Below are 47,190 nucleotides of genomic sequence, written 5' to 3'. Positions count from 1 at the left end.
CAGCCCTCACAGCCCACCAGATCCGCGACCAGGAATCCCTGGCAGCGTAACCGAAATAAAACGATGAAACTGTCTCAGAAACTTGACGTGCGCACCGCTGGCAGGAACTCGGCCTGACCGTCGACCCCCACGACTTCACCGACGCCGAAGCCATCGCCGCCGTCGCCCGCATCACCAACGGCAACTTCCGGCTCATCCAACGCCTCTTCACCCAGATCACGCGCATCCGCGACATCAACCAGCTCGACAGCATCACCAAGGAAGTCGTCGAAGCGGCCCGCGAAACCCTGCTCATCGGCACCTGACCGCGCCACATAACGCCGCCAAATACACGCCAAATACCGCGGAGAATTACAACGTGAGTCGAAGTTGCAATAGCAGTTGGGACCGTCCAACCAGCGTGGGATCCAGAATCTATTTGAGACGAAATGCTTCTCAAACGACATATGCAGTTATGAAGACCAACACGGAGGCGTCAATGGCAGGTCAGCGAACCGGCCTGGGAGCGTCGATGGGGGCTCCAGCAGGGCAACAGCAATCTGATGCTGCCCTGCTGGAGCAGATCATCAAACGGAATCAGGGTGCGTTCGCGGAGGTCTACGACCGCCACAGCCGTCCCGTGGCCTGGCTGGCGCATTCGTTGGTCCCCGGCCATCTGACGGATGATGTGCTCCAGGGAACGTTCATTACCCTCTGGGACAGTTCCCATCGAATCGCTATGAGCGGCGAATCGCTGCTGCCGTGGCTGATGGGAACTTGCCGGATACACAGCAAAGCGCTCCTCCGCAAGGAACACCGCCACCGCCACGAGGCCACTGATTCGGCCGTGGCTGGCGGGAACGTCGAAGACGAAGCTCTGCACCGGCACCTGATTGCCGCCATCGAAGCCCACATATCGGGCCTCAGTGACCTCGACCAGCAAATCTACCGCCTCTGCATCCACGCAGACCTCAGTTACGACTCCGCCGCGGAGCAACTCGGCATCACTTCCTCCACTCTCCGCAACCGCCTCTCCCGGCTGCGCTCCGGCGTGCGCCGCCGGTTCGGCAGCGACTGAAAGGACAAGACCATGAGCATCATCCCGGATCCTCCGGCACCTACTGCTTCAGACCTTGCACGAAACCGAGCCCAGCTCCTCCAGGAAATCGCGAGGCGTCCCGATGCGCGGCACCGACGCGGGCTCAACCAGCTGATGGCCATGAGCGGCCCGGCACCCACGTTCCGGCGGCCGACCGGCACGCACGGGTCGCCACGGCCCGTTGTCCGGCGCACCGTCCTCCTGGCCGCGGCTGCGGTCGTTCTCGCCGGAGGATTGGTCGCCACGGACGCCGTAAACCTGTTCTGGCGCGCACCGGCCACCGCCGAGGCCGTGGAAGCCCTCAACGGAGCGGCACAGCAAACGATTAACACCTCTGATCCGGTCTTGCGTCCCGGCCAGTCCCTGAAAATTGACACCACGGCCGTTTACGCCGACGAGGGCGACGGCGGTGCGGGGCGGCTGTACTGGCTCGAATCCCAGGACCGCCAGCTTTACGTTCCCTCCGACAGGAGCGGCGACTGGGTGATGAACTTCGAGGCATCGCGCCCAGTCACCTTCTTTGGGGAAGGCACCGAAGCCGCGATCAAGGAAATTGAAGCCCGGACTCCCAAAGGACGGACGGAACGGGGAGACCTGCGGCGGGTAGACGCGCCGTGGTCAGATGAAGAGCTCAACGCCCTGCCGCGGGATCCGGGCAAGCTTCTCGATACGATCCGTGACCAGACGGCAAGTGCGGGAAAATCCGCCGATGACCGGGCGATGGTCTGGATTTCCGACCGACTGCGGGTAGGCACGATCCCCGCGGATCTCAGAGCATCCCTCTACCGTGCGGCCGCTCTCATTCCCGGCGTCACCCTGGTCGACCGTCAGGCGACCCTGGATGGGAGAACCGGCATCGCCATCGGGCGTGTGGACCGCAGCGATAATAACCGGCACGAAATCATCGTGGATCCGGGCAACGGCCAGTTCATCGGCGAGAGGGTGGTGGATCTGGATGGATACGGTGCAATCCCGCCAGGAACGGCAACCGCATGGACAGCAGTGAAGACCTCGGTAGTGGACACCGCCCCCGCACCCGCTCCATGACCTAGCACGAACCATACGCCGCCATCTGCCGATCCACAGCAGAATCAGCGACACACCCCTTCGGCAGCGACAGACACAAAGACATTCAAGACCCACGGCACGGAAAGGCGGAGATGAGTCAGACGCTCGTGAAGATCGCAGCCCGATGGCTGTTGTGCCTGATGCTTGCCGTCGCCGCAGCCATTCGTGCCGTGGGCCTGGTCAACAGCACCATCGCCGGCCCGCAGCAGCCCGTCCGCGACTACCTGGGCGCCCTGCAAAAAGGCCACGGAGGAAAGGCGCTGGGCCTGCTGCACGCGACAGTCCCGCCAGGTAATGCCGCCATGCTTGACGGGACGGCCCTGCAGACCGCCACGTCACGGATCGCCAACGTGAAAGTCGGGGACGCCGAGGAGCGCCCGGGAAACCAGGTCATGGTGCCCATGGAGTACACCATCGAGGGCAGCCCGCTACGCACCGAGTTTCTCCTGCAGGAGACGGGGAGGGAATGGCTGTTTTTCAACACCTGGCCTTTCGCGCCCTCAGCGCTGCCCACCGTGGACGTCACCGTCGTCAACGCCGCCCAGGCCACCGTCAACGGGATACCGGTGAACATGCCCAATGGCAGGAATTCCTTTGCCGTGTTCTACCCGGGCGAGTATGAGGCCACCCTGGTCGGTGAACACTTCACCGCCCCGGCCCGCCGTGCCACCGTGTCTGCGCCGGACGAGCCCGTGGGGCTCAATCTGCTGACTGTTGCCGCCGAGAAGCTGAAGACCGACGTCGGGACCAAAACCCGGGAATACCTGGACAGCTGCGCGGCGGCAGCGAGCAAAGAGCAACGGCTCCAGCCGGAGTGTCCGTTCTATCACGTCACCAATAACCGGGTGGTTCCCGGCAGCATCAAATGGGCCGTCAGCGCCTATCCCGAGATCAGCATCGAGCCCTTCGACGGGCGCTGGGTGGTTTCTCCGCTGGATGGCAAGGCCAGGGTCACCGGAAGCCAGATTGACCTCTTCACGGGCACGGTGTTTCCCTTGGACGAAGAGCTGGATTTCAGTTTCACCACCCGCCTCGACATCGCCCCGGACGCCATCCGGGTCACTCCCCTGCTGGCCTACTAGGCCGGTCGAAGGTATACGGCACGCCCTACGATCAGAAGTCACGGGCTCCCGGCATCGGTGTGTCCGGTCGCTGCGCGTACCTTGATTCGGTTTGAGCTGACTTTCGTGGCGTCTCAACCGCTTTGATGCTTGACCAGTTGCGGGCTTGGTTGTTTACCGGCGTCAATGACCAGACGAAGAGTGCGGCGGCCGCAGGTGGTGCGATGAAGGCGGCCATCGTCACCAGGTTGAGTCCGATAATCGAACCGGCGAAGCCGAGCGCCGCTGTCACCCCGATGCGGAGTGAGCGCCCTCCGGGAATGAGTCGTCCGAAGGCAACGCAACCGCGAAGCCCATCAGTGATGCTGCAGCAAGGATAAGCGGCCACTGGGTGGGATGCCCGGCCCCGAGAAGTTGGGCGGCCGCTTCCACGACGAGACTTGCGCAACAGAGGAGGGCCGACCAGTGCATGACGCTGCCAAAACGCGGGGTAAGCACCATCCCGGCGGCGATGGCCGCAGGGATGGCTGCCAGTGCGCCGGCGGCCAGGCCGAGGTTCATGGCGTGGGTGGAATCGGTGACCATTGGTGCCCAGTTACTGCCGGTGAGGGCAAACACTGCGCACCCAAGTCCCACAATCAAGGTCACCAGCGCGCCTGCGCCAGCTGCAGCGTCCCTCCGCCGAGTCCAAGCTGCCGTCAGTCTCGGCGGGGACGGCCGCGCTGCTACCCGAACAGTCTCACGCGGTACTGCCGGGTGCTTCGCAGTGCTCAGTCGCAGAGCCACGACAAGCAGCGCGGCAGCACCAAGTGTGCCGATCATTTGTGCCAGCAGCGTCAGTGCGCCGAGGACAAGCGCCAATGGTGCTGCCAGTACAGTACTTTGCGCGAGGCGGATGGGCAGAGAGCGCCGTTTAGTCAGCACCGAGCTGACCGGTGCAACGAGGCAGATCGTGCCCGCAATCCACGCGAGGATGAGGAATAAGAGGGTGGACGATCCAAACCAGCTGCGACCGAGACCCGCATCAGCTTCGTCAAAACCTACCGACCAACTCGCTGCCACGAGGGCCGCCAAACCACACGCCGGTATGGCGCCAGCCGCGGTGGACAATGCCGCCGGGGCGGAGAGCCGTCCAGCTCGATATAGGAGCACGACGGCGGAGAGGGCTAATGCGAGTGGTCCGATGAACACTGCCAACAGGAGCCGGACAAAGCCTGCTCCGGGGAGCATTATCGCGTTGCTCAACAACAGCCCGGTGGCACCTATGAACGCGATCAAGGCTGTCGCAGCGAAACCCGCGGCCCAGCGATGCGTTGCCCTCTCGCCCAGTCCTTGGGCCCGGAGGGACCATGCTTCCGGAATGGACGGGCGGGCCATGCCTCGGTCGCTGGCGTGCTGTTCGAGATTATCGAGCACGATACTTCCGTGCTCCTCGCGCCAGGACCGCGGATACCAGCGCAACAGCCGGGCATACCGACGCCGTCGATAATCGCTCATCGCGCACGCAGGATGGCGTAACCGTGCTGACGTCCGCCGGCGAGGGCCGTGAGGATCCAAAAGGTAACTTCGGTCATGCTCGGGAATATACCCATGATGGGAATATATGGACAGCTGAAATGTCCCCGACCCTGGGTTGAGCCATGGCACGTCAGGCGTGCTGGCGGGCCTCGTGCTCCGCGTGGGTGGCTGGTTCCAGCTGGAACGTGCAGTGTTCGGTGTCGAAGTGTGAGCCCAGGCAGGTGACGAGTTTGTCCAGCACGCGGTCGGCGCCGCGGGCGCCCAGGGCTGCGTCTGCCACCACCACATGGGCGGAAAACACCGGCACTCCGGAGGTGATGGTCCAGATGTGGATGTCGTGGACGGAAACCACCCCTTCCACGGCCAGGATGTGTTCCCGGATCAGCTGCACGTCCACGCCCTTGGGGGTGGCTTCGAGGAGCACGTCCACGACGTCGCGCAGCAGGTGCCAGGCTCGGGGAAGGATCATGAAGGCGATGACAATCGAGGCGATGGTGTCCGCTGCCTCGTACCCGGTGACCATGATGACAATTGCGGCGACGATCACGGCAAAGGACCCGAGCAGGTCGCCCAGCACCTCGAGGTAGGCGCCGCGGACGTTGAGGCTTTCCTTCTGGGCGCCGCGGAGGATCAGCAGCGAGACCAGGTTGGCCACGGCGCCAAGGACGGCGGCGGCCAGCATGACGTCGGTCCGCACCTCGGGAGCCGAGCCGAGCCGCCGGATGGCCTCGGTGAAGATGACCACCGCGATGACGATCAGGACCAGGGCGTTGGCCAGCGCCGCGAGGACTTCGGCGCGCTGGTAGCCGTAGGTGCGCTGGTCGCTCGCCGGACGGGTGGCGATCCAGGCGGCCAGCAGGGCGATGAAGACGCCGGCGGCGTCGGACAGCATGTGCCCGGCGTCGGCCAGCAGCGCGAGTGAACCCGACACCAGGGCCCCGACGATCTGGACCAGCACCACGGCGAGGGTGATGCCGAGGACGGCGACCAGGCGCTGCCGGTGCTTCCCGGTCGCTGTGATGCCGTGTGAGTGGCTGTGGTCGTGTCCCATGCCTACAAGGCTATCCCCAGCCGAGCTCGTGCAGGCGCTCGTCGCTGATGCCGAAGTGGTGCGCAATCTCGTGCACCACCGTGACGGTGACCTCCTCGGTCACGTCCTCGCGGGAGCCGCAGATGTCCAGGATGGGCTGTCGGTAGATGGTGATGCGGTCCGGCAGCGAGCCGGCGTCCCACCAGGAGTCCCGTTCGGTCAGCGGCACGCCCTCGTAGAGGCCCAGCAGCACCGTCTCCGGGTCCTCTCCCGGCCGCGGCGTGTAGTCGTCCTCGATGAAGATCGCCACGTTGTTCATGGTCTTCGCCAGCTCCGGCGGGATCCCGTCCAGGGCGTCGGTCACCGCGGCTTCGAATTCGGTTTCCGACATCGGGAACGGCATTGAACCGCCGTCGCCGTCGCTGTCACCGTCCGGGTCATCCGGGACGATGGGCAGGCCGGGCGGCAGTGAAGGGGGCATAGCTGAACTGTAACGCTGAATCAGCGGGACCGGCGCCGGGTCAGCCCGACGCCGACGAGGCAGATGACGCCGCCCACCAGGCCCCAGATCGTGGGAATCTCGCCCAGCACCAGCCAGGAGATCAGGATGGTGGTGCCCGGCACCAGATACGTGGTGGCCGCAAGCCGCCCGGCGTCGATCAGCGAGAGGGCGTACGCCCAGGTGGTGAAGGCGATGGCGGTGGGGAAGACGCCCAGGTACACGAGTCCGAGCGTGGCCGGCAGCGGTGCGGCCTGAAGTTCGGTGAGAAGCTGGCCGCTGAAGGGCAGGCAGCAGACGGCGCCCACCATGATGCCGAACCACGTGGCCTGGGCTGCGGGGAATTTCCGCAGCACCGGCTTCTGCACGATCACGCTGACGGCGGCGAGGGCCGCGGCGAGGAGGCACAGCAGCACCCCGGCGACGTCCGCCGTCGACCGCTGCCCGGAACCGAGCGCGATCACGGCGACCCCGCCGAACGCGACCAGGCTGCCGATGATCAGCCAGCGCGGGAAGCCCTCCTTCAGGATCAGCCCGGCCATGACCGCGACGAGGATCGGATTGACGTTGATCAGCAGGGCGGCGGTCCCGGCGTCGAGCAGGTGTTCCGCGGCGTTCAGGGCGACGTTGTAGCCGCCGAACCACATGACGCCGTAGGCCAGGATGGGCCACCACTCGCGGCCCTGGGGCAGCATGCTCCTTTTCCGGAGCTGTGGCAGCACCACGAGGCCCAGCACGACGGCGGCAACCGCCAGCCGCCCGAGCGTCAGGGGGCCGGGGGAGAAGCTGGGGCCCACGGCGCGGATGCCTACGAAGGCGGACGCCCAGAGCACCACGGTGACCACGACGGCGGCGATGCCGAGCCTGCTGATCCGGCCGGGCGGGAGCGGCGGTTTCGGGGATGTGGGGGTGGGAGCATGCGGCGGCACTTCGTGGGTGCTGTCCGGCTGCGTCTTTTCCCGGGTCTTGTCCCGGCGGGTGCTGTCCGGGGTGGGGGAGCCTGTCTCGGCGGTTGTTGCCATGCTGCAAATCTAGTCCGTGCGGCGCCCGCCCGGCTGGCGGAAATCGGTCACTTCTAGTCGAGTTCCTGCCAGCTGCCTGCCAGCCAACGGGCCATCGGCGTCACCGGAGCACGCGCGCCGCGTCCTGGATGGCCGAGGCCACCTCATCGAGTGCCGCCGATCCATACCGCCACTGCTGCCAGTGCAGCGGCACATCGAGGTAGCTCGAGGGGGCCAGGGCCGTCAGCCGCCCGTGTTGCAGGTGTTCCGTTGCTTCGATCTCCGGGAGTAGACCCCAGCCCATTCCCAGCCGGATGGCTTCGCCGAATTCGTGGGCGGCGGGGACGTAGTGCCGCGGCGGCTGGAGGAGTTTCCGGCTGGATCTGCGCAGGTAGCGGTCCTGCAGATCGTCCTTGCGGTCGAAGTGGATGACCGGCGCCTTGGCGAGCGATTCCGCCGTCGCGCCGGCGTCGAACCACAGCCGGGCGAAGTCCGGGCTGCAGACCGGCAGGTAGCGCATCGCGCCCAGCCGGCGGGACGAACAGCCGGGCGCGGCTTTGGCCGTGGTGGTGATGGCTGCGGCGGCTGCCCCGCTGCGCAGGAGCTCCAGCGAATAGTCCTGGTCCTCGCGCAGGATTTCGAGCTGGACCGTGCCGGCCACCGCGGCGAGGCCGGCCAGCGCCCAGGTGTGCAGCGAATCGCTGTTGATCACCAGGGTCAGCCGGACTCCGGAGTGAGGGGCGCCGGGCTGGAGTTCCTCGGCCAGATCGGCGGAGAGCATGTCCAGTTGCCGGGCGAAGCGCACCACGGCTTGCCCCGAGGGAGTGAGTTCGACCGGACGCGTTCTTCGCAGTACCGGGCGGCCGACGGCTGCCTCAAGGGCACGGACGCGTTGGCTGACGGCCGAGGCGGTGACCGACAAGTGGCTGGCTGCGGCGTCGAAGCTTCCATGGGCGACGATAGCCGCCAGTGTCCGGGCCTGGTCGGGGTGAATATCGATCATTAGCTGATCTTATGTTGAAGCAGAATAATTAACTGGTTTCATGGCTTTCCTGCGCCTAGCGTTGAGCGGGTGATCCTCTCCGCGTTTTCCGGCCTCGCAAGTGGGCTGTCCCTTATTGTCGCCATCGGTGCCCAGAATGCCTTCGTGCTCCGCCAGGGCATCCTGCGTTCCCACGTCGTCCTGGTTGTCGCCGTGTGTGCGGTGTCGGACCTCGTGCTGATCGTGCTGGGTGTGGCCGGCATTGGCGTCCTCATTGAGCGGGCGCCCGCGGTTCTCGTCGTCGTGCGCTGGGCAGGTGCCGCCTTTCTCCTGGTCTATGGACTTCTCGCTGCCTCCCGTGCCATCCGCGGCGCAGAGCCGGCCCAGCCCGGAGCCCGCCACGGCGGCACGCGGCTGGCAGCCCTGGGCACCTGCCTGTCCCTGACCTGGCTGAACCCGCACGTCTACCTGGACACCGTCTTGCTGCTGGGATCCCTGGCCGGCACCCACGGCGCGGAAGGGCGCTGGTGGTTTGCCGCCGGAGCCGGCCTGGGCAGCGTCGCCTGGTTCGCTGCGCTCGGGGCCGGCGCGCGGTTCCTCGCACCGCTGTTCCAGCGGCGGAACGCATGGCGCGTGCTCGACGCCGGCATTGCCGTGGTCATGATCAGCCTCGCGGTGATGCTGGTCGCCTGAGCCCCGCCGGGCGCCTGGGGTGCCGGGCGCCGGGCGCGCCGGGCGCCCGGCGTGCCGCGGTGGCTTTCGTGGGCGGCCGGCCGATTTTGGATAATCCGGGGGTCTGCCCTTATAGTTTTATAGTCCAGTTCGGAGGAACCCGAAAGGACAGAAACGGAAGGCTTCGGCCCTAAATTTTTGCCCTTGTTTTTCGCGTGTTTAGCCGGATGGCGTCCTGGCCCCCATCGTCTAGCGGCCTAGGACACCGCCCTTTCACGGCGGCGGCACGGGTTCGAATCCCGTTGGGGGTACGCAAGGAACTGGTCAAGCCGGGGGTCAAAGTCTGGTAGGCTAAAGGCCTTGAAAAATTGCGGTAGCGATACTGCAGAGAAGCAAGAATATAGCAAGGCCCTGTAGCGCAGTTGGTTAGCGCGCCGCCCTGTCACGGCGGAGGTCGCGGGTTCAAGTCCCGTCAGGGTCGCTCTGATTGCCGGAAGAAATTCCGGCTGTCATGGTGACATGTCACCTAGGCTCTGTAGCTCAGTTGGTAGAGCGTTCGACTGAAAATCGAAAGGTCACCGGATCGACGCCGGTCGGAGCCACCAGCTAGAACCCCGCAGTCCCCAGTGTTTACACGGGAACTGCGGGGTTTTTTCGTTGCGGTTGGACACCCGAATTCAGCGCCCGCTACGGCCGCGCCATCGCCGCCGCGGACGAGTCCACGAGGGAAGACAGCAACGATCGATCACGCAGACCCTGCGTCGGGGGGCCTCCTACGCCCTGCTTCTGCGGCCGGCAACGGCGCCATAAATCAGGAGGACAATGACGGCTCCGAGGATGGCGAGGAGCCAGGTCCGCAGATCAAAGAAGTCACCGAGGCCTCCACCGAAGATCAACGAACCGATCCAGCCGCCGAGGATTGCTCCCACGACACCCAGAACGAGTGAGACCACCCAGCCGCCTCCCTGCCGGCCGGGAAGGATCGCCTTGGCGATGGCTCCTGCGATAAGCCCGAGGATGAGAAATGCGAGAATACCCATGACTGTACGTCCTTTCGGTAGACCGGTCGTGGAATGCGGCCGTAACCACGATTTAATCAGCATGCTTAGTGGCATGCAATACCCTGCACCCAAAGGGCCGACGAAGGTCCGTGAGCGCTCATCACGCGCCGTAGTTCGCTCAGCAGATCAGGATGGAAGTCGTACTCCCGGAGACGTCCCCGCAGCGCTTGCTGTGTTGCTCGTACGAGACGGTCAGGCGAGTCTTCACCGCGGACCGGGCTAGACTCGCACGCTGGGGAAAGAACGCCAATGCCGCCGGCTGCACCACCGGGCCGGCGGTGCAATCTCAACCGGAAAAGTGATTCCTGAAACGTGAACATTAAGAACATTGCACGCCCTCTGACCGTAACCGCCCTCTTCGCCGCCCTGGCGCTCACCTCCTGCTCCGCGCCGGAAGGCGGCAGTTCGCCGTCGGCCGCGGCCGCCAGCGCCGCTCCCTCCTCTGTGGCGCCGAGCCCCAGCAAGTCATCCGGACCCTATGGCGACTTCCCGACCGCGGCGGAAGCCTGCGCCACGATTTCAGAACAGGCCACCGGCGCCACCCTGCTGCCGCTCTCGGCGGCGCAGGGAAAGACAGCCGAGCTGGAACAGTCCAAGACGGAACTGAGCCGGACCGCGGAGCGGGCTCCGGACAGCGTCAAGGCCGACTTCGCCAAGCTCACCCAGGTGGCGGTCGCCGGCGTGAAGGACCAGACCGTCTTCTCCAGCGGCAAGCTCCAGGAGGCCATGGCCCCGGTGCAGGGCTGGCTCGCTGCCAACTGCACCTAGACTGCCCGGAACCTCCTCGACAAGGCCATCGCACCCATTGATGCCTGGCTCCAGGCCCACTGCTGACGGCCCTGCGCCTGGAGCCCGGCCGCTGGAGCCCGGCCGCTGGAACCAGGCCACTGGAACCCCGCTCCTGGTGCCCCGCGTCCTGACAACCGGTACCGGTCCTTCCCGACTTTGTGGCCGTCCCGCAGCATGCTGCCACCTTGTCGCAGGCAGGGGCTAGGGTTGGTCTCAAAGAGATTAGGGGGAGTGCCTCATGGAATACCCGAATTCCGAGCCCATGGCGGGTTCCGTTCCGGAGCTGCCCGCCGCCGCGCCGGGAGGCGGCGGACGCACCATCATTTCCGAGGCCGCCGTCGCGAAGGTTGCCGGGATCGCCGCCCGCTCGGTTCCTGGCGTCTATTCCCTTGGCTCCGGCCCGTCCCGCGCCCTCGGGGCCATCCGCGATGCCGTCGGCAGTTCGGACCACGCCGCTGGCGTCCGCGCCGAAGTGGGCGAAACCCAGGTGGCCGTGGACATCGACCTCGTCGCGATCTACGGCACACCCCTCCATGCCCTGGCGGACCAGATCCGTGCCGCCGTCTACGCGGCCGTTGAGGAGCTGGTGGGGCTGCAGGTCATTGAGGTCAACATCGAGATCCATGACGTGTACGTGCCCGGCCCGGTAAAGCCGCCGGCGCCCGGTGAAGCCCGGCCTATGAGGGAGGCAATCCAGTGAATCTGACCGTTGTTGGGATCGCAGCCGGCGCCTTCCTGGCGTTCATGTCCTTCCAGTTTGGCGCGTGGGGATTCCTCGGCGCCTTGCTGTTCATGGGCATCGGAGCCCTGCTGGGCCGTGCAGCGGAAGGGAAACTGGACCTGCGCAGCGTGCTCGACGCCCTCACGGGCCGGCGCTCCTCCTCATGAGCAGCACGGCTGGGGCGGCGGCCCACGGCGGGGCGCTTGCCGGCCACAACCGGATCAGCACCCAGGCCCTGACCAGCGTGGCACGGGCAGCCGCGGCAGAGGCCCTCGGCGTGCCGCCGCAGGACGTGCGGGCCGAGTGGTCCGACGACGACGGCCTGCTGGCGTTGTCCCTCGTCACCCCGATCACCATGCCCTCGCTGCCGGCAGTCCTCCGGGACCCCGGCCGGGTGGCAGGTTTCGGCGGCTCCATCTGGGACCGGACCGTGGCCGCCAAAGCCACCATCCTGCGGCGCGTGACGGAGCTGAGCGGCGCCCAGCTGAGCCGGGTGGACATCCGGATCAGCGGTGCCAGCGTCAGGGAAGGGGGGCGGGTCCGGTGAGCCACGATACGGATCGCAGGAACCCCGGGCACGGCGCAGGCCTGGGCGATCCCGACCCCGGGACCCCGGCCGGGACAGGGACCCCGGCGGTGACTGGAGCCGCGGGCATGGACTGGATCCTCAAGCGCGAAACCCGTTCCTCACGGGCCGTGGCAGCCGTCATCGCCGCCGTCCTGGTGATGGTGCTGTGCGGCTACGCCCTCCTGGAAACAGCAGTCCGCGCCGTCGGGCAGCCGCCATGGCTCGTGGATCCGGAAACCGCCGCGGAGCAGTTCGTGGCGCTCCCCAGCGGGGTCCCGCCGCTGCTGCTCGGCGCCCTCGGTGCTGTGCTGGTCATGGTCGGTTTGTTTTTCTTCCTCAATGCCGTGCTGCCAGGCCGCAGGGCCCGCCACCTGCTGCGGGACCGCCGCGCCGCCGTCGTGGTGGACGACGAAGTGATCGCCTCCGCGCTGGCGCGCCGGGCGCGGCTGGCCGCCAACGTGACGCAAGAACAGGTGATGGTGATCGTGTCGCGAAGCCGCGTACTCGTCAATGTCCGCCCTACCTCCGGGGTCCCGCTGAGCGCGGATGCCGTGCTGGCGGCGGTCCAGGACGAACTCCGGGAGATGGGGCCGTCCCCGATGCCGGAGGTCCGGATCACTGTGGCCTCGGCGGGAGTGATCGGCGCATGAACGGCACCCCCAGACTCCTCAACCGGATCCTGATCGGCATTCTGGGAATCAAACTCCTGGCCATCGGCACGCTGCTGATCCTGCTGGTCACCGTGCCGGCCGTCGCCTCCTGGTGGCGGGTCTGGTCCGCCGGGGCCTGGAGCAACTGGCGTGACCTCTTCGGGCGCACGCGTTTCCCCGGCCGCCAGGAGAGCTGGCTGTGGATTGTGCTGGTGGTGCTGCTGCTGGTAGTGATCGGGGCCATGGTGGCCTGGGCCGCCCAACAGGGCAAGGGCCGGGCCAACCTGCTCGTGGCCGAAGAGGATCCGGGCGAGGTGCCCGGCAACGTCCGGATCGGCAACGGGGTCGCCGAGCAGGCGCTCCGGGCAGCGCTGGCCGACCGTCCGGACCTCGCCGGAGCCACTGTCACCACCTATGAGGTCCGCGGCGAACCGGCCCTGAAGATCCGGGTGCAGCCACGCCAGGGCGTGGCCCCGCATACGCTGGCGGCCGAAGTGTCGGCCCTCGTTGAGGCGCTCGACGCGGTGCTCGGCAAACGCACCCCCGTGCTCATCCACATCGGTTCGGGAGCGCGGTCCAGGTTCGGCAGGGCCGAACGCGTCCGCTGAGGCGCTGGTGAAGTTTGTTATACGTTCGCGTCCGGTGCCGCACCGGCCCAGTCCCTGCCGGTAGCGCCGGAGTGGGCCGGGCAACGGCCGGCGTGACCTGCATCTCCTTTTGATAAAGAGTCATGTAAACGCTTGCATTCCGCACCGCATGGTGATTACTGTGATGGTCACCACACCAACAGCACCGCTTTTTCCGGTACTCAGCGAGGAGCCCCCAGTATGAAAACCCCTAAGTTCCTACTTCCAGTAGCCACGGCAGGCGTTCTGGCCCTGACCCTGTCAGCCTGTGGTGGCGGAGGGGGCGGCGGCTCCAGTGCCGGTGGTGCCGGCGGCGACGCCGCGCAGGGTCTGGATGGGCGTGGCCCCATCACCTACGTTCAGGGCAAGGACAACAGCAACGTGGTCCGTCCGCTGATCGAAAAGTGGAACACGGCCCACCCGAACGAGAAGGTCACGTTCAAGGAGCAGACGGACAACGCCGACCAGCAGCATGACGACCTTGTCCAGCACTTCCAGGCCAAGGACGCCGGCTACGACGTCGCGACCGTCGACGTCGTCTGGACCGCAGAATTCGCCGCCAAGGGCTGGCTGCAGCCGCTCAAGGACAAGATGGCGCTGGACACCTCGGCCATGCTGAAGCCCACCGTCGAGGCCGCCTCCTACAAGGGCACGCTGTACGCCGCCCCGCAGAACTCCGACAGCGGCATCCTGTACTACCGCAAGGACCTCGTCCCCACGCCCCCGAAGACCTGGGACGAGATGATGGGCATGTGCTCCGTTGCCACGGCCAACAACATCGGCTGCTACTCCGGCCAGTTCAAGAAATATGAAGGCCTCACGGTCAACGCCTCCGAGGCGATCAACTCCGCCGGCGGGTCCGTGCTGGACAAGGACGGCAAGCCCAGCCTGAACACCCCCGAGGCAAAGGCAGGCCTCGGGAACCTGGCCAAGGCCTACGCGGACGGGAACATCCCGAAGGAGGCCATCACCTTCCAGGAAGAGGAAAGCCGGCAGGCGTTCCAGGACGGCAAGCTGCTGTTCCTGCGCAACTGGCCCTACGTCTATAACCTGGCCACGACTGAAGGCTCCTCGAAGGTCAAGGATGTCCTGGGAATGGCGGCCCTCCCGGGCAAGGACGGACCGGGCGCATCGTCGCTCGGCGGCCACAGCGCGGCGGTCAGCGTCTACTCGAAGAACAAGGCCACGGCACTGGACTTCCTGAAGTTCCTCACCTCCGAGGAAACCCAGAAGTTCTACGCCACCCAGGGTTCGCTCGCCCCGGTGCTCGGCGCGCTCTATGACGACCCGGAACTTGTCGCCAAGCTGCCGTACCTGCCGGTGCTGAAGACCTCCATCGAGAACGCAGTGCCGCGCCCTGTCACACCGTTCTACCCGGCGGTCACCAAGGCCATCCAGGAGAACGCCTACGCAGCGATCAAGGGTGAGAAGGCAGTCGACGCCGCACTGTCTGACATGCAGAAGTCCATCGAAACCCAGTCCAAGTAGCCAGCCATGGCAACCGAATTGGGCCCGACGCCGGTAAAGGATCCGGCGTCGGGCGGGACTGAGATCCATCACGCACCCAAGGGTGTGGGGGAAGACAACGCTGTTGCGAGCCAGGGCCGGTGGGCGGCCTGGCTGCTGGCCCCCACCGTTCTCGCGCTCGCGACCGTCATTGTCTACCCGATCGTCAGCGCCATCGTCATGTCCTTCCAGAAGGACGCCGGGCTGGACCCCGCCACCGGCCTCTTCACCGAGGGCGGCCCGGCCGGCATCTCGAACTACGTCAACTGGATTGCCCAGCAATGTGCCGCTCCGGGCGGCGGAACCCTGGCCTGCCCGCCGGGAACACTCGGTGCGCAGTTCTGGTCCGCCACAGCCACCACCTTCTTCTTCACGGTGGTCACCGTGGCGCTGGAGACCGTGCTGGGGTTCTGGATGGCGATCATCATGGCCCGGACCTTCAAGGGCCGCAGCCTGGTCCGCGCCGCCGTCCTGGTGCCGTGGGCCATCCCCACCGCCGTTACCGCCAAGCTGTGGCTGTTCATCTTCGCCTTCGAAGGCATCGCCAACAAGCTCTTCAACACCACCATCCTGTGGACCGGCAGCGAATGGCCGGCCAAATGGGCAGTGATCATCGCGGATACCTGGAAGACCACTCCGTTCATGGCGCTGCTGATCCTTGCCGGCCTGCAGATGATTCCCGCGGAAGTGTACGAGGCAGCCAAGGTCGACGGCGCCTCAGCCTGGCAGCGGTTCCGGCTGATTACCCTGCCGCTGGTGAAGCCGGCGCTGATGGTGGCCATCCTCTTCCGCACCCTGGATGCGCTCCGCATGTTCGACCTCCCGTACATCCTGACGGGCGGAGCCAACAACACCACCACGCTCTCGATCCTGGTGATCAACCAGATCAGGCAGGGCTTCAACGCGGCCGCGGCATTGTCCACCATCACGTTCATCATCATCTTTCTTGTCGCTTTCATCTTCGTGCGCTTCCTCGGGGCGAACGTCGTGGAACAGAGCGGCGCCACCGGTAAGGGGAAGAAATGACCGCCGCGACCGAGCTGCGCGCAGAGCAGGACCGGGGACGGAAGACCGCCCAGAACCGCGAAAAGCTGGCCCAGGGACGCACGTACATCAGCGCCGCAGTGATCCTGATCTGGTGCCTGGCTCCGGCCTACTGGATGGTTGTGACGGCGTTCCGCGACGTCGGCTTCACCTACGACACCTCGCTGCTGCCGACCCACGTGACGCTGGACAACTTCAAGACGGCGTTCGACACATCGTTCGGCAACCGCTTCGGACAGGCGCTGCTTAACAGTGTGTTCATCGGCGTCGTGGTCACCCTGGTTTCGCTGCTGATCGGCGTGTTTGCCGCCTACGCGCTTGCCCGGTTGAACTTCCGGTTCAAGTACCTCGTGCTGGGCTTCATCCTGGGCGCCTCGATGTTCCCGGGCGTCGCCCTCATCACGCCGTTGTTCCAGCTGTTCACCAACATCGGCTGGATCGGCACGTACCAGGCGCTGATCATCCCGAACATCTCGTTCGTGCTGCCGCTGACCGTCTACACCATGACGTCCTTCTTCCGGGAGATGCCCTGGGAGCTGGAGGAATCGGCGCGGGTGGACGGCTGCACGCAGGGACAGGCGTTCCGGAAGGTCATCATGCCGTTGGCGGCGCCGGCCATCTTCACCACGGCCATCCTGGCGTTCATCTCCTCCTGGAATGAATTCCTGATCGCCAGCCAGCTCTCCAGCGACGCGACCCAGCCGGTCACCGTGGCCATTGCCAGCTTCGCCGGGGCACAGCCCAACCAGGTCCCGTACACGGCGATCATGGCTGCGGGCACCATTGTGACCATTCCACTGGTCATCCTGGTGCTGGTGTTCCAGCGCAAGATCGTGGCCGGCCTGACGGCCGGCGCGGTCAAGTGACGGCTGCGTCATGACCGGCAAGCGGAACCAGGGCCACGTGGCCGGGGTGCACCGCAAGGTACGTTCCGGGGAGGACTTCGACATCATTATCGGTTTCCTCGGCTTCTGGGCCATGGTGCTGCTGGCGGTCACCGTCTGGATGGAGGTGACCGCCCAGCCTGCCCTTGGCTGGGCTTTGGGTCTGCTGGCGAGCCTGGCCGTCCTGTACGGAATGATCAGATTGCGACGGCGGCTGCCCGGCCGTACGGCCGCCCGACGCCGCTGAGGGCGGGAGTGCTGTGAAAGGTCCGGAAGCCGCCCGGGCGGCGAGCTCGGTCGATCCCGCGGATAGCCGACAAGGGGACACGGTGGTACGGACAAATGCGAGGGCCCAGCGCGGCGGCCACTCTGGCGTCAGCATTGAGGACGTGGCAGCTGCGGCAGGAGTCTCCACGGCCACCGTGTCCCGGGCGGTCCGCGGCCTGCCCAGGGTTTCACCGGCCACCCGGGAGAAGATCCTGGGCATCGCTGAAGCCCTGGGCTACGTGGCCTCCTCCTCGGCTTCCGGCCTGGCCACGGGGCGCACCAGGACCATCGGGGTGCTGGCACCTTTCGTCAGCCGCTGGTTCTTCTCCAAGGCGATTGAGGGCGCGGACCGGGAACTGCACGCCCGCCAGTACAACCTCTCCCTTTTCAATCTGGGCGGCCACGGAAGCAACCGTGAGCGGCTCTTCAGCAAGACCATGGTCTACAAGCAGATCGACGCACTCCTGGTCCTCTGTATGGCCCTGACGCACGAGGAAATCCAGCATCTCCAGAAGATCGACATCCCGCTCGTCATCGTGGGCGGACATGTGGAGGACTGCCCCTACATCGGCATTGACGATTACGCCGCAGCCGCCACGGCCGTGCGCCACCTCATTGGTCTCGGGCACCGGGACATCGCCGTGCTGCACGGCGATGACGAGACCGACCTGAACTTCGACGTCCCGAGGGTCCGGATCAGGGCCTTCCAGGAAGTGATGGCCGAAGCCGGGCTGGCGGTCCGTCCGGAGTGGGACGAGTGGGGGGATTTCACCGTGCGCAGCGGGCAGGACGCGTTCAACCGGCTCTGGGAGCGCCCCGGTCCGAAGCCCACCGCCATCTTCTGCGCTTCGGACGAGATGGCCATGGGAGTGATTTTCGAGGCGAACCGGTTGGGGGTCCGGGTTCCGCAGGACCTCTCCGTGATCGGAATCGACAACCATGACTTCGCCGAAGCCATGGGTCTCACCACGGTGGGGCAGAGCCCCGACGAACAGGCCGAGCTGGGGACGAAAATGCTGCTGGACGAGCTCGACGGCATGGCCGGCGCCGTCCGCTCGACCATTGCGCCGCACCGGCTGATTGTCAGGCGTACGACGGCGCCGCCGCGGTCCGGGGACCCGGCCGCCTAGGAGGCGGCGGCGAGTTCGGGACGGCTGATCAGGAGGCGCGTGCGAGCTGCCGGATGGGGATCCAGCGGGACGCCAGCCGGCGGTACGCTGCGGCCGCGCCGGTCATATCGCCCTCGGCCAGGCACTCGATGCCCAGCCTCACATCGAGGGGGGAGTCGTCCGGGTAGACCTTGTCCGCCACCGCACCGTAGTCGAGTTCCACCACGGAGCCCGGGTGGAAGAGCTCGAGCCATTCGGTGAGCTGGGTCAGGTCCTCGAGCATGTCCAGGTCCGGGGCGGCCAGTGCCAGATGAGCCACTGCATAGCGGACCCTCTCCAGCGCTTCGCGGATGCCGGCACGGATCCGCACGGTGACGATATGCCCCTCGGATTCCACCACGTCTGTGGGGTCCGATTCCTGGAACAGGCAGAACCAGCTGAACGGAATGCCCCAGGTCGATGCCCGGGTGTGGACCCGGCCCAGTCCGGCGTGCGCCCGCACCTCATCGATGCGTTCCTGGTGCTTGTCGCGCTGCTCTTCCGGGATCAGCAGCTGGGCCAGGGGTCCGTGGATCCCCTCCATCAGGGCGTTTGCGGCGAGCCCGGCGCGGAGCACCAGCTGGCTCGGGCAATACAGCAGCCTGTCCGGGGCGCCGCCGTCGGACGGCGCAGCGCCGGTGCCGGCTTCGGTGCCGGCACCCGCGGCGGACGGGGCGGGGTGGGCCGTGCCGCCCGGGGGCGGTGCGGCGACAACCCGGACCAGGTCGGTCCGTCCGGTGGGGAACGGGTCCCCGCCGGCGCGGGTGATCCGGCCGAGGGAGGCGAGCAGTTCGGCGTTTTCAACCGCCGCACGGGACGCGCCCCGGGCCCCGGCCGTCCGCAGGGTGTCCTGCTGGTCCGCCGGGTAGGCTTCCAGCGGCTCATAGATCCGCAGCGCGGAAGAGAACGGCAGCCCGGTCTGCCCCCGGTAGAGGTTTCCCGTCATCGGAGCACGCTTCGGCGGTCCGGAGTCATCAGTCGCTCAGCTCCACGATGACCGGGGCGTGGTCCGAGGCGCCCTTGCCTTTGCGCTCCTCCCGGTCGATCGCCGCGCCGGTGACGCGTGCGGCCAGGGCCGGGGAGGCCAGGACGAAGTCGATCCGCATGCCTTCCTTCTTCGGGAAGCGCAGCTGGGTGTAGTCCCAGTAGGTGTAGACGCCGGGGCCCGGGGTGTACGGGCGGGCGGCGTCCTGGAATCCGGCGTCTTCGAAGGCGTGGAAGGCCGCCCGTTCCGGCGGACTGACGTGGGTGAGGCCCTCGGCACGGAAATAGTCGATGTCCCAGACGTCGTCGTCCTGCGGGGCGATGTTCCAGTCGCCCATCAGCGCGATCTGTGCTTCGGGATCATCCTTGACCCAGCCCTGGGCCTGCGTCTTCAGCGTGTCCAGCCAGCTCAGTTTGTAGGGCATGTGCTCGTCGTCGAGGGCCCGGCCGTTGGGCACGTAGAGGCTCCAGACGCGGATGCCGCCGCAGGTGGCGCCGATTGCCCGGGCCTCCTGCACGGCGTCTTTGCCGCTCTTGCCGAAGACCGGCTGGTCCATGAAGGTCCGTTCCACGTCGGCAAGGCCCACCCGGGAGGCAATCGCGACGCCGTTCCACTGGCTCAGGCCGTAGTGCGCCACCTCATAGCCCATGCTCTCGAACAGCTCCCACGGGAAGTTGTCGTCCTTGCACTTGGTTTCCTGGATGGCCAGGACGTCGCAGTCGGTGCGCTGAAGCCAGGCTTCCACACGGTCGGCTCGGGCGCGGAGGGAGTTCACATTCCAAGTAGCAATCTTCACAGTCCCTAACTTACCGAACTTGGCTGCCGGGCGTGGCTGCCGCCGGTCGCCGGCCGGCGCCCACCCGGGGCACTTTGGCGCGGACACGCCGTCGGAGAGGCCCGTACCGGCCGGGCCAGTGCCCAAAGTGCCCCCGACGGCGGTGCTGCGCGGCGCCGGAACCCGCACCGGCTCTCTGGAAATTAGTAGGAAGTCCGAGTATATTCAGCTGCAGAGATGATCTGGATCACATGCAAAGGAGCATTCGGCCATGGTTCGCGAACTATCCCATTACATTGACGGTCAGCGGGTGGAGGGCACCTCGGGGCGCTTCGGTGACGTCTACGATCCCTGCACCGGCGAAGTCCAGGCCAGGGTGCCGCTGGCCAGCGCCGGGGAAGTGCGCAACGTGATTGCCAGTGCGGAAAAGGGCCAGCTTGAATGGGCCGCCATGAACCCGCAGCGGCGCGGCCGGATCCTGCTCAAGTTCGTCGACCTCGTCAACGAGAACATGGACCAGCTCGCCACCCTGCTGTCCTCCGAGCACGGCAAGACCTTCCCGGACGCCAAGGGTGACATCCAGCGTGGCATCGAAGTCGTGGAGTTCGCCGCCGGCGCCCCGCACCTGCTCAAGGGCGAGTTCTCGGACAGCGCCGGGACCGGCATCGATGTGCACTCGATGCGCCAGCCGCTCGGTGTTGTTGCCGGCATCACGCCGTTCAACTTCCCGGCGATGATCCCGCTGTGGAAGTCCGGCCCGGCCCTCGCCGCTGGCAACTCCTTCATCCTCAAGCCCTCCGAACGGGATCCCTCCGTGCCGCTCCGCCTGGCGGAGCTCTTCACCGAGGCGGGCCTGCCCGACGGCGTCTTCAACGTGGTCAACGGGGACAAGGAAGCCGTGGATGCGCTGCTGGAGGACCCCCGGGTCCAGGCGATCGGCTTCGTCGGCTCCACGCCCATCGCCCAGTACATCTACGCCACCGCCGCGGCGAACGGGAAACGCGCCCAGTGCTTCGGCGGCGCGAAGAACCACATGGTGATCATGCCGGACGCGGACCTGGACATGGCCGCGGATGCCCTGATCGGGGCCGGCTTCGGCTCCGCCGGCGAACGCTGCATGGCCGTCTCGGTGGCCGTGCCGGTGGGCAAGGCCACCGCCGACGCGCTCGTCGCCAGGCTGCAGGAGCGGATGAAGACCCTCAAGGTGGGCCACAGCCTGGCCAGGGACTCGGACTTCGGCCCAGTGGTGGCACCCGCCGCCAAAGAGCGTATCGAGGGCTACATCGCCTCCGGCGTCGAGGAAGGCGCCAGCCTCGTGACCGACGGCCGCGGACTGAAGGTGGAGGGCTACGACGGCGGTTTCTGGGTGGGACCCACGCTCTTCGACAACGTCACCAAGGACATGAAGATCTACAAGGAAGAGATCTTCGGCCCCGTGCTGAGCGTGCTCCGCGCGGAGGACTACGACGAAGCCCTCCGGCTCTGCAGCGACCACGAATTCGGCAACGGCGTCGCGATCTTCACCCGCGACGGAGACGCCGCACGCGACTTCGCGAGCCGGGTCCAGGTGGGCATGGTGGGCATCAACGTCCCCATCCCGGTGCCGATCGCCTACTTCAGCTTCGGCGGCTGGAAGGCCTCGGGGTTCGGGGACCTCAACCAGCACGGCGCCGACGCCTTCCGGTTCTACACCAAGACCAAGACGGTCACCACGCGCTGGCCCTCGGGCATCCGTTCCGGCAGCAGCTTCGTGATGCCGGAAGGCAGCTGATGGCGGGGAAGCACGCCGAGGAAGTCTCCGAGCCGGCCGCCGAGGTGCTGTTCGACGAAGTTCTCTTTGAAAAGCGCGGCCGCCTCGGCATCGTCACCCTGAACCGGCCCGCGGCGGTCAACGCGCTCACCGCGGGCATGGCCTCCGCCATGCTGAAGCAGCTTAAACGCTGGGCCGACGACGACGCCGTGGCCGCCGTGCTGGTCCGCGGCGCCGGCGGGCGGGGCCTGTGCGCGGGCGGGGACATTGTGGCCATCTACCGGGACATGCTCGACGGCGGCCATGCCACGGCGGACTTCTGGGCGGAGGAGTACCGGCTGAATTCCCTCATCTCCGGGTACCCCAAACCTTATGTGGCGTTCATGGACGGCCTGGTCCTCGGCGGCGGCGTGGGCATTTCCGCGCACGGCTCGGTCCGGATCGTCACCGAACGCACCCGGATGGGCATGCCCGAAACCACCATCGGCTTCGTGCCCGACGTCGGCGGGACCCTGCTGCTCTCCCGTTCGCCGGGGGAGTCCGGCACCCACGCCGCCCTCACCGGCGCGCACCTGAGCGGTGCCGACGCGCTGTTCCTCGGGCTGGCGGACCACTTCGTGGCGTCCGGACGCCTGGCTGAACTGGCGGTGGCGCTGGAGAGTGAGACGGCGGACGCCGCCGTCGGACGCTTCACGGAACAGGCTCCACCCTCGGCGCTGGCGCAACAGCAGGAGTGGATTGACGCCTGCTACTCCGGCGACGACGCCGAAGAGATCCTGCGCCGGCTGCGTTCCTTTGAGGGAGAATCGGGCGGAGAAGGGGCCCGGGAAGCCGCCGGGGCGGCCGACACGATCGCGGCCAAGTCGCCGACCGCCGTGAAGGTGGCGCTGGAATCCCTGCGGCGCGTCCGTGGGCTGAGCCTGGAGGAGGCCCTCGGGCAGGAGTACCGGGTGGGCCTGCGCTTCCTGGCCGGCCCCGACTTCCGTGAGGGCATCCGGGCCCAGGTGGTGGACAAGGACCGCACTCCGCACTGGCAGCCCGCCACGCTCGCGGAGGTCAGCCGCGACGACGTCGAGTCCTACTTTGCCCCGCTGGGCGGCCGCGAACTCAAACTGGCTTCAAAGGAGAGTGACCATGTCTGAAAAACTACGGGCTGAAGAACTACGGGCTGAAACAGGGCAGAACGCCGGCTCCATCGCGTTCCTCGGCCTGGGCCACATGGGCGGACCGATGGCCGTCAACCTGGTCAAGGCTGGCTACGCCGTGACCGGGTTCGACGTCGTACCGGCGGCGATCGACACCGCCCAGGCGCATGGCGTCGCGACCGCGGCCACTGCTGCCGAAGCGGTGGCCGGTGCCGCCGTCGTACTGACCATGCTGCCCAGCGGCAAGCACGTCCTGGATGCCTACCGCGGCACGGGCGGGCAGCCCGGGCTGCTGGCGACTGCGCCGGCCGGCACGCTGTTCCTGGACTGCTCCACCATCAACGTGGACGAGGCCCGTGAGGCTGCCGGGCTGGCCGTCGCCGCCGGCCACCGCTCCGTGGACGCCCCGGTGTCCGGCGGCGTTGTGGGGGCCGAGGCCGGCACCCTGACGTTCATGGTCGGAGCGCTGCCGGAGGACTTCGAGGCGGTGCGGCCGATGCTTGAAGTCATGGGCAAGCGCGTGGTCCACTGCGGGGAGCACGGCGCGGGACAGGCGGCAAAAATCTGCAACAACCTGATCCTCGGGGTCTCCATGATTGCGGTCAGCGAGGCCTTCGTTCTCGGTGAGAAGCTCGGGCTGACGCACCAGGCACTGTTCGACGTCGCCTCCGCGGCCTCGGGACAGTGCTGGGCGCTGACCACCAACTGCCCCGTGCCGGGGCCGGTCCCCACGAGCCCCGCCAACCGGGACTACCAGCCCGGATTCGCGGGTGCACTGATGGCGAAGGACCTCAAGCTGGCGCTCAACGCCCTCGAAAGCACCGGCGTCGCCGCCCGGCTGGGACCGCTTGCCTCCGAAATCTACGATACTTTTGCCGCAGAGGGCGGTGCCGGCCGGGACTTCTCCGGCATCATCACGGACATCCGGGACAAGTCCGCGCACTAGCGGCCGGCCCACCAGCTCGGAATCAAGACCACCCAAAAGACAACCCGAACGGGGACACGAATGACGGAGCAGTACGCAAACATCCTGGTGGAGCGCCGCGGCCGCGTGGGTCTCGTGACGCTCAACCGGCCCGAGGCACTCAATGCCCTCAACAAGGCCACCATGGACGAACTGGTGGCTGCCGTCACCGCCCTGGACACGGACCCCGGGGTGGGTGCTGTGGTGGTGACCGGCTCGGCGAAGGCCTTCGCCGCCGGGGCAGACATCAAGGAAATGCAGTCCAAGGGCTACATGGACATGTATGCCGCAGACTGGTTCCGCGGGTGGGAGGACTTCACCAGGCTCCGGATCCCCGTCGTGGCGGCGGTCTCCGGGTTCGCCCTGGGCGGCGGTTGCGAGCTCGCGATGATGTGTGATTTCATCATCGCCGGGGACAACGCCAAGTTCGGCCAGCCGGAAATCAACCTGGGCGTGCTGCCCGGCATGGGCGGCTCGCAGCGACTGACCCGGGCGGTGGGCAAGGCCAAGGCGATGGACATGATCCTGACCGGGCGCTTCATGGATGCCGAGGAAGCGGAACGCTCCGGCTTGGTGTCCCGCGTGGTGGCCGCCGCGGATGTGGTCGAGGAGGCGCTGAAGGCTGCCGAGGTGATCGCCTCCAAGTCCAAGCCGGTGGCGATGGTGGCGAAGGAAGCGGTCAATGCGGCCTTTGAGACCGGGCTGGCCCAGGGCGTCCTGTTTGAGCGGCGCGTGTTCCATTCGTTGTTCGCCACCGAGGACCAGAAGGAAGGCATGGCGGCCTTCAGCGAGAAGCGCCAGCCGGCATTCAACCACCGCTAGGCGGTGAGGCTGCCCTGATGCGCCGCGACGGCTTCCGCCAGTTCCTCCGCCATCAGGTCCGCATTGATGCCGACGCCGGCCCACGCCCCGGCGGCTGCCGAGGACAGCACCTGCGCGCGGAGATCGGTGACGTTGCCCGCCGCCCACACCCCGGGCACGCCGGTGGCTCCGTCGGCGTCGGTTTCGAGGTGTTCGCCCATTCCGGTCGGGTGCTGGACGGCCTTGAGGCCCAGCTCCGCAAAGGCTGCGGTCCGTGCCATGAACCGGGGTGCCGTCACCACGGCGTCCACTGCCACGACGCTGCCGCCGATCAACGCGACTCCGGTCAGCCTGTCCCGCTCCACGCGAAGGGAGTCCACGCGGCCGTCAACCACCGTGATGCCGCGCGCTGCCAGCTGCGGCAGTTCCGCGTCCGTGGGCTGCAGGGCGTCGTTGAGGAACAGCGTGATGTTGGCGCTCCACTGCCGGAAAAGTTGTGCCTGGTGGGCCGCGAGCGGTCCCGTGGCCAGGATGCCGATGGCCTGGTCCCGGACTTCCCAGCCGTGGCAGTAGGGGCAGTGCAGGACATCCTTGCCCCAGCGTTCACGCAAACCCGGTATGTCCGGCAGTTCGTCCACCAGCCCGCTGGCGATGAGGAGCCTGCGGCCGCGGACCATGCTTCCGTCCGCCAGCGCTACCGAAAAGCGGCCCTTGGAGCCGGTGACGCCAACCACCTGCCCGTTGAGGAACCGGCCGCCGTAGGACTCCGCCTCGACGCGGCCAATCCGGTACAGCTCGGCAGGGCTGATCCCGTCGCGGGACAGGAAGCCGTGCACCGCGTCGGCCGGTGCATTCCGGGGTTCACCGCCGTCCACCACCAGTACCGACCGGCGTGACCGGCCCAGCATCTGGGCCGCATTCAGGCCGGCTGCACCACCGCCAACAATGACGACGTCCACCAATGTGTTGTTCATTTCTGTCATTTTTCTTACCTCCACATCCATCGTCGGTGGCGGCCCGGACGGTGGCAACCTTCTTTGCCGAAGTGGCAAACTGAAAGCATGGATGAACTTGATGATGTCCTTGCAGCCGTCGGTCCGCGGCTCCGCGCCCTGCGGATCAGCCGCGACACCACCCTGTCTGCGCTTTCGGCGGTCACGGGCATCTCGGTCAGCACGCTCTCCCGGCTGGAATCGGGGCAGTGACGGCCCAATCTGGAACTGCTCTTGCCCCTGGCCAAAGCGCACCAGGTTCCGCTGGACGAACTGGTGGGTGCGCCCACCACCGGGGATCCGCGGGTTCACCTGCGGCCCATCATCAACAAGAGGATGACCATTGTGCCGCTGACGCGCCGGCCCGGTGGCGTGCAGGCCTACAAGCTCGTCCTGAACGCAGGTGGTCCAGAGGAGCCGACACCTCCCGGCGAAGCGGCAGAGTTCGACACGCGGATCCCGCATTGGTTCGGCCGGGCGGATACCCGGCCGGTGGAGTTCATCAGCCTCTTTGGGCGCCAGGGCGAGAGAATGCACGTCCGCGCGAAGCCGGCGCGCGGCTGAGCCGGGCCGAAGTTGAGCAGGCCCGAAGTTGAGCAAGGCCGAAGTTGAGCAGGGCCGCGGGAGCGGCTCCGCCGGTAGCTGTCGGGGAGCGAGCGGGCTGGCTACGCCGCGCTGATCCCGAACAGGCCGATGATGAGGGCCATGACCTCAAAGGTGGCCAGTTCGTGGGCGCAGTTCAGGAGCGTCAGGCGGGCGGGGCGGCCCTCGAAGGCGTCGTGGGTGATGAAGCGGGCCGCGGTGAACCCGGCCCAGAGGATGGTGGCAGTGATCAGGGTGTTGGCCAGGAAATTTCCGCCGTAGAAGTGCTGGGAGATGGCGGCGGAACCGGCAAGGACCCAGGCACTGACGAAGCTGACCACGAGGGTGACCAGAATGGGCTTGACGGCGTCCCGTGAATTGCCGCTCGGGGTGACCTTGGCGACGCGCATCCGGTAGTTGCCGAACACCTTGGGCGTGTACCAGACGGAGCCAACGACCAGGCTGGACAGCGCGGCCACGAGTACCGCCCAGAAGTTGATTTCCGGAATCATTGTGCTCTCCTCATGTCCAGGCCCGTTCCATCCGAACGCTCCGCTCCACCGAAGTCTAGGGGACGGCCGGGCCCGCGTTCCCGGCCAGACGGCGTTTGATTTTAAGCTCGGCCGCCGAGGCCTCCCGCCGTTGCAGCGGAAGCAGGCCGGGACCTCACAGGACCTTTGAAAGGAACTCCCGGGTCCGGGCGTGCTGGGGGTCAGCGATCAGCTGGCGCGGGTCGCCGCTTTCGACGACGACGCCGCCGTCCATGAAGGTCAGCGTGTCACCGACCTCCCGGGCGAAGCCGATCTCGTGGGTCACCACGATCATGGTCATGCCGGACTTGGCCAGGTCCTTCATCACGTTGAGGACATCACCCACCAGTTCGGGGTCGAGGGCGGACGTGGGCTCGTCGAAAAGCATCAGTTCCGGGTCCATAGCCAGTGCACGGGCAATGGCCACGCGCTGCTGCTGGCCGCCCGAGAGCTGGGCGGGATAGTGATTGGCGTGGTTGGCCAGGCCCACCCTGTCCAGCAGCTCCATGGCCCTTGCCCGGGCCTTCACCTTGGATTGTCCTTTGACCTGGGTGGGTGCCTCGATGATGTTCTGCAGCGCGGTACGGTGGGCGAAGAGGTTGAACTTCTGGAACACCATGCCGATGTCCCGCCGCTGCGCTGCTATCTCCTTGGTGGTGAGGTCATGGAGGCGCCCGCGGCTTTCGCGGAAGCCGATGAGGTCATCGCTGACGCGGATCCGGCCGGCGCTGATGGTCTCGAGCATGTTGATGCAGCGCAGCAGCGTGGACTTCCCGGACCCGGACGGCCCGATCAGCACTGAAACCTCACCCTGCCGGACCGTCATGTCAATGCCGCGGAGCACATGGTGGCTGCCAAAGTACTTGTGGACCCCGTCAATCCGGACGAGGGCTTCCTTCGTCACGACGTCACTGGTGATGGTCACAGAACCTCATCCTCTTTCCGGGGTGCGTGGGCTGCCGGGGTGGCGACGGCGCTGGCGGGGGCTTGCAAGGGTTTGACCGGCGCGGGAACGAGGTTGTCCACACCCTTGCCGAAGTGGCGTTCGATGTAGAACTGGCCCACCATGAGAACGCTGGTGATGACGAGGTACCAGACCGCGGCGACAATCAGCAGGGGAATGGGCAGGTAGCTCCTGTTGGCGATTCCGTTGGTGGCGAACGTGAGATCCAGGGTGAAAGGCACTGCCAGGACCAGCGAGGTGGTCTTGAGCATTCCGATGGTTTCATTGCCGGTCGGGGGAACGATCACGCGCATGGCCTGGGGCAGGATGATGCGCCACATGATCTTGGACTTGCGCATGCCCAAAGCCTCGGCGGCCTCCATCTGGCCGGGGTCGACCGATTTCAGGCCCGCCCTGAAGATCTCGGCGAGGTATGCGGACTCGTTCAAACCCAGGCCCAGGACCGCCGCCACGAAGGCGGTGATCACATCCTGTGTGCTGAAGCTGAACAGCTCGGCCCCGAACGGAACGCCCACGGCGATCTTGGGATAGAGCACCGAAATGAGGCCCCAGAAGACGAGCTGGGTGTAGACCGGCGTTCCGCGGAAGAACCAGACCCAGGCCCAGCTCACGCCCCGGAACAGCGGGTTGTCGGACTGGCGCATGAAGGCGAGCAGCACGGCCAGCACAATGGCGATTACCATCGAGAGCACCGTGAGGAGCAGCGTCCACCCGATGCCTTGGACCACAAGAACGTCCAGGAGGTACGTCCCCACCGTCTCCCAGCGGAAGTTGGCGTTGGTGAACACGCTCTGGGCCATGATGGCGGCGAACAGCAGGATGATGGCGCCCGCGGCCCATCGGCCGGGGTGCCGGACCGGAACGGCGTTGATGAGTTCCGGTCCCCGGCGTCGTTGCCCGGGCAGGGCGGTTGTGGTCTCGCCCTGCGTCAGGATGCTCAACTGCCCACCGCCGGGTTCACTTCAGACGTGGTCACGGCGCCCTTGGAGTTGTTCCATTTGTCCAGGATTTTCCCGTAGGTGCCATCGCTGATGAGCTTGTTCATGACCTTGCCGACGAGTTCGGACAACGCAGTGTCCGACTTCGCAATGGCAATTCCCTGCAGTGCGGCGTCGTAGACTTCGCCCAGCGTCTGGAGTTTGTCCCCGGTCTGCGACAGGGCGTAACCGATGACCGGCGAGTCTGCGGCCATGGCGTCGATGCTGCCGTTGACCAGGCGCGTGGTGACATCTGTCTGGTTCTTCAGAGTAACGATGTCGATGGCGGGCTTGCCCTCGGCGACGCACTTGCGGGAGCGGCCGGACACATCAGGATCCTCCTCTACGGTGCCGGTCTGGACTCCCACCTTCTTGCCGCAGATATCCTCCACCGCGAAGTTCTTCGGGTTGCCCTTGGCCACGGCCCACAGCACGCCTGCATTGAAATAGCTGACAAAATTCACGGTCTGGGCGCGCTCGGGGTTGATGGTGAACGAGGAGATCCCGAGATCATACTTGGGGCCCAGCGCCGGCAGGATGCCGGTGAACTCCGCCGTCTCAACCTTGGTGCTCAGGCCGAGGGTGGCGCCGACCGCTTTGGCGATGTCGACGTCGTAGCCCTGCGGCGTCTGGCCATCGGCACCCAGGAATTCGGCGGGCGCGTAGGACGTGTCGGAGCCGACGGTCAGGACGCCTTTTGCCTTCAGCGCGGGGGAAACCAACGCGGCCAGTGCCTCGTCCTTCTGGATTGCCGAGGGGTCGAAGCCAGCAGGCCCCGACGGGGAGCCTGCGGCGGTCTGCGAGGCGTTGGTGCAAGCGGTGAGGGCCAGCGCGGCGGCGGCGACAACGGCAGCGAGCCTCAGCGATGGCATGGAGGAAAACGGCATCTTTTACCCTTTGAACTTGGTGGGAGCGGAGTGGCGGCAGCGTTTCTTGTGTCCTGCGTCACCGCTGCGACAACACTACGGTTGAGTGATGTGCATCCTCAATGGCCAAAAAACCAACTTTTCATTGAAAAAACTCACAAAATGATGATGCCAGGTATACATTATTACGATGACCCCCCTCACTGACCTTGATCGCCGGCTCCTCTCCGCCCTCCGTGAAGACGGCAGGGCCTCGGTGGCCAGCCTGGCCCGCAAACTCGATGTCGCCCGGGCCACTGTCAACAGCCGGCTGGAGCGGCTGGTGGCGTCGGGGACCATCGTCGGCTTCACGGTCCGGGTGCGCGACGAGCTCGATCCCCTGGCGATCCACGCCATTGCCCTGATCGCCGTGGAGGGCAGGACAACGGACAGGGTCATCCGCCAGCTCAGGGGCTTTCCGGAAATCACGGCGCTGCACACCACCAACGGAGGCTGGGACCTGGTTGCAGAGCTCCGGACCGAGAGCCTCATCGGCTTCGACCAGGTCCTGGGGCGGATCCGGGGGGTCGACGGCATTGTCAACAGCGAGACGAGCCTCCTGCTCAGCTCGGTGCTGCGCTAGGGATCAGGCGGGGGATCCGGAAGACCAGACGTATATAATGCGCAAAACGGCTCGTCATTATGCTCAGTAACTCAACAAAAAGCTTGCTATTCGGCACTTGAGCCTGCATATCGCCGAAGCTTAGAGTTGTGGCATCAATGGATAGCTAGAGAATTAGGGGGCGCAGATGACGCGCTTTGTCGATGTCCACAACATGGTGCGCTGGGCTGCAGGACGCGGGCCGGAGAACATCATTTCCGGAATGATCCAGTACCTTGAGGATGATTTCCGGCGCTGGGAATCGTTCGATAAGACGCCCCGTGTGGCCAGCCACACGCCGTTCGGCGTCATCGAGCTCATGCCCACGAGCGACCACGAGACCTATGGTTTCAAGTACGTCAACGGGCACCCGTCCAACCCCGCGCGTGGGTTCCAGACCGTGACGGCGTTTGGCGTCCTGGCCGACGTCCACAACGGCTACCCCACGTTCCTTACCGAGATGACGGTGCTGACGGCGCTGCGCACCGCGGCGACGTCCGGCATGGTGGCGAAAAAGCTGGCCCGTGCCGACTCGCGCGTCATGGCGATGATCGGCAGTGGAAGCCAGTCCGAGTTCCAGGCCCTCGCGTTCCGCAGCGCCCTGGGTATTTCCACGCTCCGGGTATGGGACACCGATCCCGCCGCACTGGAGAAGTTCGTGGCCAACATGGCGCCCCTGGGCTTCGACGTCACGATCGCCACGTCCGCAGCCGATGCGGTGCGCGGTGCCGATGTCATCACCACGTGCACCGCGGACAAGGCGAACGCCACCGTCCTCACGGCGGACCTGATTGAACCGGGCGTCCACATCAACGCCATCGGCGGGGACTGCCCGGGGAAGACCGAGCTTGAACCTGCGATCCTCGGACGCGGCGACGTGTTTGTGGAGTACGCCCCCCAGACCCGCATTGAAGGGGAGATCCAGCACATGCCGGCCGACTTCGGCGTGACGGAGTTCTGGCAGGTCCTGACGGACAGGGCGCCCGGGCGCACGGCCGCTGCACAGGTCACCATCTTCGACTCAGTCGGCTTTGCCATTGAGGACTTCTCCGCCCTCCGGTTCGTGCGCGACGCCGTCGACGGCACCGACTTCTTCGTGGAGATCGACCTCGTGGCAAGCCCGGAGGACCCGAAGAACCTGTTCGGTCTCGTGGGTGCTCTCTCCCCGGTTGGCTCCTGAGTCTCCGATGTCCGTTCAAGCCCCGTCCGCCGTCGTCCTCGTACGGCCGCACACCTTCATGCCCAACCCGGCGACGGCGGCGGACAATGCCTTCCAGATGCCGGCTCGCTCCGTGGACCGGAAAACGCTTGCCGCTGCAGCCCGTAGTGAGGTGACAGGGCTGGCCGAGACGCTTGAAACTGCCGGCATCACGGTGCATGTGTTCGAGGACTATGACGAAACCCGCCCGGACAGCGTGTTTCCCAACAACTGGCTCTCCACCCATGCGGGTGGCCACATCGGGATATTCCCGATGTACGCCCCCAACCGCCGCCACGAACGCCGCAGCGACATTCTCGACTTCCTCAAGACCCACTACCGCGTGCAGGACGTTATCGATTACTCCGGGCTGGAAATGGACCGCGTGTTCCTGGAGGGAACGGGCGCCATGGTCCTGGACCACGCCGGCCGTGTGGCATACGCCGCACGCTCCCGCCGGGCCGATCCCGTCGCGCTGGAGCGGTTCTGCACGAACTTCGGTTATGAGCCCATGCTCTTCGACGCGGCCGACGCGGACGGCACCGCCGTCTATCACACGAATGTGATGATGTCCGTGGCGACGGACTTCGCGATGGTGGGGCTGGGCCTGATCCCGTCGGCGGAGCGCCGGCGCGAGGTGGCGGAACGGCTTTCCGGCGGGGGACGGACGGTGATCGAGTTGAGCCACAACCAGATCCTCAATTTCGCAGGCAACGCGATCGAGCTCCAGGGCGCGGAGGGCCGCGTGCTGGCGCTGTCCCGGCGGGCCCTGGGGAGCCTGACGGCGGAACAGAAGTCCATCATCGAAAGCAGCTGTACCCTGCTGCCCGTCGATGTTCCCACGATCGAACTGGCCGGCGGCTCCGTGCGGTGCATGATCGCCGGAATCCACCTCGACCGCAGGCCCGTCCTCGCCGGCGTCGGAGGCTGAGCCGGCCTTTCAGCCGGTGAAATCGCCGGCGTTGCGGCGGAAGGTGCCCAGGATCCGGATCAGCTGGTCGACGTCCTGCCCGTCGAAGCCGGACTGGCCGAAGACCTCGGAGTTGAGCACCGCCGTCGCCCGCTTGGCAAGGGTGCGCCCCTCGGCGGTGAGTTCAATCAGGGTGGTGCGGCCGTCGGTGGGATGCCTGGAGCGGACCACCAGCCCGGCGTCCTGGAGGCGGTCGACGGCGTTGGTCACCGAGGTGGGGTGGACCTGCAGCAGGGCGCTGGCCTTGTTCATGGGCAGCGCGCCGCTGCGGGCAAAACTCAGCAGCGCCAGCAGTTCGTACCGGGCGAAGGTCAGCCCGAACGGCTTGAGGGCGCCTTCGATCCGGGCCAGCAGGATCTGTTGGGTCCGCATGATGGCGGTGATGGCGGCCATCGGCGCGGCGACGTCGGCCCAGCCGTGCCGCTCCCAGTTCAGCCGGGCATCGGCAATCGGATCACGCGGCAGCGGCGTTCCCACGGCACCCCCTGCTGCTCGTCTTAAGCGTCATCAGCCTAGCTTTTCCGGCTGGCTTTTCAGGCCCGGGAAATCGGCCTCCGAGTACTCCGTGCCGAGGCCCGCCGGCAGCGTTCCTCCGCCGTGGCGGACTTCCTCGCTGTGGCGCAGTTCCACGCGCCGGATCTTGCCCGAGATCGTCTTGGGCAGCTCGGCGAATTCCAGCCGGCGGATCCGCTTGAACGGGGGCAGGTGGTCGCGGCAGTACCGCAGGATCTCCTCGGCCAGTTCCGGCCCGGCCTCGTGCCCGGCAGCGAGGACCACAAACGCCTTGGGCACCGAGAGTTTAAGCGCGTCGGGGGAGGGGACGACGGCGGCCTCCGCCACCGCCGGGTGTTCGATCAGCACGCTTTCCAGCTCGAACGGGGACAGCCGGTAGTCGGAGGACTTGAAGACGTCGTCGCCGCGGCCCACATAGGTGATGATGCCGCGCTCGTCCCGGCTCGCCATATCCCCCGTGTGGTAGTAGCCGTCGCGGAAGGCGTCCGCCGTCTTTTCGGGATCGCCGTAGTACGCCTTCATCAGCCCGACGGGCCGGGGATCCAGGCGCAGGCAGAGCTCGCCGTCGTCGCCCTCCTCGCCGGTGGCCGGATCAATGAGCACGACGTCGTAGCCTGGCAGCGGCTTGCCCATCGCGCCGATCTTGATCGGCTGGCCGGGGGTGTTGGCGATCTGCACGGTGGATTCGGTCTGGCCGAAGCCGTCGCGGATTCTCTGGCCCCAGGCGCGGTGGACCTGGTCGATCACCTCGGCATTGAGCGGTTCGCCGGCGGACACCACCTTGGCGGGCGGGTTCTTCAGCAGGGTCAGGTCGGCCTGGATGAGCATCCGCCACACGGTGGGCGGGGCGCAGAAGCTCGTCACGGACTCGCGGTCCATCTGTTCCATCAGGGCCCTGGCGTCGAAACGCTCGTAGTTGTAGATGAACACGCAGGCTTCGGCGATCCACGGCGTGAACACATTGGACCACGCGTGTTTCGCCCAGCCCGGCGAGGCCACGTTGAGATGCACGTCGCCCGGTTCCAGCCCGATCCAGAACATCGTGGACAGGTGCCCCACGGGGTAGGAGGTGTGCGTGTGTTCCACGAGCTTGGCCTTGGAGGTGGTGCCCGAGGTGAAGTAGAGCAGCAGGGTTTCATCGGCCAGGGTGGGGGCGTCCGGGGTGAAGGCCGCGCCGGCGTCGCGGGAATCGGCATACTGCAGCGGGCCGGTGCTGCTGCGCTCGCCGGCGCCAACCTCAATCAGGGTGTAGCGTCCCGGAACGTCGGCGAACTTGGCGATGTTGGCGCTTCCGACGGCGGCCCACTGTGCCTCGCCGCGCTCCACACGGTCCGTCAGGTCCGCCGGCCCCATCAGGGTGGTGGTGGGGATCATGACGATGCCCAGCTTGATGCCGGCCAGCATCAGTTCCCACAGTTCCACCTGGTTGCCGAGCATGATGATCATGCGGTCCCCGCGCCGGATGCCCTGCCTCCGCAGCCAGTTGGCCACCTGGGAGGAGCGGTGTGAGAGCTCCGCGAAGCTGCGCCGGGTCGCGGAGCCGTCCTGCTCGACGATCACGAGCGCCGGCTTGGCGGCCTTGGCCGGATCCGCGGCGATCTGGTCGAACCAGTCGAGGGCGAAGTTGAATTCTTCAAACCGTGGCCACTGGAATTCGCTGCGGGCCCCGTCGTAGTCAGTGCGGAGGGCGAGCAGCCTGTCGCGTGCGGCGCGGAATTCCTCGGTGACGGTCATGGTGCACCTTTCGACGTCTGGTGGCGCCGCGGTTCCGGGTCCGGCGTCGTTGCCCGGGGGACCCTAATCCTAGTGATCCCCGTCACTGTGCAATATACTAGGACATCCAAGGGTTTGGAAGAGCGGCGCTGCTCTGCGGTCGGCGCATGACGAAGGGATACATGCCTGTGCAGCCACAAGGACGTGCCAGCCGACAGGCGCCACCCCCGGAGGGAACGTCGCCGCCCTTCCCGGACGCCGATCTGATGTACATCGTGGATCTGCTGCCCCCGGACGAACAGGCCCGCTACCAGGAGGTGCGGGACTTCCTCCAGTCCCGGATCCGGGCGGCCTCGATTGACTACTGGAACCGTGAGGAATTCCCTTTCGGGCTGCTGGCCGAGCTGGGGAAGTACGGCCTCGGCGGACTGCAGACGGACGGCACCTCCAAGCTCTTCAAGGGCCTGATGTATGTCGAGGTGGCCCGCGCCGATGTGTCGCTCTCGGCCCTGGTGGGGATCCATAATGAGCTGATTGTCGGCATGATCGATCAGCTCGGCTCGGAGGAACAGAAGGCGCGGTGGCTGCCGGGACTCACCTCGTTCACCGAGCTCGGCGCCTTCGCCCTCACCGAGCCGGACCACGGCTCGGACATCGCCGGCGGGCTGGCCACCACTGCACGGCGCCAGGACGGCGAATGGGTCATCAACGGCGCCAAGCGCTGGATCGGCGCCGGGACCATTGCGGACTTCGCCCTGGTCTGGGCGAGGGACGTCGCGGACCAGCAGATCAAGGGCTTCATCGTGGAAACGGACCGCCCCGGCTACACCGCCACCAAGATCGCCAACAAGATCGGGCTGCGGATCATGCAGAACGCGGACATCGTGCTGGACGAGGTCCGCATCCCGGAGTCCAACATGCTGCCCGGCGCCACCGACTTCTCCAGGGCCAACGAACTCCTGCGCGATTCGCGCGCCTGGGTGGGCTGGCAAGGTGCCGGCATCCAGCTGGCCGCGTTCGACGTCGCGCGTGCCTACTCGCTGGAACGGAAGCAGTTCGGTAGGGAGCTGGCCAGCTTCCAGCTGATCCAGCAGCAGCTGGCCGAGATTCTGGGCAATGCTTCCGCCTCGCTGGCGCTGATGGCGCAACTGGCGAGGATCCAGGAGGAGGGCAAGCTGGAGATGGTCCAGGCCGCGATGGCCAAGTCCACCACCACGCGGCTGGCCCGGGCGTCGGTGGCGATGGGCCGGTCCCTTATGGGTGGCAACGGCATCAGCAGCGACTACGAGATGGGCAAGCTCTTCGGCGACGCCGAAATCCTGTACACCTACGAGGGCAGCTACGAGATCAACTCGTTGATCGTGGCGCGGGCGGTGACGGGGAAGTCGGCCTTCGTCTAGGAACCAACGAGACGGTGCCGGCCAGGATCTAGTCCTGGCCGGCACCTGTCCGAATTGATCGTCCGCCGCGGTCAGTCGATCGGCGTCACGTAGGCCCCGGAGATCCCGCCGTCAACCAGGAAAGTCGAGGCGGTGATGAATGAAGCGTCATCGCTGGCCAGGAACGCCACGGCTGCAGCGAGTTCCTCAGGCTCCGCGAACCGGCCCAGCGGGACGTGGATCAGCCGGCGCGCGGCCTTCTCCGGATCCTTGGCGAAAAGTTCCTTCAGCAGAGGGGTGTTCACCGGTCCGGGGCACAGGGCGTTGATGCGGATGCCCTGACGGGCGAATTCGACGCCGAGTTCCCGGCTCATGGACAGCACACCGCCCTTGGACGCGCTGTAGGAAATCTGCGACGTCGCCGCACCCATGACGGCGACGAAGGAGGCGGTGTTGATGATGGAGCCCTTGCCCTGCTCCTGCATGTACGGAATGGCGTACTTGCAGCAGTAGTACACGGATGTCAGGTTTACTTCCTGTACCTTGCGCCAGGCATCGATGCCGGTGTCCAGGATCGAGCCGTCGTTGGCCGGGGAGATGCCGGCATTGTTGAAGGCGATGTCAACGCTGCCATATGTTTCCTTGGTCTGGGCATAGAGGTTCCGGACGTCCTGTTCGCTGGTGACATCGACCTTGACAAACAGGCCGCCCACTTCGGTTGCCGCTGCCAGCCCCGTAGTGGGCTCGATGTCGGCGATCACCACGTTGGCTCCTTCGGCGGCCATGCGGCGGGCCGTGGCCAGGCCGATGCCGCTGGCGCCACCGGTGATGACGGCGCTGCGTCCTTCGAGGCGGTTGGAAACTACTGCTTTCATGGGAACTCCTTTAGTAATGGCGGAAAGTGCCGGGATTGTTTAGGCCAGGGCCCGGGTGGAGATGAAGACGTTCTTGGTTTCGGTGAAGGAATCCAGGGCATCGGGTCCGAGTTCACGGCCCAGCCCTGACTGCTTAAAGCCGCCGAAGGGCGTGGAATACCGGACGGAGGAGTGGGAATTCACGGACAGATTTCCGGATTCAACGCCCCGGGCCACACGCAGCGCCCGGTCCACGCTAGAGGTCCAGATGGAACCGGACAGCCCGTAATCGGTGTTGTTGGCGATCCGGATCGCGTCGGCCTCATCCGTGAAAGGAACCACGGCCACCACGGGGCCGAATATCTCTTCCGTGAAGGACGGTGAGCCCAGGTCCGGGGTGAGCACCGTAGGCGGGAACCAGAACCCCGGTCCGGCCGGCGCCTGGCCCTGAAAGGCGATGGGGGCGTCGTCCGGCACAAAGCCGGCCACCGTCCGGCGCTGCTGGGCCGAGATGAGCGGGCCCATCGAGGTTCCTTCGTCGGCAGGATCGCCGACGGTGAGGGCCATGACGGCGGGCTCAAGCAACTCCATGAAACGGTCGTAGACGTCGCGTTGGACCAGGATGCGGGATCGTGAGCAACAGTCCTGGCCCGCATTGTCAAAGGCGCCGCCGGGCGCCGCCGCCGCTGCCATTTCCAGATCGGCGTCGTTGAAGACAATGTTGGCGCTCTTACCCCCGAGCTCCAGCGTCACCCTCTTCACCTGGCCGGCGCAGCCCGCCATGATCTTCTTGCCGACGCCGGTGGACCCTGTAAAGACCACCTTCCGGACGGCAGGATGGGTGACGAAACGTTCGCCCACCACCGAACCCTTTCCCGGAACCACCTGGAAGACACCCTCCGGGATGCCGGCCTGAAGCGCCAGTTCCGCCAGGCGGATGGCAGTCAGCGGAGTCATCTCGGCCGGTTTCAGCACTACGGTGTTGCCCGCCGCCAGTGCAGGGGCAAAGCCCCAGGCGGCTATCGGCATGGGGAAGTTCCACGGCACGATGATCCCCACCACGCCGAGGGGTTCGTGGAAGGTGATGTTGACACCCCCGGCCACCGGGATCTGCTTCCCGAAGTGACGCTCCGGCGCGGCGGAATAGTAGTTGAGCACATCGCGGACGTTGCCCGCCTCCCAGCGTGCATTGCCGATGGTGTGCCCTGCATTGATGACTTCGAGCCGGGCCAGGTTTTCAAGATCCGCGTCGACAGCCGCGGCGAAGCGCCGCAGCAGCAGTGAGCGGTCCGCCGGCGCAACGGCTCGCCAGGATTCGTAGGCGCCGGCCGCCCGGGCAATGGCAGCATCCACTTCGGCCAGGCCGGCCAGTGCGACCGTCTCGATGACCTCCTCGTTGGACGGGTTGATGACGTCAAAGGTTGTTGCTGTCATGTCGTGGACATCTCTTTCATGTTGGCTCGGTAGCTGCCGGCGGCCTGCACAAATCCGCGGAAAAGCCGCAGGTCTTCAGGGTTTTGCTCCGGGTGGAATTGAACGCCGAGCACCCAGCCCGCGCCGTCTGTCGCTTCCAAAGCCTGGACAGTCCCGTCGGCGGAGGAAGCTGTGACGCGCAGGCTCGGCGGTACGGCGTCCATGCCCTGGTGGTGATAACACGGTGCTTTCGCCGCATCGCCCAGCAGCCCGTGTATCAGGCTGCCGGACTCGGTGGTGAAGGCAGCCTCGCCGTACACTCCCGGGGCCGGCTGGAAGTTCGCTGTGGGGTTGGTGTCCGGGATGTGCTGGTTGAGGCTGCCGTTCAGGGCAACGTTGAGGATTTGCGCCCCGCGGCAGATGGCGAACAGCGGCAGGCCTCGGGCCATAGCGGCCCGCGTCAGTATGGTGTCGTGCTCGTCACGCAGCGGCTGGGGCGCGGTTTTCGGGTGCGCGGCGGCCCCGTAGCGGGCGGGGTCCACATCGGGCCCGCCCACCACGATCAGCCCGTCCACCAGGTCCAGCACCGATTCATCCGTGCCCAGCGGAGGCAGCAGGATCGGAGTCCCGCCGGCTGCCACCACAGCCTCCACATAGGTTCCGGGGACGATGGCCGCTTTGGCCTTCCAGACTCCCCACGCGGCGTCCTGATAGTAGCTGGTCAGGGCAATCCTGGGCCGGTAAGTGTCAGAGTCGTTCGAAGCCACGCACGCGCTCCCAGTCAGTGATAGCGCTGTCGAAGGCTTTCAGTTCGACGCCGGCGGCGTGGACGTAGTGGTCCACCACGGCGTCTCCGAACGCTTTGCGGGCGATGCTGCTGTCAGCCAGCATGTCCCGTGAGTCGCGGAGGTTTGTGGGGAGCCGTTCGGCGTCCGACTCGTAGGCGCTGCCCTGCATGGCGGGGCCCAAAGGCAGCCTGTTTTCCAGCCCGTGGATGACGGCGGCGATCAAGGCGGCCGCTGCCAGGTAGGGGTTGAGGTCTCCGCCGCCGACCCGTATCTCGGTGCGCAGACCCCGCCCATGACCTACGACGCGGAGCGCGCAGCTGCGGTTGTCCATACCCCAGGCGATGGCAGTAGGGGCAAAGCTGCCTTCGACAAACCGCTTATAGGAGTTGACGTTCGGGGCAAGGAAATATGTGAGTTCCTTCAGTGCGGCCAGCTGGCCTGCCATGAAGTGCTCCATGACGGGGCTGAACCCGTGCTCGCCGTCGCCGGGTAGGACGGGGTTGCCGTCCAGATCTGTCAGGCTGAAGTGGATGTGGCAGGAGTTTCCTTCCCGCTCATCGAACTTGGCCATGAAGCTGATGCTCTTGCCGTGCTGGTCGGCGATTTCCTTGGCGCCGCTCTTGTAGAAGGTGTGCTTATCGCAGGCCTTCAGGGCTTCGTCGAAGCGGAACGTGATCTCCTGCTGTCCCAAGTTGCACTCGCCCTTGGACGATTCGACCACCAGGCCGGCCGCTTCCATGTTGGTGCGGATAGAGCGGATGACCGGTTCCAGGCGCGCGGTCGCGAGCAGCGAGTAGTCGACGTTGTACTGGGTGGAAGCGTCCAGGCCGTGATAGTTCTTCTGCCAGGCCGCACGGTAGGAATCGTCGAACATCAGGAACTCAAGCTCGGTGCCCATGAAGGCGCGGTAACCGAGTCTTTCGAGACCTTCCACCTGGGCGCGCAGGATCTGCCGCGGTGAAGCGACCACGGGGGACTTGTCCGTCCACATCACGTCGCACAGCACCAAGGCCGTGCCTTCCTGCCACGGAACTCGGCGCAAGGTGGAGATATCCGGGAGCATCATCATGTCCCCGTACCCAGATTCCCAGGAGGACATCGCGTAGCCGTCAACGGTATTCATCTCGACGTCGACGGCCAGCAGGTAGTTGCAGCCTTCGGCGCCGTGGTCAAGGACGTCTTCGAGGAACGAGCGCGCGCCGCAGCGCTTGCCCTGAAGCCGCCCCAGGGAGTCCGTGATGGCCACGACCACGGTGTCGATGGCTCCGGAGGCCACCTCCTCCCTCAGCGTATCGAGGGTGAGCTGGGCGTTCAGGCCGGATTTTTTTGATTGTTCAGTCATGGTTGCTCCGCAACGTTGGTCTTCAATGGGTGGGATTATGTTCGAAGGACAGCTACTGCTTCAGTTCGGCCTCAGCCAGGGCCAGCCGCGCAAATTCCTCATCCGGGGATCCCGTGACGATGCGGTGGCGGCTGTAGAACCAGTAGTACGCAATGGCTGCGGCGAAGATGGCCGCCGTGATTGAGGCTGCGTAGACGTCCACAACGAACGTAGCTACGACGGCGACGGCGGACAGAACGAGGGCGATCGATGTTGTGACGATGCCGCCCGGCGTCCGGTAGCCGCGTTCCAGCTCAGGCTCCTTGATCCGAAGGACGATGTGGGACAGGTTCAGCAGCACATAGGAGACCGTGGCCCCGAAAACTGCGATGTTGATGAGCAGTGCTCCGTCGCCGGTGACCGCGGCGAGCAGGAAGCCTATGGTTCCCGGGACGATCAGGGCCCAGTAGGGTGTGCGGCGTGCCCCTGTGAGGGAAAGCCATTTTGGCAGGTAGCCGGCGCGGGAGAGCGCGAACAGCTGCCGAGAGTACGCGTAGATGATCGAGAAGAAGCTGGCCACGAGCCCGGCAAGTCCGGCGTAGTTGATGAAGTCGGCCAGGAAGGTATTTCCTCCGTAGGCCAGACGGAGCGCCTCCGGCAGCGGGTTGTCCGAGGTGCTCATGGCCTGCGCTCCGGCAGCGCCCGGAACGAGTACCAGCATCAGGGCACCGAAGCCGACCAGGATGAGGACGGCGACGATTATGCCCCGGGGCATGTCTCTTTTCGGGTCCGCCGATTCCTCGGCCGCAAGCGGTACGCCTTCAACGGCCAGGAAGAACCAGATCCCGTAAACGAGGGCCGCGAGTATGCCGCTGATGCCCATCGGGAGGAAAGCGCTGGAGCCGGCGGATCCGTCAGGCACGATGTCGAACAGCTTGGTCGGGTCGAATTTCGGCAGCAGCCCGATGACGGCAGCCACCAGGGCAACGACAGCCACGGCGGTGATCGCGAACATGATCTTCAGGGCCTCGCCGACCCCCCGGAGGTGGATCCAGATGAAGATGGCGTAGGTGGCCAGGTAGACCGGCCACGAGTTGGTCAGTCCAAACAGCCCGAGCGCTTCTATATAGCCTCCGATGAAGGTGGCGATCGCGGCCGGCGCGACGGCATATTCGATCAGCACGGCTATCCCGGTAGCGAAGCCGCCCAGGGGTCCGAGGGCGCGCCGTGCGAAAGCGTATCCGGCGCCGGCAGTGGGAAGCGTCGAGGACAGCTCGGCGAGCCCGAACACCATGCAGGTGTACATGATGCCCATCAGGACGAAGGCTACGAGCAGGCCGCCCCAGCCGCCCTGGGCCAGCCCCAGGTTCCAGCCGGCGAAGTCGCCGGAGATAACGTAGGCGACGCCCAGCCCGGCGAGCAGGACCCATCCGGCTGCCCCGCGTTTGAGCCGTCGATGCTGGAGGTAGTCCGCTTCGTTGCCGCTCGCGGCGTCCCGAATGCCAGTGCCTTCGTCTGCTGATTTCATGCGTTTCCTTTGATGAGAGGATGTCGCCCAGGACCTGCCAAGGGCTTTAAAGGACTGTTTTTAGTCCAAGAGCATGAGACTTAGTCTGGTGGTGCGCATCACACACGTCAAGGGGAGCGGCTAAATTGAGCAAAAATCTTGCGCGGGGTTGAGTCATTGGTGTCTTAGGTGACCTTTGGGCCCCGTCGCGGTACTGTGAGGGAAGTAGTTGCAGCACTTCGGACGATCTGGAGCTGATCATTTGACCGTGTCCCCCTTCAGCCAGTCCTACGCCATGCTCCGGCCTGTCCGCGGCGGAAATGCCTTCGAGGAAACCATCGAGCACATTCTCCGGACAATCAAACTCGGGATCTTCGCCCCCACAGAGAAGCTCCCGCCGGAACGGGAACTTGCCGAGCACCTGGGCGTCTCGCGGGCTACTCTTCGCGACGCGCTGGGCGAACTTCAGAGTGCAGGTTACCTGGATGTCCGGCGCGGACGATACGGCGGGACCTACGTTTCCGGCACTACCGTGCGGGCGCAGCACGACATCCGGCCACTGGAGCCTGCCGAGGTTCACGATGTGCTCGTCTTCCGGGGGGTCATCGAGCCCGGGGCAAGCGCGCTGGCAGCAGGTTCCGATTTAACTGCGGCAGCACGCAGCCACTTGCGCCATTGTCTCGCGGACGTCAGTGCCGCCACCGATGCCAGCTACCGGCCCAGGGATGCCCGCTTCCACATTGCCATTGCCGAGTTGACAGGCGCGCCAAGCCTCGTGGCGTCCGTCGCGGAAACCCGGGGCAGACTCAACGAACTGCTGGACCGGATTCCGTTCCTGGGGACCAACCTAGAACACTCCAACGAACAGCATGCAGAGATCGCGGACGCTATTCTGAGTGGCGATCCCGCTGCCGCGGAACAGGCCACCCGGCAACATCTTGAAGGGACCGCCGCCCTGCTCCGGGGATTCCTGTCCTGACACACATGGACCCACAATGCCGTATCTGCCCTGGCGCGCAACCCTCCTGCCATTGTCGGCCGGCGTCAGGGCAACGGGCCGCGGCCGGAGCGGTCTGCGGACTCAACGGAGGGGTGCCGGGCGGAGCGCACCGACTCAGGGCCGGAAGCGGTATCCAACCCCGGCCTCGGTGATCAGGTGGCGGGGGTTGGAAGTGTCTGGCTCCAGCTTGCGCCGCAGCTGGGCTATGTACACGCGCAGGTAATTCGTTTCCTTGGCGTAGGACGGTCCCCACACCTCAGACAGCAACTGTTGCTGGGTGACGAGTTTTTCGGGGTTACGGACGAGAATCTCGAGCATGTGCCATTCGGTCGGGGTGAGGCGGACGTCCCGGCCGTCGCGCAGCACCACGCGTTTGGCCAGGTCCACGGTGAAAGCATCTGTGGTGATCACCGGAGTCTGCTCCGGATCGATGCTGCGGCGCAGGAGGGCGCGGAGGCGGGCCAGGAGCTCATCGAGGCCGAACGGCTTAGTGATGTAGTCATCGGCGCCGGCATCCAGGGCCTGAACCTTGTCCTCGGAGCCGTGGCGCGCGGAGAGCACCAGGATCGGGACCGGGCTCCAACTCCGCAGTTCCCGGATGACGCTGGTGCCATCCAGGTCGGGAAGGCCCAGATCCAGAATCACCACTGCCGGTGCGTTCTGCCTGGCCGCGAGCAGCGAGGAGCGTCCGTCCGCGGCCGTGCTGACGGCGTAGCCGTGGGCCTGCAGGGTGATCCGCAGGGCGCGCAGCAGGTACGGGTCATCATCAATCACCAGGACGGCAGTCACGGGGCGTCCGTCCCGGAGCTAAGGATCGGCGGGGCGTGGTGACGCTGGACGATGGCCGATTGCGGTTCCAGCGGAGCCTGTTCGGGCGGTGTGTCGAACGGCACCCCCGGGGACAACGGGAGGCTGATGGCCATGGTCAGGCCGCCGCCCGGTGTGGGTTCAGCGGTCAGCCTGCCGCCCATCGCCTCGGTAAACCCTTTCGCCACGGCCAGGCCCAGCCCGACGCCGGTAGCCGGCGACGCGTCGTCGAGGCGCTGGAAGGGCCGGAACATTTCCACGACCCGCTCCGCGGGGACGCCCGTGCCGTGATCGATGATGCGCAGCTCACCGACCGGACGGCCGGCCACGGTTGCCCGGCTCAGGCCGCCGGCGGCACCGGCCAGGACGATGTCCGAATCCGGGGCGTACTTGACGGCGTTTTCCACGATGTTGGCAATGACGCGCTCGAGCATGCCGGGGTCCGCGTCGACCTCGGGCATATTGGCGGGGAGCTCGGCGCGCACCCGGCCCGGTGCGATCCCGTGCAGGCCACCGGGAATGACCTCCTGCCAGCGCACGGGCCGCAGCAGCGGGCGGATGGAGTCGGATGTGATCCGGGACATGTCCAGCAGGTTTCCCACCAGCACGTCCAGCCGGTCGGAGCACTCCTCGATGGTCGCCAGGAGTTCCTGCTCCTCCTCGGGGGTGTAGCTGACCCCGTGCTGCCGGAGGCCCCCAACAGCAAGCTTGATTCCGGCCAGCGGGGTGCGGAGATCGTGCGAGACGGCGCGGAGGATCGACGTGCGCATGGTGTTGCTCTCTGCCAGCCGCAGGACTTCGTTGCGGCTGGCAAGCAGCCGCTGGCGCTCCAACTGCGCCACCAGATGCACGCCGATTGCCCCGAGCAGCCTTCTGTCGCTCGCCGGCAGCACCCGCCCGGAGAGGACCAGACAGGTCGAGGGATCGATCTGTTCAACGTTGTCGCCCTGGATGCCCGACGTGCCGGGGGCATCGCCGGAACCAGGTGGGGCCGGCGGAATCTCGCCTGCGCTCGCGATCAGGCGCCAGCCAGGCCGGGAACTGTCACCATGGGACCTGGTGCGGCCGGCGCCGCCGCTGCCGCCGTCGTCGTCGTCGGGCAAGCTGAACAGTGCCGCGCCCCGGACCTGAAAAACGTCCCTGGCCTGTTCCAGCAACCCCATGACGGTGTCCTCCGAGCCCGCTGCCCCGCGCGAGAGGTCGGCCAGGGTGGTGGCCTCGGCGCGGGCCAGGGCAGCTTCCTTCGACCGCCGGGCTGAGACGTCAACTACGGTTGCCACAGCGGCTGACACCCCCACAAAGACGAGAAGGGCGAGCACGTTTTGCGAGTCGCTGATGGTGAGGGTGCCCAGCGGCGGCGTGGAGAAATAGTTCACCAGCAGGCTGCTCCAGAGTGCCGCGAGGATCGCCGGCCACAGGCCGCCAACGAGGGCCACCGCGACGGACCCCGTGAGCTGGACCAGGACTGTGGTGGCAAGGTTCTTGTCAGGACTAACCGCAAGCACCAGCTGGAGGAGGGCGGGCAGGAAAACGGCCAGGAGGAAACCGACGCCGACCCGGAGCCGGCCCAGGTCCTGTCGCCGCGGCAGGCCAGTGCGTCCGTCGTGGAGCGGCTGGGACACCATATGGACGTCGATGTCACCGGAGTCACGGACCACCCGAGTGCCCGTGGAGCCGCCCCGAAGACCTTCCAGCAGTCCGGCGAGCTTGCCCGGGCGGGAGACACCCAGGACGATCTGGCTGGCGTTGACGCTGCGGGCGAAATCCAGCAGGGCGGCCGCCGGGTCCTCCCCGGCCACGATGTGGTAGCTGCCGCCGAGATCCTGGACCAGACGGCGCTGGGCCTCGAGGGCCTGCGGGGATTCGGCGGCGACCCCCTCCGGAGCCCGCACGTGCACCGCCAGCAGGTCGCCGCCGTTGACCCGGTTGAGGATCCTGGCCCCACGCCGGATCAAGGCTTCGCCTTCGGGGCCGCCTTTCAGCCCGACGACGATGCGCTCGCGCGCGGGCCAGCTGCCTTCGATCCCGTTTCCCTGCCGGTAGCTGGCCAGGCTCTCGTCCACCCGGTCCGCGAGCCACAACAGAGCCAGTTCGCGCAGTGCCGCCAGGTTGCCCGGACGGAAGTAGTTGGACAAAGCGGAGTCGATCCGGTCCTTCGCGACGATCTTGCCGTCCGCGAGCCGCTGGCGCAGGACGTCGGGGGAGACATCCACCAGCTGTATCTGCTCAGCCCGTCGGGCGATCGCATCCGGGACGGTCTGGGCAGGGCGGACCCCGGTGATCGCGCTGACAACGTCGCTGAGCGATGCGAGATGCTGGACGTCCACAGTGGACAGGACATTGATCCCTGCCTCCAGCAGTTCATCGATGTCCTGCCAGCGATAGGGGTTCCGGCTGCCTGGGACGTTGGAGTGCGCGTATTCGTCCACGATTGCGGTGGCGGGCGAGCGGCGGAGCGCCGCGTCCAGATCCAACTCTTCGACCACCAGGCCGCCATACGGCACCCGGGCGGCCGGGATGAGCTCGAGCCCTTCCAGCAGTTCGCGGGTCTCCTTGCGGCCGCGGTCCCGGGCCGCGGCCGCAACGACGTCCTGGCCGTTGGCGCCCAGCCGGTGCCCCTCACGGAGCATGGCGTAGGTCTTGCCGACGCCCGGTGCCGACCCCAGGAAGATGCGCAGCGTTCCACGTGCCATGCTGTCATTCTTCCAGTTTCCGCACTGCGCGACCGGCCACAACGGCGTCAAGGATTCGTCAAGATAGGCACCCGCCACGGCTGTGGAGTTCGGCGCTTCGTGGCGGCGTTTTGTGATCGCTCGATGTCGCAGTTGTCGGCGGCAGGTGCCGTCTTGCATGGCATGCGTTTCGAGACACAGAGGTTTCGGGGCACCCGAGTCGGATTAGGAGAAGGTGTCGGCCGCCCGCAAGCGGAACGGTCACCGGAACAATTTCGGGCGGATGCATGAGGTGTTGAATGGAGCTGGGGCTTGAGACTGGTAAATCGGCCCGGAAGCCTTGGTCTGCAGAGCGAGGAGAGTGTTACCAACCGTTCCGTGCCGCACGCTCCGCTCCCCGCGCTGGCCGGGAGTACCGAGGGAGCGAGTACCCGCTACTCGTGACAGAGAGACAACCGTGTCCTATGATGCAGGCGCCGGAAGATCCGGCGCCTGAAGCGGCCGGTCTCGCCGCGCCGGGCTTCACCGCCCCAATAAACACCGGGGACACAATTTCCGGGGAGAGACCCATGAAAAAAACCCTGCTCGCGTTCGCCACAGCCATCGCACTTATGTTCGCCGCCCCGTTGGTCGCAACAGCCACCACATCGATCAACAACAACAGCAGCAACAGCAACAACAGCAGCAACAACAGCAGCAACAGCAGCAACAACAGCAGCAGCAACAAGAACAACAACAAGAACAACAACAAGAACAACAACAAGAACAACAACAAGAACAACAACAAGAACAACAACAAGAACAACAACAAGAACAATGCGGCCGTATGGTTTTGTGAGACAGCTTGTTAGGAGCCCTTCTTCACAATGACCGACCGTAAGAGGTATAGCCAGAAGTACAAGGACGACGCC

Annotated in this window: 47 protein-coding genes, 3 tRNA genes and 2 pseudogenes; 30 read left to right on the top strand and 22 right to left on the bottom strand. The window is 66.2% G+C overall.

Annotated features, from left to right (window positions below; genetic code table 11):
- Positions 1–98 precede the first annotated feature (98 nt).
- The 4 genes and pseudogenes from ABIB26_RS21015 to ABIB26_RS21000 form a co-directional block, all read left to right on the top strand.
- A pseudogene (locus tag ABIB26_RS21015) lies at positions 99–305 on the top strand (AAA family ATPase); the annotation flags it as partial.
- Positions 306–478: 173 nt separating this feature from the next.
- Complete coding sequence (locus ABIB26_RS21010) at positions 479–1,057, top strand: RNA polymerase sigma factor (RefSeq protein WP_354247717.1); 579 nt, start codon at positions 479–481, stop codon at positions 1,055–1,057.
- 12 nt (positions 1,058–1,069) lie between these two features.
- On the top strand, positions 1,070–2,125 hold the full coding sequence (locus ABIB26_RS21005) for a CU044_5270 family protein (protein WP_354247715.1): 1,056 nt from the start codon (positions 1,070–1,072) through the stop codon (positions 2,123–2,125).
- Positions 2,126–2,238: 113 nt separating this feature from the next.
- Positions 2,239–3,228, top strand: coding sequence for a hypothetical protein (locus ABIB26_RS21000; protein WP_354247713.1), 990 nt, complete (start codon positions 2,239–2,241; stop codon positions 3,226–3,228).
- Positions 3,229–3,495: 267 nt separating this feature from the next.
- On the opposite strand, the gene ABIB26_RS20995 is transcribed toward ABIB26_RS21000, so the two are convergent.
- The 5 genes from ABIB26_RS20995 to ABIB26_RS20975 form a co-directional block, all read right to left on the bottom strand.
- Positions 3,496–3,825 carry a hypothetical protein gene (locus tag ABIB26_RS20995; RefSeq protein ID WP_354247710.1) on the bottom strand — a complete coding sequence of 110 codons (330 nt, stop codon included), beginning with the start codon at positions 3,823–3,825 and terminating at the stop codon, positions 3,496–3,498.
- Between the two features lie 1,030 nt (positions 3,826–4,855).
- Entirely contained in the window at positions 4,856–5,776 is a 921-nt protein-coding gene (locus ABIB26_RS20990; protein WP_354247707.1) for a cation diffusion facilitator family transporter, read from the bottom strand.
- A 10-nt stretch (positions 5,777–5,786) separates the two neighbouring features.
- Positions 5,787–6,236, bottom strand: a complete 450-nt coding sequence (locus ABIB26_RS20985; protein ID WP_354247704.1) for a metallopeptidase family protein — start codon at positions 6,234–6,236, stop codon at positions 5,787–5,789.
- Between the two features lie 20 nt (positions 6,237–6,256).
- Positions 6,257–7,276: a DMT family transporter gene (locus ABIB26_RS20980; protein ID WP_354247701.1), complete on the bottom strand. Its 1,020-nt coding sequence runs from the start codon at positions 7,274–7,276 to the stop codon at positions 6,257–6,259.
- A 100-nt stretch (positions 7,277–7,376) separates the two neighbouring features.
- Positions 7,377–8,258 (bottom strand): ArgP/LysG family DNA-binding transcriptional regulator, encoded by an 882-nt coding sequence (locus ABIB26_RS20975; RefSeq protein WP_354247699.1) that lies wholly within the window; start codon positions 8,256–8,258, stop codon positions 7,377–7,379.
- Positions 8,259–8,327: 69 nt separating this feature from the next.
- Between ABIB26_RS20975 and ABIB26_RS20970 the strand changes: the two genes are divergently transcribed.
- From ABIB26_RS20970 to ABIB26_RS20955, 4 genes are all read left to right on the top strand, one after another.
- Complete coding sequence (locus ABIB26_RS20970) at positions 8,328–8,930, top strand: LysE/ArgO family amino acid transporter (RefSeq protein ID WP_354247696.1); 603 nt, start codon at positions 8,328–8,330, stop codon at positions 8,928–8,930.
- A gap of 217 nt (positions 8,931–9,147) precedes the next feature.
- Positions 9,148–9,220, top strand: a tRNA-Glu gene (locus tag ABIB26_RS20965).
- 96 nt (positions 9,221–9,316) lie between these two features.
- Positions 9,317–9,390, top strand: a tRNA-Asp gene (locus tag ABIB26_RS20960).
- 48 nt (positions 9,391–9,438) lie between these two features.
- A tRNA-Phe gene (locus ABIB26_RS20955) sits at positions 9,439–9,514 on the top strand.
- Positions 9,515–9,682: 168 nt separating this feature from the next.
- Here ABIB26_RS20955 and ABIB26_RS20950 read toward each other — a convergent pair.
- Complete coding sequence (locus ABIB26_RS20950; protein ID WP_354247693.1) at positions 9,683–9,949, bottom strand: GlsB/YeaQ/YmgE family stress response membrane protein; 267 nt, start codon at positions 9,947–9,949, stop codon at positions 9,683–9,685.
- 333 nt (positions 9,950–10,282) lie between these two features.
- Between ABIB26_RS20950 and ABIB26_RS20945 the strand changes: the two genes are divergently transcribed.
- From ABIB26_RS20945 to ABIB26_RS20895, 11 genes are all read left to right on the top strand, one after another.
- Entirely contained in the window at positions 10,283–10,738 is a 456-nt protein-coding gene (locus tag ABIB26_RS20945; protein WP_354247690.1) for a hypothetical protein, read from the top strand.
- Between the two features lie 259 nt (positions 10,739–10,997).
- Positions 10,998–11,459, top strand: a complete 462-nt coding sequence (locus tag ABIB26_RS20940; RefSeq protein WP_354247687.1) for an Asp23/Gls24 family envelope stress response protein — start codon at positions 10,998–11,000, stop codon at positions 11,457–11,459.
- A complete protein-coding gene (locus ABIB26_RS20935) occupies positions 11,456–11,647 on the top strand; it encodes a hypothetical protein (protein ID WP_354247684.1) in 192 nt (63 codons plus the stop codon). The genes ABIB26_RS20940 and ABIB26_RS20935 overlap by 4 nt, the downstream gene beginning before the upstream one ends.
- Positions 11,644–12,027: a hypothetical protein gene (locus tag ABIB26_RS20930; RefSeq protein ID WP_354247681.1), complete on the top strand. Its 384-nt coding sequence runs from the start codon at positions 11,644–11,646 to the stop codon at positions 12,025–12,027. Before ABIB26_RS20935 ends, ABIB26_RS20930 begins: the two co-directional genes overlap by 4 nt.
- Positions 12,024–12,698, top strand: coding sequence for a DUF6286 domain-containing protein (locus ABIB26_RS20925; RefSeq protein ID WP_502913726.1), 675 nt, complete (start codon positions 12,024–12,026; stop codon positions 12,696–12,698). The genes ABIB26_RS20930 and ABIB26_RS20925 overlap by 4 nt, the downstream gene beginning before the upstream one ends.
- The gene (locus ABIB26_RS20920; RefSeq protein WP_354247678.1) at positions 12,695–13,306 is read left to right on the top strand and encodes a hypothetical protein; all 612 of its coding nucleotides are present in this window, start codon (positions 12,695–12,697) and stop codon (positions 13,304–13,306) included. Before ABIB26_RS20925 ends, ABIB26_RS20920 begins: the two co-directional genes overlap by 4 nt.
- A 219-nt stretch (positions 13,307–13,525) precedes the next feature.
- Positions 13,526–14,812, top strand: coding sequence for an ABC transporter substrate-binding protein (locus tag ABIB26_RS20915; protein WP_354247675.1), 1,287 nt, complete (start codon positions 13,526–13,528; stop codon positions 14,810–14,812).
- Between the two features lie 6 nt (positions 14,813–14,818).
- Positions 14,819–15,856 carry a carbohydrate ABC transporter permease gene (locus ABIB26_RS20910; protein ID WP_354247672.1) on the top strand — a complete coding sequence of 346 codons (1,038 nt, stop codon included), beginning with the start codon at positions 14,819–14,821 and terminating at the stop codon, positions 15,854–15,856.
- Positions 15,853–16,740: a carbohydrate ABC transporter permease gene (locus ABIB26_RS20905; RefSeq protein ID WP_354247669.1), complete on the top strand. Its 888-nt coding sequence runs from the start codon at positions 15,853–15,855 to the stop codon at positions 16,738–16,740. The genes ABIB26_RS20910 and ABIB26_RS20905 overlap by 4 nt, the downstream gene beginning before the upstream one ends.
- Positions 16,741–16,750: 10 nt before the next feature.
- Positions 16,751–17,005 carry a hypothetical protein gene (locus ABIB26_RS20900; protein WP_354247666.1) on the top strand — a complete coding sequence of 85 codons (255 nt, stop codon included), beginning with the start codon at positions 16,751–16,753 and terminating at the stop codon, positions 17,003–17,005.
- Between the two features lie 82 nt (positions 17,006–17,087).
- On the top strand, positions 17,088–18,155 hold the full coding sequence (locus ABIB26_RS20895) for a LacI family DNA-binding transcriptional regulator (protein WP_354247663.1): 1,068 nt from the start codon (positions 17,088–17,090) through the stop codon (positions 18,153–18,155).
- 28 nt (positions 18,156–18,183) lie between these two features.
- Here ABIB26_RS20895 and ABIB26_RS20890 read toward each other — a convergent pair whose 3' ends face one another.
- Positions 18,184–19,119, bottom strand: coding sequence for a DUF8083 family protein (locus ABIB26_RS20890; protein ID WP_354247662.1), 936 nt, complete (start codon positions 19,117–19,119; stop codon positions 18,184–18,186).
- Positions 19,120–19,147: 28 nt separating this feature from the next.
- The gene (locus ABIB26_RS20885) at positions 19,148–19,954 is read right to left on the bottom strand and encodes an exodeoxyribonuclease III (protein WP_354247659.1); all 807 of its coding nucleotides are present in this window, start codon (positions 19,952–19,954) and stop codon (positions 19,148–19,150) included.
- 250 nt (positions 19,955–20,204) lie between these two features.
- Here ABIB26_RS20885 and ABIB26_RS20880 point away from each other — a divergent pair, with 250 nt between their 5' ends.
- Genes ABIB26_RS20880 through ABIB26_RS20865 form a run of 4 tightly spaced genes read left to right on the top strand, consistent with a single transcriptional unit; the run spans position 20,205 to position 24,614 of the window.
- Positions 20,205–21,704 carry a CoA-acylating methylmalonate-semialdehyde dehydrogenase gene (locus tag ABIB26_RS20880; protein WP_354247656.1) on the top strand — a complete coding sequence of 500 codons (1,500 nt, stop codon included), beginning with the start codon at positions 20,205–20,207 and terminating at the stop codon, positions 21,702–21,704.
- A complete protein-coding gene (locus tag ABIB26_RS20875; protein ID WP_354247653.1) occupies positions 21,704–22,825 on the top strand; it encodes an enoyl-CoA hydratase/isomerase family protein in 1,122 nt (373 codons plus the stop codon). The genes ABIB26_RS20880 and ABIB26_RS20875 overlap by 1 nt, the downstream gene beginning before the upstream one ends.
- Positions 22,818–23,774: a 3-hydroxyisobutyrate dehydrogenase gene (mmsB, locus tag ABIB26_RS20870; protein WP_354247651.1), complete on the top strand. Its 957-nt coding sequence runs from the start codon at positions 22,818–22,820 to the stop codon at positions 23,772–23,774. The genes ABIB26_RS20875 and mmsB overlap by 8 nt, the downstream gene beginning before the upstream one ends.
- 60 nt (positions 23,775–23,834) lie before the next feature.
- Positions 23,835–24,614: an enoyl-CoA hydratase gene (locus ABIB26_RS20865; protein WP_354247649.1), complete on the top strand. Its 780-nt coding sequence runs from the start codon at positions 23,835–23,837 to the stop codon at positions 24,612–24,614.
- On the opposite strand, the gene ABIB26_RS20860 is transcribed toward ABIB26_RS20865, so the two are convergent.
- Entirely contained in the window at positions 24,611–25,576 is a 966-nt protein-coding gene (locus ABIB26_RS20860; protein ID WP_354247646.1) for an NAD(P)/FAD-dependent oxidoreductase, read from the bottom strand. The genes ABIB26_RS20865 and ABIB26_RS20860 overlap by 4 nt on opposite strands.
- Before the next feature lie 78 nt (positions 25,577–25,654).
- Here ABIB26_RS20860 and ABIB26_RS20855 point away from each other — a divergent pair.
- Positions 25,655–26,149, top strand: a pseudogene (locus tag ABIB26_RS20855) (helix-turn-helix domain-containing protein).
- Between the two features lie 101 nt (positions 26,150–26,250).
- Here the strand turns inward: ABIB26_RS20855 and ABIB26_RS20850 are convergent.
- The 4 genes from ABIB26_RS20850 to ABIB26_RS20835 form a co-directional block, all read right to left on the bottom strand.
- Positions 26,251–26,679: a DUF1761 domain-containing protein gene (locus ABIB26_RS20850; protein WP_354247643.1), complete on the bottom strand. Its 429-nt coding sequence runs from the start codon at positions 26,677–26,679 to the stop codon at positions 26,251–26,253.
- A 154-nt stretch (positions 26,680–26,833) separates the two neighbouring features.
- Entirely contained in the window at positions 26,834–27,622 is a 789-nt protein-coding gene (locus ABIB26_RS20845; protein WP_354247642.1) for an amino acid ABC transporter ATP-binding protein, read from the bottom strand.
- Positions 27,619–28,593 (bottom strand): amino acid ABC transporter permease, encoded by a 975-nt coding sequence (locus ABIB26_RS20840; RefSeq protein WP_502913727.1) that lies wholly within the window; start codon positions 28,591–28,593, stop codon positions 27,619–27,621. Before ABIB26_RS20840 ends, ABIB26_RS20845 begins: the two co-directional genes overlap by 4 nt.
- A gap of 5 nt (positions 28,594–28,598) precedes the next feature.
- On the bottom strand, positions 28,599–29,525 hold the full coding sequence (locus tag ABIB26_RS20835) for an ABC transporter substrate-binding protein (RefSeq protein ID WP_354247639.1): 927 nt from the start codon (positions 29,523–29,525) through the stop codon (positions 28,599–28,601).
- A 169-nt stretch (positions 29,526–29,694) separates the two neighbouring features.
- On the opposite strand from ABIB26_RS20835, the gene ABIB26_RS20830 reads away from it, so the two are divergent.
- The 3 genes from ABIB26_RS20830 to ctlX all read left to right on the top strand — a co-directional run bounded on the left by ABIB26_RS20830 (position 29,695) and on the right by ctlX (position 32,273).
- A complete protein-coding gene (locus tag ABIB26_RS20830) occupies positions 29,695–30,126 on the top strand; it encodes an Lrp/AsnC family transcriptional regulator (protein WP_354247636.1) in 432 nt (143 codons plus the stop codon).
- 166 nt (positions 30,127–30,292) lie between these two features.
- Positions 30,293–31,324: an ornithine cyclodeaminase gene (gene ocd, locus ABIB26_RS20825; protein WP_354247634.1), complete on the top strand. Its 1,032-nt coding sequence runs from the start codon at positions 30,293–30,295 to the stop codon at positions 31,322–31,324.
- A 7-nt stretch (positions 31,325–31,331) separates the two neighbouring features.
- Positions 31,332–32,273 carry a citrulline utilization hydrolase CtlX gene (ctlX, locus tag ABIB26_RS20820; RefSeq protein ID WP_354247630.1) on the top strand — a complete coding sequence of 314 codons (942 nt, stop codon included), beginning with the start codon at positions 31,332–31,334 and terminating at the stop codon, positions 32,271–32,273.
- 9 nt (positions 32,274–32,282) lie between these two features.
- On the opposite strand, the gene ABIB26_RS20815 is transcribed toward ctlX, so the two are convergent.
- Positions 32,283–32,789: a MarR family winged helix-turn-helix transcriptional regulator gene (locus ABIB26_RS20815; RefSeq protein ID WP_354247628.1), complete on the bottom strand. Its 507-nt coding sequence runs from the start codon at positions 32,787–32,789 to the stop codon at positions 32,283–32,285.
- Positions 32,790–32,819: 30 nt separating this feature from the next.
- Complete coding sequence (locus ABIB26_RS20810; protein ID WP_354247625.1) at positions 32,820–34,559, bottom strand: AMP-binding protein; 1,740 nt, start codon at positions 34,557–34,559, stop codon at positions 32,820–32,822.
- A gap of 161 nt (positions 34,560–34,720) precedes the next feature.
- Here ABIB26_RS20810 and ABIB26_RS20805 point away from each other — a divergent pair, with 161 nt between their 5' ends.
- Entirely contained in the window at positions 34,721–35,938 is a 1,218-nt protein-coding gene (locus ABIB26_RS20805) for an acyl-CoA dehydrogenase family protein (protein WP_354247622.1), read from the top strand.
- Between the two features lie 71 nt (positions 35,939–36,009).
- Here the strand turns inward: ABIB26_RS20805 and ABIB26_RS20800 are convergent, their stop codons facing one another.
- The 5 genes from ABIB26_RS20800 to eat are packed head-to-tail and all read right to left on the bottom strand — an operon-like array spanning position 36,010 to position 41,821.
- A complete protein-coding gene (locus ABIB26_RS20800) occupies positions 36,010–36,792 on the bottom strand; it encodes a 3-oxoacyl-ACP reductase (RefSeq protein ID WP_354247619.1) in 783 nt (260 codons plus the stop codon).
- 39 nt (positions 36,793–36,831) lie between these two features.
- Positions 36,832–38,205, bottom strand: coding sequence for an aldehyde dehydrogenase family protein (locus tag ABIB26_RS20795; RefSeq protein ID WP_354247616.1), 1,374 nt, complete (start codon positions 38,203–38,205; stop codon positions 36,832–36,834).
- Entirely contained in the window at positions 38,202–38,951 is a 750-nt protein-coding gene (locus tag ABIB26_RS20790; protein ID WP_354247613.1) for a gamma-glutamyl-gamma-aminobutyrate hydrolase family protein, read from the bottom strand. Before ABIB26_RS20790 ends, ABIB26_RS20795 begins: the two co-directional genes overlap by 4 nt.
- Positions 38,932–40,314: a glutamine synthetase family protein gene (locus ABIB26_RS20785; RefSeq protein WP_354247611.1), complete on the bottom strand. Its 1,383-nt coding sequence runs from the start codon at positions 40,312–40,314 to the stop codon at positions 38,932–38,934. The genes ABIB26_RS20790 and ABIB26_RS20785 overlap by 20 nt, the downstream gene beginning before the upstream one ends.
- 52 nt (positions 40,315–40,366) lie before the next feature.
- Positions 40,367–41,821, bottom strand: coding sequence for an ethanolamine permease (gene eat / locus ABIB26_RS20780; protein ID WP_354247608.1), 1,455 nt, complete (start codon positions 41,819–41,821; stop codon positions 40,367–40,369).
- A 247-nt stretch (positions 41,822–42,068) separates the two neighbouring features.
- Here eat and ABIB26_RS20775 point away from each other — a divergent pair, with 247 nt between their 5' ends.
- Positions 42,069–42,779, top strand: coding sequence for a FadR/GntR family transcriptional regulator (locus tag ABIB26_RS20775; RefSeq protein ID WP_354247606.1), 711 nt, complete (start codon positions 42,069–42,071; stop codon positions 42,777–42,779).
- A 135-nt stretch (positions 42,780–42,914) separates the two neighbouring features.
- Here the strand turns inward: ABIB26_RS20775 and ABIB26_RS20770 are convergent, their stop codons facing one another.
- Together ABIB26_RS20770 and ABIB26_RS20765 are read right to left on the bottom strand one after the other, a co-directional pair.
- Positions 42,915–43,589 carry a response regulator gene (locus ABIB26_RS20770; RefSeq protein ID WP_354247603.1) on the bottom strand — a complete coding sequence of 225 codons (675 nt, stop codon included), beginning with the start codon at positions 43,587–43,589 and terminating at the stop codon, positions 42,915–42,917.
- Positions 43,586–46,300 (bottom strand): DUF4118 domain-containing protein, encoded by a 2,715-nt coding sequence (locus ABIB26_RS20765; RefSeq protein WP_354247600.1) that lies wholly within the window; start codon positions 46,298–46,300, stop codon positions 43,586–43,588. The genes ABIB26_RS20770 and ABIB26_RS20765 overlap by 4 nt, the downstream gene beginning before the upstream one ends.
- A 548-nt stretch (positions 46,301–46,848) precedes the next feature.
- On the opposite strand from ABIB26_RS20765, the gene ABIB26_RS20760 reads away from it, so the two are divergent.
- The gene (locus ABIB26_RS20760; RefSeq protein WP_354247598.1) at positions 46,849–47,130 is read left to right on the top strand and encodes a hypothetical protein; all 282 of its coding nucleotides are present in this window, start codon (positions 46,849–46,851) and stop codon (positions 47,128–47,130) included.
- The last annotated feature ends 60 nt before the right edge of the window (positions 47,131–47,190 follow it).

The organism is Arthrobacter sp. UYEF20, from assembly GCF_040546335.1.
Taxonomy (GTDB): domain Bacteria; phylum Actinomycetota; class Actinomycetes; order Actinomycetales; family Micrococcaceae; genus Arthrobacter.
The sequence above is the reverse complement of the archived record's forward strand: the minus strand, read 5'-3'. Positions and strand labels throughout refer to the sequence as shown.

What these genes read in the sequence shown, in the direction of transcription:
- ABIB26_RS21010 (WP_354247717.1), top strand. Translation starts at nt 479, where the DNA reads ATGGCAGGTCAGCGAACCGGCCTGGGAGCGTCGATGGGGGCTCCAGCA.
- ABIB26_RS21005 (WP_354247715.1), top strand. Translation starts at nt 1,070, where the DNA reads ATGAGCATCATCCCGGATCCTCCGGCACCTACTGCTTCAGACCTTGCA.
- ABIB26_RS21000 (WP_354247713.1), top strand. Translation starts at nt 2,239, where the DNA reads ATGAGTCAGACGCTCGTGAAGATCGCAGCCCGATGGCTGTTGTGCCTG.
- ABIB26_RS20990 (WP_354247707.1), bottom strand. Translation starts at nt 5,776, where the DNA reads ATGGGACACGACCACAGCCACTCACACGGCATCACAGCGACCGGGAAG.
- ABIB26_RS20985 (WP_354247704.1), bottom strand. Translation starts at nt 6,236, where the DNA reads ATGCCCCCTTCACTGCCGCCCGGCCTGCCCATCGTCCCGGATGACCCG.
- ABIB26_RS20980 (WP_354247701.1), bottom strand. Translation starts at nt 7,276, where the DNA reads ATGGCAACAACCGCCGAGACAGGCTCCCCCACCCCGGACAGCACCCGC.
- ABIB26_RS20975 (WP_354247699.1), bottom strand. Translation starts at nt 8,258, where the DNA reads ATGATCGATATTCACCCCGACCAGGCCCGGACACTGGCGGCTATCGTC.
- ABIB26_RS20950 (WP_354247693.1), bottom strand. Translation starts at nt 9,949, where the DNA reads ATGGGTATTCTCGCATTTCTCATCCTCGGGCTTATCGCAGGAGCCATC.
- ABIB26_RS20940 (WP_354247687.1), top strand. Translation starts at nt 10,998, where the DNA reads ATGGAATACCCGAATTCCGAGCCCATGGCGGGTTCCGTTCCGGAGCTG.
- ABIB26_RS20930 (WP_354247681.1), top strand. Translation starts at nt 11,644, where the DNA reads ATGAGCAGCACGGCTGGGGCGGCGGCCCACGGCGGGGCGCTTGCCGGC.
- ABIB26_RS20920 (WP_354247678.1), top strand. Translation starts at nt 12,695, where the DNA reads ATGAACGGCACCCCCAGACTCCTCAACCGGATCCTGATCGGCATTCTG.
- ABIB26_RS20915 (WP_354247675.1), top strand. Translation starts at nt 13,526, where the DNA reads ATGAAAACCCCTAAGTTCCTACTTCCAGTAGCCACGGCAGGCGTTCTG.
- ABIB26_RS20910 (WP_354247672.1), top strand. Translation starts at nt 14,819, where the DNA reads ATGGCAACCGAATTGGGCCCGACGCCGGTAAAGGATCCGGCGTCGGGC.
- ABIB26_RS20905 (WP_354247669.1), top strand. Translation starts at nt 15,853, where the DNA reads ATGACCGCCGCGACCGAGCTGCGCGCAGAGCAGGACCGGGGACGGAAG.
- ABIB26_RS20900 (WP_354247666.1), top strand. Translation starts at nt 16,751, where the DNA reads ATGACCGGCAAGCGGAACCAGGGCCACGTGGCCGGGGTGCACCGCAAG.
- ABIB26_RS20890 (WP_354247662.1), bottom strand. Translation starts at nt 19,119, where the DNA reads ATGACGGGAAACCTCTACCGGGGGCAGACCGGGCTGCCGTTCTCTTCC.
- ABIB26_RS20880 (WP_354247656.1), top strand. Translation starts at nt 20,205, where the DNA reads ATGGTTCGCGAACTATCCCATTACATTGACGGTCAGCGGGTGGAGGGC.
- ABIB26_RS20875 (WP_354247653.1), top strand. Translation starts at nt 21,704, where the DNA reads ATGGCGGGGAAGCACGCCGAGGAAGTCTCCGAGCCGGCCGCCGAGGTG.
- mmsB (WP_354247651.1), top strand. Translation starts at nt 22,818, where the DNA reads ATGTCTGAAAAACTACGGGCTGAAGAACTACGGGCTGAAACAGGGCAG.
- ABIB26_RS20865 (WP_354247649.1), top strand. Translation starts at nt 23,835, where the DNA reads ATGACGGAGCAGTACGCAAACATCCTGGTGGAGCGCCGCGGCCGCGTG.
- ABIB26_RS20860 (WP_354247646.1), bottom strand. Translation starts at nt 25,576, where the DNA reads ATGACAGAAATGAACAACACATTGGTGGACGTCGTCATTGTTGGCGGT.
- ABIB26_RS20850 (WP_354247643.1), bottom strand. Translation starts at nt 26,679, where the DNA reads ATGATTCCGGAAATCAACTTCTGGGCGGTACTCGTGGCCGCGCTGTCC.
- ABIB26_RS20835 (WP_354247639.1), bottom strand. Translation starts at nt 29,525, where the DNA reads ATGCCGTTTTCCTCCATGCCATCGCTGAGGCTCGCTGCCGTTGTCGCC.
- ABIB26_RS20830 (WP_354247636.1), top strand. Translation starts at nt 29,695, where the DNA reads ATGACCCCCCTCACTGACCTTGATCGCCGGCTCCTCTCCGCCCTCCGT.
- ocd (WP_354247634.1), top strand. Translation starts at nt 30,293, where the DNA reads ATGACGCGCTTTGTCGATGTCCACAACATGGTGCGCTGGGCTGCAGGA.
- ctlX (WP_354247630.1), top strand. Translation starts at nt 31,332, where the DNA reads ATGTCCGTTCAAGCCCCGTCCGCCGTCGTCCTCGTACGGCCGCACACC.
- ABIB26_RS20810 (WP_354247625.1), bottom strand. Translation starts at nt 34,559, where the DNA reads ATGACCGTCACCGAGGAATTCCGCGCCGCACGCGACAGGCTGCTCGCC.
- ABIB26_RS20805 (WP_354247622.1), top strand. Translation starts at nt 34,721, where the DNA reads ATGCCTGTGCAGCCACAAGGACGTGCCAGCCGACAGGCGCCACCCCCG.
- ABIB26_RS20800 (WP_354247619.1), bottom strand. Translation starts at nt 36,792, where the DNA reads ATGAAAGCAGTAGTTTCCAACCGCCTCGAAGGACGCAGCGCCGTCATC.
- ABIB26_RS20795 (WP_354247616.1), bottom strand. Translation starts at nt 38,205, where the DNA reads ATGACAGCAACAACCTTTGACGTCATCAACCCGTCCAACGAGGAGGTC.
- ABIB26_RS20785 (WP_354247611.1), bottom strand. Translation starts at nt 40,314, where the DNA reads ATGACTGAACAATCAAAAAAATCCGGCCTGAACGCCCAGCTCACCCTC.
- eat (WP_354247608.1), bottom strand. Translation starts at nt 41,821, where the DNA reads ATGAAATCAGCAGACGAAGGCACTGGCATTCGGGACGCCGCGAGCGGC.
- ABIB26_RS20765 (WP_354247600.1), bottom strand. Translation starts at nt 46,300, where the DNA reads ATGGCACGTGGAACGCTGCGCATCTTCCTGGGGTCGGCACCGGGCGTC.
- ABIB26_RS20760 (WP_354247598.1), top strand. Translation starts at nt 46,849, where the DNA reads ATGAAAAAAACCCTGCTCGCGTTCGCCACAGCCATCGCACTTATGTTC.